The sequence below is a fragment of the Fodinibius salsisoli genome (assembly GCF_026229185.1).
In the GTDB taxonomy this organism is placed as follows: Bacteria; Bacteroidota; Rhodothermia; order Balneolales; family Balneolaceae; genus Fodinibius; species Fodinibius salsisoli.
In genome coordinates this window covers 113,296-170,966 of the sequence record NZ_JAGGJA010000003.1, presented here as the reverse complement: position 1 = coordinate 170,966, position 57,671 = coordinate 113,296, and the positions used below count along the sequence as shown (strand labels likewise).

Sequence of the window (57,671 nt, the reverse complement as noted above, 5' to 3'; positions counted from 1 at the left end):
TGTTCAAGTCCAACAAGTCGGTAATTTTCTTCATGAAGAGCATTGATCTGTTGGGTGGGATCTTCAGTATATTTCCACTCCACGTGTTTTTCTGCACCGATGGCGGTCTTTGAAATTTCCGGACGAGGTGGGGTAGGACTATAACCGGATAGCAATATTTTACGGATCCCAAAGGCATCGGCACTGCGAAAAGCCGCACCAACGTTGTGCATGCTCCGCACATTGTGAAGCAAAATGGTTACATTGTCTAAGGCGCCCGGCGTACTGCGTGCTAAATTCTGTTGTAGGATTTCTTTGGTACTTAACTTATCCATAGACAGGGTTGATTCGGTATGGGTTACTTCTTAAATGGAACCAAAGATATAAACTGCTGGAGGATAATGGTAATCGCATTGAACGTTACAGGTTGAAAGTTTCAGGTTTTTAAAAACGGATTACCTTTAACAATCAACATTTAAGGTTATCATTAAAGTCCAAATATGCGATTAACGTTAAACCCAAAACGGAAGTCGCCGGCCCAAAACTGTTCTGTATTATCAGCCATAACGTATTGCTCGAGATGCCAGTCGGTAGAGGTAAAAAAGAGTTGAAAAACATGTCCCCCGGTTTCAATATTCAAACCCATTGAAAAAGCATTTTTTGTGCCTGCCGGTCGATCGCCCAGTACCGGGTAATATTCGGCCATCAGGGCGAACCTCTTTGATAGATGTAGTGAGGTGGCAACTCCAACAGAAAAAAGATCAGTACTGCCGATATCTTCATAGCGGTTAAAATGCCCATACATGGGAGAAAGCTGCAGGCTGAAGGCGTCACTGAATTTACGGGATATGATAGCGGATACCATCGTGCTAAGGTCATCCTCGAAGGATCGCCTGTTTTCCTGTGTAACCACACCTACTCCGCCCTTCAGGGAAATGCTCACCGGCTTTGAGTCGGACGTATTTTGTTGCAGTAAGGCGTATTTGGTTCGCAGGTCGACCACATTCAGCTGGGAAGAGCGCCCGATACCGGCCGACCATCGATCAGTAAGGCCGAAGTCAAGTCCCAATCGAACATTCTGGACGAGATCAAATCCAAAGAAATTGCGTATAGGATTTTCTGTGGCAATGCCGAAACTGTGCATAATGGTGACATTAAGATTGCGGGCCGCCAGATGTTCAGTTGTGGCCTGAGTGACCAGCGTTGGGGTCCAGAAAGCGTCGTCAATAGTTGGGTTGGACTCAGCTCGCTGACGTTCCATTTGAGCTTGCACAATGCCCACTGTTGACAATTGAAATAGGATATATAAAAGAATGATTTTGGTAGTTCGCATATCTTAACGACTTATAGTTGTTTGATTTTCTTTGTTCCATCTTAATGATGGTTACTGTAGGACGGGTTGCCAACCCGTCCAACCGGATTAACAATCCGGCCTACATGGCTGCCCCGGCTGTTTTAGGCATCCACATTTATAACAAATGCGATTTAATCATCATCAATTTGATCCCTCGCAGGTAATGATGCTGTGATGGAAATATCGACTTCTTCGCTGACCCGGTAGAACAGGATACCCGGCGGCTTAATTTTATAGTCGCTCATGTCCAGTGTCCATGAAGCAGTTGCTTCAAGCTCCTTCCCGTTCTTCTGTAGCGTTCCTTCGATGGAAAGAGGATTCGTTACCCCGTGAACACTAAACTTTCCTTCAATCGTTACTTTCTGTGGATCTGAGCGATTGGGATCAAAAGGGGAGGTAACCTTTCCGAAAAATTCCGCAAAGGGATATTCTTCGGCCTCCAGGGTCTCCAGCATATCTTCATCGCGCTTGCTGATGCCGGTTTTAATGGTATGCATATCCACGTAAAAATCTACCGTCGAGTCGGCTAAGCTTATTTTACCAACAAGCTGATCAGAAACGCCTGTAAAGGAATGTAGCGGCACTGAGGAATCAAATTCTACGTGGCCGCTTTTGGTCATGAAAGACTGTGAGAGGCTTTCTTTGGCCATCCCAAGGAAACACAGTCCTGCTGCGAGAAAAATAGTTACCCATCTGTGGGGTAGCGCTCTAGTATCCATAAGATAACATTACTTAATTATTGGGAGCACCGTCAGCAATCCAGTCGCGAATCAAATTTATATCGTCACTTGACAGGGGAGATCCGTCTTTGGGCATACGTTCTCCAAATTCAGGAGAACTGTTAGATATCTTATCGATAATGGGACTATTATCCGGCTCTCCTGCCACAACAATAAGTCCGCCGTACTGCGTGCCCTCGCTTTCCGAGACATTGGCATAGCTGTCGAGTCTTACTCCACTTTCCCGGTTCCCGATATGGCAGCCACTGCCGCCACAACTGGAGGTTAATATTTGTTGTACATTGGAAAAGGTCGGTTCGGTGGGCTCACCGTTACCATTCCCATTACCGTTGCCATTTCCATTACCACCATTGCCAGGTCCCGTACTGCTGCCGCCGCAACCTGCCATCAGTAGTCCAAAGGAGCATAAAAGTACACCAATAAGGTTTCGTATATTCATATCTGCAGGTGTTTTAATCATGGCTGTATGTATTTTGTTGTTGAGGTTATTTCAGAGACCTTTTACAAAGCCTCTTTAGTAGTCGGGATCATTGGTATCGTCATTATTATTATTGTCAGAGTTGTAGCCGGGGGCGGCTTCCATACCGATTTGTACTACAGGCCATATTCCTGGCTGGGGGAAGCTAACACCCCTGGTATTTCCGCGTTGCATCTCATCTTGTCCGAAGTAGTAGAGCGGCCAGCCTTTGTAGGTGAGCTGTTGGCGTCCATAGACATCGATAGTACTGAAGTGTGAGGCATCAAGGTTACTGGGGATATTATCAAGCTCCATTTCAACAATAGGCCATACTCCGTTATTGCTAAAATCTTCCGCCGTAAAATTATTAGTATTGGCAGAATCGTTAACGAAAGTGTAGAGCGTTCTTCCCTGGATATCTACAATATGATTGGTCATTTCATCACCTTCTACATAGCTTCCGCTGTCATCGACCCGATAATTAACTCCATCTTCGCCGACCAGTTGCTGCGAAGCCATCATCAGCGAATAGTCAGGCTTAACCACATACCATACATTATTAACCCCATCACCATTGATGGAGCCGGGCTGCCCGTCACCCGAAAAGTAATACAGGGGCCATCCTGCAAAGGTCGTTTGGCTGCTGCCGTCCGATCGGGTGATGGTGCCAAAATTTTGTGCGTCAAGTCCCTCTCCAAGCTGTGGGTTTTCTGTATGGAAAACCGGCCAGCTGGCAACACAGTCTCCTTCGCACAGACTTTCCCCCTTGACATCGAGGGTAAACACGTATAGTGCGTTTCCTTCACCATCGGTCAGTATGTCACCGTGAGAAGAAGTGGAGGAAACCTGTACATCAAATTCGCCTGAGGGATCGGGATCTGTGCTATTGTCTCCACATCCGGCGCCTATAGCGGCAACGAGGACGAAAAAAGCGGTTGTTCTTGCAAACCAGAAATATTTTATGTTACGGATAGTCATGGCAGTATGAGTTAGGGCTTAATATTATGGATGTAGCATGCACTCATGTTATTCAGGATTAGTAGAGATTGTAGTTGAAGGAGATAAAGCTACCCAGGGAATACAGCTTTACATTGCCCCAGCCCACCTCTCGTATGGGGAGCTTCAGGAACGGCTCCACGCGCAGGCTGAATCGATTATTAAGGTCATATTCATAGCCTATAGACAGATTGATGTTGCTGCTCCAGTGTCGGGTCCCGGTTTTACCATACCAGCCTTTGGCCTGGTCATTACCCGCCGAAGCATATTCAAATTTATAGTCCTCGCTGAGCATGATATAGGAGCTGACCCCGGCCGTAGCAAAGATCCTTGATTGATCAAAGTGGGCCCAGTCATATTTTATGCTTAAAGGGATATCAATGATGGCACATTCTGCTATGGTTTTAAGGGGGGAATCACCATATCCTAAGAAACTTTGGGGAGGGTGGTAATCATTGCTTCCGGCAACGTACCTGCTGACCGAACGTATGAAACCCGCCTGTATGCTAAAATTTGGGCTCAGCCGGTATGCGATGTTAAGACCCAAACTATAACCCGGAGAATGAAAATCAGAGAGCGAACCGGCCGTGCTTAGATCTGGTCCGGCTAAAAATCCTACAGAAAGCTTCGACCTGTTAGCCCATGAGGGATCACTAAGCGCTGTTTGAGTACGGGCGGTAGATTCTTCCTGGTTTCCCTTTTCTACTGCTGTTAAGTAAGGAGAGGGCGACGTGCCCGTTACTTGGCCTTGGTTGAGAGCAGTTGAAGGAGAAGATGGCTGTAGCTCGGCCATGTCTCCCAATTGGCAGTCGCCACAGGGTAGGTCATAAGCGGTCTTTTGAACGGCATCCGCAGAAACAATAAAATCAGCTGATTGGAAGGATTGTCCCCGATTTTCCTCACGGCTGTGTCTATTGGATTCGGTGGAGGCAATATCACTATCCGGGTCCAACTCACCGGCAGGAGTGGATGGGGATGATGAGCGGTTATTCTCAGTACTTTGTCCGCCATCGGGCTGTGTAGATGGAGTGTTAGATTGATCATTCGGGGAGTTCTGGGTAAACTCTTGTTCCTGAAGTTGCTGATGCAGTCGTTCTATCTTCTGAGAATTCTGATAAATGGCATAACCAAGGAATGAAAAAAGCAAGAGCACGGCGGCGGCAATAAACCAGCGCTTGCGTCGGTTAGCAATCATCTGGTCCTGCTCGTCCAGTCGTTTTTCAAGCTTGAGCCAGTCTTTTTCCTGGTAGGAAATATCGTATTCTTCTGCCTTCTTCTGGAAGAGGCGTTCAATGGGATCTTTGTTGTTGCGGGAATCCATAATAGGAGATCAAATAAAGTTTTTTTCTAAAATAGACTGCAAATTTCGTTTCGCTTTGGACAGGTTAGACTTGGACGTACCTATAGAAATGTCCAGCATCTTTGCTATTTCCTTGTGTTTAAATCCTTCAATAACGTAGAGGTTAAAGACCGTGCGGTAAGCGGGAGAAAGCTGCTGTACCATATCGATAATTTCATCATAGGAAATGCCACTTATGATCGTTTCTCGGCTGTTAAGTTCATCTTCTACCTTATCCAAGGCTTCAGACCGCCGTTCATTTTGATTGCGATGAAAATGATTGATGGCCGTATTCACAATGATCTGTCGCAACCAAGGTTTAAAGGGCCGAGAATCATCAAAAGTGCTTATGTTGGTGAAAACTTTCATAAACGCGTCGTTTAAAATTGCTACGGCCTGTTCTCGGGATTCGGCATAGCGTAGTGTGATGCTCATGCCATAGGCATAAAACATTTGATAAAGCTCTTTTTGACTTTCCCTTTGCCTGTTACGGCACCCCTCAATAATTTTCTGAATCAAAGCTGTATCTGTTTCCTAAATAATAATTTATCACAGTTGGAACATTTCCCTTCTATATAACTATACAAGACTTTTCACCAAATGGTTGCTTATAGTTTCGAATAAATTTTATTTTCTGCTAATCCTTGATCAGTACCTTCTTAGCGTATGCAGGAACTCATTTCCAAATAGAGTTTTCCTTAGGTTTGATCGAAGTGGGAAAACAAATTTATATTTGGTAACAGAACGATAATCATGCTATTTTAGGTAAATATAAAGCAATGTCAGCCTAACGCTGGCATTTGTTATTTTATAGGCTAAATATATTTCGAATTAAAGCTGTGAATGTCGTGGAAAAGAATTATTTATCACGTGAAGGATTTGAAAAGCTAGAGGCAGAGCTTAAAGATTTAAAAGGCCGGGGACGTAAGGAAATTGCAGAAGAAATTGCAGAAGCCCGGGCCAAAGGCGATTTAAGTGAAAATGCGGAATATGACGCCGCAAAAGAAGCACAGGGAATGCTTGAAAAACGAATCGCTGAACTGGAAAATGCCCTGGCTAACGCCCGTATTCTGGATGAAGAAGATGTCAATACGGATAAAGCGTACTTACTTTCTACCGTCACGATCTATAATCACAATGTAGATAAAGAAGTAAAATACACCTTGGTTTCTAAAGACGAAGCCAACTTTAAAGAGAATAAAATTTCGGTGGAATCTCCCATAGGTAAAGCTATACTGGGCTCAGAAAAAGATGAAATTGTAGAAGTGGAAGTGCCGGCCGGTAAATTAAAACTTGAAGTCAAAAACATTGAGCGATAAATGAAGATAGCAGTCATAGGCACCGGGTATGTAGGCTTGGTAAGTGGTACCTGTTTTGCCGATTCAGGAAATTATGTAACCTGTGTAGACATTGATGAGCAAAAAGTTGAACAGCTCCGCGACGGAGAGGTGCCGATATATGAGCCGGGATTAGAGGCTATCTTTTCCCGGGGCATTCGTGAGGGACGGCTCACATTTACCACGAAGATGAAGAAGGCCGTGAAAGAAGCTGATATTGTTTTTTTGTGTTTACCCACGCCACCCGGTGGCGATGGGCAGGCGGATTTGTCCGCCGTTATGAAGGTTGCCGGCCAACTCGGTTCACTGCTTGAGGACTACACAGTGATCGTCAACAAATCTACCGTGCCGGTAGGTACGGGGGATCGGGTTCATGAGGCCGTAGCGGATAACGCCGACGAGCAGCTCTTTGATGTGGTCTCTAACCCGGAATTTTTGCGCGAAGGGGCTGCCGTAGACGATTTTATGTATCCTGAGCGGGTGGTGATTGGTACCGAATCTGAGCGTGCTGCTGAAATTATGACGACTCTTTATGAGCCCTTTGTACGTTCGGGCAATCCTATCATCGTGATGGATCGGCGTAGCTCAGAGCTGACCAAGTATGCCGCCAATGCTATGCTGGCTACCAAGATTACGTTTATGAACGAAATCGCCAATATTTGCGAGCGGGTTGGGGCTAATGTAGACAATGTGCGCCGCGGGGTTGGAACCGACTCTCGCATCGGCAAGCGGTTCCTGTTTGCCGGTATTGGCTACGGGGGCAGTTGCTTTCCCAAAGACGTGCAGGCCATCCACTATACCGCCGGTCAGAATGGATATGATTTTAAAATCTTGGATTCGGTCATGAAAGTGAATGAAGCCCAGAAAGTGTCCATCGTCGACAAGATGGAGAAGTATTATGGCACCGACGATTTTGAAGGCAAAACGTTCGGTATGTGGGGGCTGAGCTTTAAGCCGGAAACCGATGACATCCGGGAAGCCCCGGCTCTGTATATTGCAGAGGAGTTGGTTAAGCGGGGTGCTAAGCTCATTGGTTACGACCCCGAAGCTATTGGTACCTTCCGGCAGGCCACCAGTCAGGCGGTACTGGATAAGATGGAGTTTGTGCATGACCAACAGGATGCCCTCGAAGATATTGATGCCCTCATTATTTGTACCGAGTGGAATGAGTTTCGTCGTCCAACGGTTGACCGGTTTCAGGACCACATGAAACAGCCTGTAATTTTTGACGGCCGGAATCTGTATGATCTGGATCGGGCCCGTAAAGCCGGTATTACTTATATCAGTGTGGGGCGACCAGCAGTGAATGTCCCTGAACTTAAGGCAAAAGCTGCGGAATAGGTGTTTAAAAAGGAAATAAGGATATAAGTTATGGAATTGATACCCTTATATCCCAATACCTTTACCTAAACTTTTGTGGCTCGTTGTGTAGAATATCTCTAAGCAATTAACAAGTAATATCATCAGGTAACCGAAACTAATTTCAATCAACGTGAGTAGTAAAAAACGAGTACTCATTACAGGCGGCGCCGGATTTTTGGGTTCGCATTTGTGCGATCGATACCTTTCGGAAGGATATGAAGTGATCTGTATGGATAACCTCATTACCGGGGATGCCGATAATATTGCCCATCTTATAGGTAATGATGATTTTAGCTTCATTGATCATGATGTAACTAACTATATCCATGTAAGCGGGGACCTGGACCTGATTTTACACTTTGCTTCCCCAGCCTCGCCCATTGACTACCTGGAAATGCCCATCCAGACCCTGAAGGTGGGTTCTCTTGGAACCCATAAAGCGCTCGGGCTGGCCAAAGCCAAAGGCGCGCGATTCCTGCTGGCTTCTACGAGCGAGGTCTATGGCGATCCCCAGGTTCATCCACAGCAAGAAAATTACTGGGGTAATGTTAACCCGATAGGAGATCGCGGAGTCTATGATGAAGCCAAACGATTTGCCGAAGCTATGGCTATGGCCTATCATCGGTATCATGGGGTGGAAACACGTATTGTTCGGATCTTTAATACTTATGGCTCCCGCATGCGTATCCATGACGGACGGGCCTTGCCGACCTTTATGCGGCAGGCCCTTAACGGGAACCCGTTGACGGTCTATGGAGACGGATCGCAGACACGCTCCTTTACCTACGTTGATGATTTAGTGGAAGGCATTTGGAGGCTGTCTCAAAGCGACTATACGGATCCAGTGAACATAGGAAATCCGCAGGAAGTGACGATCCTGGACTTTGCTAAGGAGATCATTGAATTGACGGGCTCCAACAGCACCATTACGTTTGAGGAACTTCCCAAAGATGACCCGCAGGTGCGGCAACCGGATATTAGCCGGGCCAGGGAAGTGCTCGACTGGGAGCCAACCTTCAACCGAAAAGAAGGACTTTCCAAAACGCTGGATTACTTCAAGAAGAAGGTGTTAGATCAATAAAATTCCCTTACATTATGGATCGCCTTGTAGATGTCTATCCGTATAGAAGGAGGCAATCACAAATTGAGGTCCTCTTACTAAAACGGTCGACTGATGTTATTTATACCGGGCAGTGGCGTATGGTTGGCGGCAAAGTTGGTAAAGATGAAAAGGCATACAATGCAGGGCTTCGTGAACTTGATGAAGAAACGACCCTTCATCCCAAGTTGTTCTGGGTTCTTCCTTCGGTCAACCAGTTTTATGATCCCAAGGTAGATAGCATACGCCAAATACCGGCCTTTGCAGCAGAAGTACAGCCGGAGGCTTCTATTGTGTTAAACCATGAGCATTCAGCTTACAAATGGGTTCCTCAAGATGAAGTATCTACATACATCCATTGGCCGGAACAACGGCGACTCATAAACCTGTTAATTTCGATTGTTACCCATAATCAACTGATAGACGAGTGGATTTTAGAGCTTTAAAGAAGATCAAAATTGGATTTATTCTGGCTATCTTACTTTTTGCGGGGAATATCCCAAAGAGTATAGCCCAGTTTGGTGACAGCTATGAACTCACCCCGGCTCCGGATCTCTGGTATAATAGTGTGGATGGCATTCGTATCGGTGTTCGGCTCAAGGGCAGTACCCCGGACTCTTTTGGGGATGGTCCTCACCGTCTTAATACGGGAGTTTGGCTGGGGACGAAATTTCCAGAACATCCTGTTTCTTATTATTTTTCGTTTACGGAACCGATACCTTCGTTGTCAGATTTTGGCAGCGAAGCTAACATAAGTCTGGAAAGTTCATTTCGCACCGGTTTTCAGTTTCATGGCCTTACCTTTAGCAAGCGCTGGCAGCCTGGTTTTGATGAGCTAAACTTTACGGAATTATCAGTAGGGGCGCGGGCCGAGCATCGTTTTGACGAGGATTACCTGCTGTATAATCAGCTGTGGCAGGATGATTGGTTGTATCCTGTATCGGCTGAATTACTCAGTACGAACACCAACGGGGCAGGACGGTACGCAATCTTGGTATCTGCGGATGCCAATATCGCGGGCTCATATCCCGGTTTCTTTCGTGCAGAAATCGCATTCAATCAAAATATTCCCTTATCTGATTATTTTAAGCTCTCTGGTCGATTGTACACCGGTTTTGCTACAGATAAAACGGCTCCGGAATATCTTTTTTCTCATAGTTTTAATTCAGCTCGGGGCTGGATGGACCATGGCTTAACAAGAGCTCGTGGTACTATTTCGCCAACGCTTATGGAGTCCGGGAGTATACAGATAACGGGAGGTCCAGGGTTAAGGGGGTACCTGCATCAGGATACTGAAGTATTAAATAGCGGTTTGGCACCTCTATATACTTCACTTTCAGCGGTGAATGTGGAACTTGATTATCCAAATCCATTGGATCGAGCATTCAAAAACGTGCCTATTGTGGGAAAATTTACGAGCTTAAGATCCTATATTTTCTTTGATGGGGGCACCTCCTTAGGAGTTACGGATATTGAAGAGCCGCGCTTGCTCACTGATGCCGGTCCTGGATTTATGCTGTCCGTTAATATTCCGGATTATCTTGGTAAATCACGCGGACTGATGCTGCGGTATGATCTACCACTTTGGTTATCACACCCCGGAGAAGAGGATCATTTTAAATTTCGACATGTTATCGGAATAGGAGCCATAATTTCTTTATAAATTTACACTGTGAGCAGGGTTGCCAACATATCATTTTTGCTAATAGTACTGATATCTTCTGTATCCTGCACTAATGGTAGATGGGTCGTAAAAGATCAGAAGGCTGTTGATCGATCAGACTATAAGGTATTGGAAGAGAAGCATTTTCTGACCATTGCCGATACGTTGACGCCTGAAGAACCTACCATAGAGCTCAATGTGTTTGCCCGTATAACTCGCAGTTACCAACAAAAAATGCTTGTTCAGCGCAGTATTCAGGAGTATAAGTTACGTCCTGGGTTCGTAACATTGGGTCTTGCCGGGGCTGCCGCTGCTTTTTATGCGGCTAACTCCAGCCGATATGATTTAGGTTCCACTCAATCTCTAACCCTTAATATTGTGGGCGCTCTGCTAGGTGCATCCGGCTTTCTAAATTTAAAACCAACCGGGGAGCCCCAATCCGTTGGTGAAGAACGCTACCTTGATAATACCGGCGAACTGATGGTGACAGATACGGTTGATGTTCAGACCAATTTGGTATTGCCAGTAGATTTTATGGTTACCTATCGTGGGCAAACCTTGCTTCAGGATAGCCTAAGCAACATTTCCAGGGGGGGTATTCAGCTGCCACTGGCAGCAAGCTTTAACGACCTGCAGTTAACGGGGGAAGGGTTAGGTAGTTTTAACCTGTCGGTTCACTTTAACGATTCTACCTATCAGCGCACCTATCCCGTTTCGGATGTTTTAGAGCCTTATGCCCAGATCAAAGCCGAATATGCAGAGCTGCGTAGCACACCTGACATTAATCCCGAGAATGTATTGGCTGATCTGGCCCGTGGTAGCCAAATAAAAGTTATATCTTCGTTTAATGACGATTGGTATAAGGTGAGGTACGGTAATTTTGAAAATTATATTTCAAAGGATGAAGCCGCGCTCATATGGCGTTCTTCCGAAATGAATTCAAATGAACAGATCGTTAGTGTTCCACGAATACCTTTTGGCAAGATTGATGTTGAGAGTAATATCCCAAAGTTGCGGCCCTCAACCCCCAATGTAAAGGCGCTTGTTATTACTAACGAAAACTATTCTGAGTCACTGCCCGAACGGAGGTATACCCATCGGGATGGGGAGTTAATAGTCGCATACCTGGAGAAGGGATTGGGATATGCCCAGAAAAATATCCATCAACTAACAGATGTTCAGGCCCCCCGGGAAGTTTATTCTGCGATACAAGAAATTAAGGCAACGGCCAATGACAGTACCGAATTTTTCATTTTTGCCGGTGGATTTGGACGCATTGAAAAGGGAGGGGACCTCTTTCTGCAATCGGTGTCCCTTGATGATACTTCTGGTGCAACGGATATCCCCCTGGGGACCCTTTTCAGCCAAATAAGTGCAATCCCATCCCAAAAGACAATTGTAGTTGCAGATATTGATTTTAGTCACAGTCAGTCACAGTCAGTGTCTGGAGATAACCAGGCTACGTTGATGCGACCCTATGCTGAGACCTTGACAGAAACTTCTAACTCCACCTTGATTATGGGAAGCCTAGTAGGGGAACCATCAAGACTTTATCAATCATCTCGAGGAGAGGACAAGAAACACCATATTTTTCCTTACCTGTTTGCCAAGGCTTTGCAACAACGATTTACCAACTTAAATAAGATTTATGATTTTCTTGAACGAGATATATCCTACACTTCACGAAGGCTGCATGACCGGGCACAAACGCCGATAATTTTTGGAGATCAATATTATTCATTTACTAATTGAACAATCAGTAGGCATTTACTTCTGACAACTGACAACTATTGAGGTACTGTGAACAATTTTGCAAACTATAATTCAATTCATCCGTATAATCTGTCCACGAGCTACTTAACCGGGCTGATTTGACGAGGTCATTATGTCAAAAGGGTGCATAGTAAGCGAAGTAATGCATGAAATAGATAACCAAACTTTATCTGATTCATAATCTCTTTCGATTGGTTCATCTCCTAATGTTTGGACATTTTACTAGCGACAGTCACAGGGACTTCACAAGGGTTAAATAACTCCTTATTAAAATTTAGGTTAGACCGAATTATCCTTATATTCCCTGTTTAAGCATAAAGAAATAAACAACAGCTGAAACAGCATTGAATTGTTAGCATAAATTATGCTGAAGGCAAATAGAACGAATAATTTCGTTCTGATGTTTAACTATGATAATCAAAACATCTTAAAATTATCCCAGTTATCAACTTATGAGTGAAACTGAAGCACTTGAATCTATGGTTGGTGGTGAGTATAAGTATGGTTTTACCACCGACGTAGAATATGAAGATTTTCCTACCGGTATCAACGAGGATATTATCCGCGAGATATCACGGCGTAAGAATGAGCCGGAATGGGTAACAGAGTTCCGTTTGGAGGCCTTTGAGAAATGGAAGCAAATGGAAGAGCCAGACTGGCCTAATGTTGAGTATGAAACACCTGATTTTGACAAGGTGCAATATTACTCTGCCACAAAGAAGAAAAATAAAAATAAGCCGGAAAGCCTGGATGATGTAGATCCGGAAATTATTGAGACGTACAAGAAACTGGGAATTCCACTGGAAGAGCAAAAACAACTGCAGGGTATTGCAGTAGATGCCGTTTTTGACAGTGAATCCATCTTCACTACTTTCAAAGAAAAGCTGGCTGAAGCTGGTGTAATCTTCTGTTCTATTTCAGAAGCTATTCAGGATCATCCAGAGTTAGTTAAGGAGTATTTGGGATCCGTGGTACCCAAGGGTGATAACTTTTATGCAGCCCTCAATTCTGCGGTCTTTTCCGATGGCTCTTTTGTCTATGTTCCCAAAGATACGGTCTGCCCAATGGAACTTTCGACTTACTTCCGTATCAATAATATGCAGTCGGGACAGTTTGAACGAACATTGATTATTTGTGAGGATAACAGCCAGGTAAGCTATTTGGAAGGCTGTACCGCTCCTATGTTCCAGGAAAACCAACTGCATGCTGCTGTTGTAGAGTTGGTAGCCTTAGAGAATGCTGAAATTAAGTACTCAACCATCCAGAACTGGTACTCCGGTGATGAGGAGGGACAAGGTGGTATTTTTAATTTTGTAACCAAACGTGGACATTGTCGCGGAGATAATTCCAAAATTTCATGGACCCAGGTTGAAACGGGTTCTGCTATTACATGGAAATACCCCAGCGTAATTATGCAGGGCGATGGTTCTATCGGAGAGTTTTTCTCCGTAGCAGTAACCAACAACCGCCAACAGGCGGATACCGGCACAAAGATGATTCATGTCGGTAAAAACACCAAGAGTACGATTATCTCGAAAGGTATTTCGGCCGGTAAGTCTAACAACAGCTATCGCGGGCAAGTGAAAATCAGTCCCCGTGCCGACGGAGCCCAGAATTATTCGGTTTGCGACTCCATGCTGATTGGACAAACCTGTGGGGCCCATACGTTCCCCTATATTGAGTCGGCTAATCCAACGGCCAAAGTAGAACATGAGGCCAGTACGAGCCGTGTGGGTGAAGACCAGATCTTTTACCTGCAGCAACGTGGTATGGACGAAGACGATGCGATCTCGCTTATCGTCAATGGTTTCTGTAAAGAAGTGCTGAAAGAGCTGCCTATGGAGTTTGCTGTTGAAGCCGATAAGTTGTTGGGCATTAAGTTAGAAGGTAGTGTGGGATAACCGCTGCATATCGACGATTTAAACTATTAAATAAACATTAAAAGAATTAAGTAACGTGTTAGAAGTCAAAGATTTACATGTATGTGTCGAAGAGGATCCATCTGAAAAGATCCTAAAAGGTGTTAACCTAACAATTGGAAAAGGAGAGATCCATGCCATCATGGGCCCCAACGGAAGTGGTAAAAGTACGCTTTCCAAGGTAGTGGCGGGCCATGAGGCTTATGAAGTAACACAAGGAGATATCCTGTTCGAGGGCGAAAGTATTCTCGATCTTGATCCTGATGAGCGTGCTCATAAGGGCTTGTTTCTTGCTTTCCAATATCCGGTAGAAGTTCCGGGCGTAACGAATAAAACGTTATTGCGACAGGCGTATAACACTATTGCTAAAGAGCAGGGCAGAGAAGAGCTGGATCCTATTGAGTTTGAGGATTACATCAATGAGCGTCTGAATGTGGTAGACATGAAGCCTGAATTTCTAGATCGAAGCGTAAATGCCGGCTTCAGTGGCGGTGAGAAAAAGCGCAACGAGATCTTCCAGATGGCTGTACTCAATCCTAAACTCTCTTTCCTGGATGAAACAGACTCCGGCTTGGATATCGATGCGCTTAAAATTGTAGCAAATGGTATCAACCAAATTGCTGATGAAGAAAAGAGCGTTGTAATGGTAACGCACTATCAGCGTATTCTTGACTATATTCAACCGGACCATGTGCATGTTATGCTTGATGGTAAGGTTGTGAAGTCTGGAGATAAAGACTTAGCTCTGAAATTGGAAGAGCAAGGGTATGACTGGTTAACTGACTTAGCATCTGTATCTGTAAACGGCGAACAGAATTAAGCAAATGGCGAAATTGAAGCAATCAAATCAATCTTTTTTACAAGATCTTCTGAGTTTTCAGGGATCTCTGAATGGTAAATCACAATTTTTGGACGAAGTACGCCTGAAAGGGGCCGAAGAGGTCAAAAATATTCCTTTTCCACATCGAAAAGATGAGGATTGGCGTTTTATCAGTCTTCGAGACCTCTACACGGATGATTATGAGTTGGCTACAAGGCTGGACGTATCAGTTCCAGACATCAGCGAACATTACCTGCCAGAAAGTGAAGGCTCCCGAATGGTCTTCGTTAATGGAGTATATTCCGAGGAGCATTCTCAGGCAGAAGCACTCCCGGACGAAGTTGAGATTGGCAATATTGCTGATCTGGCTTCCGAAGATCATCCATTGTTAAAAGAACATCTCGGTAAGTACGGCAACTTTGAAGATGATGTCTTCTCCTCATTCAATACAGCTTTTCTGGATGATGGTGCGTTTATACATGTGCCCAAGGGAGTTAAGGTAGATGCTCCTATTCACTTATTATTTGTTCAGACAGAAGCGGATGTCAACTATTTTGCTACATCACGCTGCCTGGTACTGGCGGACGAAAGCTCAGAGGTGACGATCGTAGAAGACTATATTGGTCTCGGAGATAATAAATACTTTAACCTGCCGGTCTTTGAGGTCAACCTTGAAGAAGAAGCGTATGTTAAGCACACAAAAATCCAGCGCGAAAGCAAAGAAGCGATTCATCTTGCACGCACCGGGGCTTTTGTGGCCAAACATGCAAACTATGAATCCTATACCATCACGCGGGGAGCTAAGCTATCCCGAAATGAGCCGCGGATTTCCCAGCGCGACGAAGAGGTAGAATTTACGGTGGATGGATTAGTGCTTATTGACGGCGACCAGGTTTCTGATACGCATTCGGTGATGGATCATCGTTTTTCTCATGCCGAAAGTCACCAGTTGCACAAATGTGTGATAAATGGAAAGGCACATTCTGTCTTCAACGGTAAAATTTTCGTCCGTAAAGACGCTCAGAAAATTGATTCTTTCCAAGAGAATAGAAATCTGTTGCTCTCTCGCAAAGGCCTGGTGAATACCAAGCCGCAGCTGGAAATTTTTGCTGATGATGTCGTTTGTACTCACGGCGCCACCATTGGCCAGCTTGAAGAAGAGGAAATGTTTTATCTCAAAAGCCGTGGGCTTAACGACCAGCAGGCTCGCGAGTTGTTGATTTACGCTTTTGCACTAGAAACGATCGAAAATATTTCGGTAGAATCAGTACAAAAGCTTTTGGTTGATGAAGTGCATAAATTCACTGAACGCCAGTTAGATTCTCAACTTACTGCCTAACATTATGAGCAAGGCTGTTTCCACGATATCACCAGCGGATATTGACTTCGACCAGATCCGGTCCGACTTTCCGGTATTACAAGAAGAGGTACGGGGTAAGCCGTTGGTGTATCTGGATAACGCTGCCTCCAGCCAGATGCCAACGCCTGTAGCTGACCGTATTGATCATTATCATCGTCATGAGCATGCGAATGTTCATCGCGGGATTCATCATCTAAGCCAGAAGGCTACGGATGCGTATGAAGCCACGCGCAAAAAAATTCGCAGTTTCATCAATGCCGAGCATTTGCATGAGGTTATATACACCACAGGCACAACTGATGGAATTAACCTGGTAGCTCACAGCTTTGGGGAGCAGTTTTTGTCGGAAGGTGATGAAATTATCGTCTCCGAGATAGAACACCATGCGAATATTGTTCCATGGCAAATTGCTGCCCAGAAACACGGTGCCAACGTCCGCGTTATTCCCGTAAATGATGCCGGAGAGTTAATCTGGGATGAATTTCTCAAGCTGATTAATGAGCGTACCGCCATTATAGCCGTAGCACAAGTTTCCAATGCTTTAGGTACGGTTCATCCTGTTAAACGCATCATCAGGGAAGCACACAAACACGATATTCCCGTCTTAGTTGATGGCGCCCAAGGCGTTCCGCACAGCTTGGTAGATGTTCAGGACTTGGATGCCGACTTCTATGCATTCTCATCCCACAAAATGTGCGGACCAACCGGCTTTGGCATCCTCTATGGAAAGGAGAAATATCTTGAGAAGATGCCCCCTTATCGATCCGGCGGCGATATGATAGATAAAGTCGCCTTTGAGGGCACAACGTTTAATGATCTTCCCCACAAATTTGAAGCCGGAACGCCACCCATCGTTGCAGGTATTGGTTTGGGAGCTGCCGTCGATTATCTGACGGATATCGGTATGGAAAATATCGCAGCTCATGAACAGCAGTTGTTGGATTATGCTACGGAGCAGCTCTTATCCATTGATGGCCTCAGAATTATTGGCACGGCTCAGGAGAAGGCTTCGGTTATATCTTTTGTGTTTGATGACATACATGCCACCGATATTGGCACTATTTTAGATCAGCAGGGTATTGCTATCCGCACCGGCCACCACTGCGCCCAACCAGCAATGCGCCGCTATAACATTCCCGGTACAGCCCGGGCTTCTTTATCATTTTATAATAATAAGCAAGATATCAATCGGTTGGTTGAAGGTGTTAAAGAGGCAAAAGGCTTTTTCTGATGCCACCTTTCCTTGATTTTAAAAATCAAAGTTTCATTGGAAACTATATTTTATTTATATTCGTTCTAAACAAAGTAATAACTGCTTTTGAACTAAAGTATTCAAGCTATGCCTAAGATTAAAGAAATAGAACGCACGCCCAATCCTGATGCTATGCGTTTCGTATTGGGGGAAGCCTTAACCAATGGTGTAACGAAGTCTTACGAAGATGGAAGCCAGGCTGAAGGTGATGAGCTGGCAACGGCCCTGTTCAATATTGAGCACGTCATTAATGTCTATTATGTAGATAAATACGTGACGGTAACGCAGGACGGTGATGCCGTTTGGTCGGAATTGTTGCGGAAACTGGCTCCACCCATTCGGGAAGCTAAACCACAGACAGATATGGTTGAGGATGATGAAGTGCACGCTACAAAAGAAGTGCAAGAATCCGACGATCCCCGATTGGTAGAAATTAATCAGATGCTTGATGAACAAGTTCGACCCTATTTGTTGGCTGACGGTGGAGGACTCAAGATTCTTGGTCTTGAAGGTAATCGCTTAAAAGTTCATTATCAGGGTGCTTGTGGAACCTGTCCAACAGCTACAAGTGGTACGTTATATGCGATAGAAAGCATGGTAAAACGGGTAGATCCTGAAATTCAAGTGGTTTCTGTTTAAATAGGTTTTGAGGAATTAAAAGTTTATGTCTATTACGGTAAGCGATCGAGCGGCAAGCCGGATCAATGAGATTCGTTCGGAGCAACATCTGTCTGAAGATGCCAAACTTCGTGTTGGGGTCGTCAGTGGTGGATGCTCAGGATTAACTTATGATCTTAATTTTGATACCGAGGCAGAACAGTCATCGGCCGAAGACCAGGAGTTCGAAGACAATGGCATTAAATTGGTCGTTGATATGCGAAGTTTTCTTTATCTCTCTGGCACAGAATTGGATTATACAGAGGGCTTGAAGGGGCAAGGCTTTTATTTTGATAATCCAAATGCCACACGAACGTGTTCATGCGGAGAATCATTTTCAGTATAAATTATGGCTACAGATACTCAACAAGGCGAAATTGTTAATAAGATAAAGCAGTCCAAGAAACTTGCCACGATCGACCTGCAGCAATACTATGATGATACGTCTCGTATAGGCCTGGATTTAAAGCAATTTTTGTTCAAGGGACTTATTTTAAAAGAAAAAGAGTTCAGACAGCAGCTTAAAGACTTTGACTGGAGTCAATATAAAGACCAGTATGTTTGTATTTATTGTTCCTCAGATGCCATCATTTCGAAGTGGGCTTATATGCTGATAGGCAGTCATTTAGTGCCTCATGCCAAGGAGGTTTTTAACGGTAAGCCGGATGATATTATCCATGAGCTCTATCAGCGAAAGCTGGCAGAAGTGGATTGGAGTCAATACCAGGATAAGTTTGTTATCCTCAAAGGTTGCAGCGATGATGGGCGTCCTGTGCCGGAAAGCGTATATCTGTATGCTACCCAAAAACTCCTTCCATACGTTAAAAAGCTGATGTACGGCGAAGCCTGCTCCAATGTACCTGTCTACCGGAGCTAGGATTGGTTTTGGGATATATACTTCAGCGCCGGAGATTGGGAGTATTGTACAGAACCTATCTTTTGTAAATTCTGTATCAACTTGAGAACCAAGTGGGTAGAATCTGGTATCGTTATATAACAGCTGTTAAAACCACTTCTTTTCTAATATTTTTGGGCATTAATCAATACATTCCATCCACTACGAATAGTCCTAAAATACTAGTAAACCATCTGTTAGTGTAATGAAGCCATTGAATATATTTGTATTAAGCCTGCTGACAGCACTATTTTTTTGTTCCAGCCCTCATTCTTTAAAAGCACAAGTGGATAATCAAAAGAAAAACGGGATCGGTCTCGGAGTAATTCTGGGCGAACCCACGGGTGCTTCTGTAAAGTACTGGCTGAGTAATAATTCCGCTTTTGATATAGGAGCCGCCTGGTCCTTGGCTGACAGAAATGAGGCCCTACACATGCACACAGATTTTTTATGGCACTCATGGTTTAGAAATGAACAGAACCTGGCTTTCTATTATGGTGCAGGAGCGCGGGTCATTTTTGCTGATGATGCAGAAGCAGGTATTAGAGTTCCCGTTGGGTTAACCTATGTGTTTGAGTCTATTCCCTTTGACTTGTTTCTGGAAGCTGTTCCTATCTTGGATTTTGCCCCTGAAACTAAATTAGCGGGCAATGGTGGGGTAGGTCTCCGGTACTATTTTTGATTAAGTAATAAGAGCATAAACTTAACCATCACCAATTATGTATGCATTAGTAACCGGAGCTTCTCGCGGAATTGGAAAAAGTATTACGGAATCCCTGTTGGAGAAAGAGGCAAAAGTTATCGGCACGGCCCGAAGTTCGGAATTTCCCGAACCGTTTTGCAATCATCCCAATTTCCAGGGACTCCATGTTGACTTGAGTGACACAGATCAGATGAAAGAAACGTTAAGGCCTGAATTCGATCGAGCTTCCAGCCCCAATATTTTGATAAATAATGCCGGTGTCTTTGATGATGCCGGCTTTGACAGTACCGATGAGGAATGGCTTCAAAATTGGGACCGAACGATGCAGGTTAACTTACGGGCTGCCGCCCTGCTTTCTAAATGGGCATTACAGAGCTGGAAAAAGAAGGAGGGGGGGATTCTTATAAACATAGCTTCCCGAGCGGCATACCGGGGTGATACGCAAGAGTATGCGGCTTATGCGGCTTCCAAAGCAGGCTTGGTTGCTTTCACAAAGAGTATTGCTCGCGATTATGGTAAGCATCAGGTATCTGCCTATTCTATAGCTCCGGGTTTCATCAAAACCGATATGGCGATGGATTCTATCGAGGTATATGGCGAAGAGTATTTGACGGAAGGGATGGCTTTTGATGAAATTACCTCTCCTGAAGAAGTGGGAGAGCTGGTGGCTTTCCTGGCTTCAGGGAAGGTGCCCCATATGACCGGAAGTACTTTTCATATTAACGGTGGCAGCTATATGATTTAGCTATTATACGTATGCTAAATTTGAAAAGTGACTAAGGATAGTTAAGATTCGATATTAGTTTCCGATCAAGGTAAAAGAAAATTTGTATCAGATTTTTATTACCTTCATTTTTCACTCAAGGTGATTAGTTAAAATATAATTAGTTATTCTATGCACATTAACTCTTTACGTTTTACAGTTTTGATTGTAGCACTTTCAGGATTGGGTTTTATCTATGGCTGCAGCTCATCAACCTGGGAGGATGCTCAGCAGGCCGATACGTACGAAGCCTACCAGGCATATATCGAAGATAATCCTAATGGCGAACATCTTGAGGTTGCTAAAATACGATCGGACAGCCTCTACTGGGCCACCATCCAGAATGATACCACGGCGCAGCGTTTTGAATCTTATTTGAATCAATTTCCCGATGGACAATTTAAGTCCGAAGCACAGATTAAGCTCAATCAGATCTCCAGCAGTAGCCTTGCTGCAGAAGGACGGGTAACAGGTTCGAATATTATTATTCGTAGCGATCATACTACTGAATCTTCCTCGGCGGGTGTGGTAGCAAAGGAGGGAACCGTTGTTCAAATTTTAGATCAATATAAAACAGGAAGTAGCAGTGAAGCCATTTTAAAACGAGATATCACCGTTGACTATGAAGGCAGATCTATAACGGTGACTTCAGGTAAAGCTATCCGTATTCTCGCAGATCGAAGTGATTCTGTAGAAGCTTCCTTTTCTGTGTCAAATTATGGTGTTATTGAGGCTACCATCAGTAAAAATGATATCGAGGCCATGAGCGGACAGAAATGGTATAAGATTCATACCAAGGATGGTATCACCGGTTGGATATACGGGAAATTTGTAGAGGAATTGTAGCGACTTTTGTTGGCAGCCATTTAAATACTATGCGTTGAGGCTGTCTAAAAAGTTCAAAACAAAAGGTATGGGTCTAAATAATTAATAGATGCTCCAAGTCATCCCCCTACTCACAGAAAACCAACCGTGAGTTTCCCCCTTCGAAGGGGGTGTATAGACCGGGGACAGGGGGATGATAGCCCTTTGAAATGATGTTACAACCTTAATTTATTAGGCCAAAAACGAATATAAAACCTTTTTGGACAGCCTCACAGGGCCTGCTCCGAGACTTCGGAGGGGGCAGAATAGGCATTATCAGAATCCGTTAGACGTTATTTTAAGAGTAAAAAATCTAAATTCAATTATTTTTATTTTATGAGAATCACTTTCTTTTTGCTTTCCATTTTGATAATAAGTTGTAACGCAGATAACTCCTCTGCTGATAAGCAACAAACACAAACTGAACAAGTGGCAGCCATAAATAAGGACAGCCTGAAGGCTGAGACCTCCACAGAGTTCGTTACGGGCCAGTTTGATTTTACCTCTCATAAAGATTTTGTGGAAGTAGATTCCCAATATGTCAACAAGGAGGTGTATCTGCACAAAAAAGCATACCAGGCTTTTAAAGCGATGGCCGATAGTGCCCTAAAGGAGGGCATCGCGTTTACCATTATCTCAGGAGCACGTAACTTTAATTATCAAAAGGCTATCTGGGATCGTAAATGGGCGGCATCCGATTCAGCGACGGGCCTTGGTAAAGCAAAAGGAATTCTGGAATACAGTTCTATGCCGATGACTTCCCGACATCACTGGGGCACAGAAATAGATTTAAATGATTTGAACAACAGCTACTTCGAAAGCGGCCAGGGGCTTAAAGAATACGAATGGCTGAAAGAGCATGCCAATGATTTTGGATTTTATCAGCCCTATACCGATAAAAGTAAAAATGATCGCACCGGTTACAATGAGGAGAAATGGCACTGGACATATTTACAGCTGGCAAGTCAGTATTTAGCGCACTACAACAACCATGTTACTAATGCAGATATTACCGGCTTTCAAGGATCTGAGCTGGCTCCCAAAATCGATATGGTTAAGAATTATGTGAACGGCATTTCAACCAAAATAAAAGAACGAAGCAACTAACATTACAGATGCCTCAACAGATATCCACCGACATACCCAACTGCCATTTACAATTTGCGCAAGAGGAGGATATCCCCCTGATTCTGGGTTTCATCCGATCTTTGGCCGAGTATGAGAAAATGGCGGATGAGGTAGTAGCCACGGAAAAACTTCTAAAGGAAAAGCTCTTTGGAGAACAACAATATGCCGAAGTTCTTTTAGCTTTTTATGATGAAGAAGCGGTGGGCTTTGCACTTTTCTTCCATAGTTTTTCCACTTTTGAGGGACGGCCGGGAATTTACCTGGAAGACTTGTTTGTTAAACCTGAATTTAGGGGAAAGGGCATAGGCACAGCTTTATTAAAGTCTCTTGCTCAATTGACTATTGAGCGTGACTGTGCACGTCTGGAATGGTCTGTGTTAAATTGGAATACTCCCGCTATTGATTTTTATGACTCCCTGGACGCCAAGCCACTGGATGAGTGGACCACGTATAGACTAACCGGAGAGGCATTACAGAAATTGGCCAGTTTTTAAAGAATAACAATAATCACGGATGATAGTAGTTTTTACTTAGCGAAAAATAGATAATGGGTTTATAAGTTGAAACGGTATAGACAAGGTGTTCAATCTCCCTAAATCCCTCTTCTCCAAGAGGGACTTCAAGTAATTGTTGTATATAGCATGCCTGTTGAACAAAGGGTTCCTCCTTGGAGAAGGAGGACAGGAGGATTGACCTATTTTATTGATTCAAATTAGCTTTTTATAATACATAGGACGATTTTAACTGCTAAAGGCGTTTGATTAGTATGTACTTACAATTAACGATTAACAAATAGATGTTTTCTCTTTCCAGATGACTTGCCTACCTTAGTTGTAGAAATTATCACTTCAATTATTTGGGCCGATATATGTCCATCAAACAGCGCAAGAAGGATCATGTGGAGTTAACGACTTCCGGTCAGGTTAATTACCAGCAATCCACGGGCTTAGAACAGTACCAATTTGTTCATAACGCTCTTCCTGAAGTCAACCTGGAGGAGGTTTCCACAGAAGCGACCTTATTGGGACGCAGTTTTTCTTTCCCACTCTTTATTTCTTCTATGACCGGCGGGTATACTGATGCCGGGGCCGTAAATGCTATTATTGCGGAATTTTGTGAAGAATATGGATTGCCTTTTGGGGTAGGCAGCCAACGCATTATGCTGGAGCAGGAAGACACTATATCTACCTTCTCGATAGTCAGAGATCGGGCTCCCAATGCTTTTATCGCGGCCAACATCGGAGGGGCCCAGCTAATTGATGGATTAGCAGCTAAAAAAACCAAGCTGCTCATTGATTCTATTTCTGCAGATGCTATTATCGTGCATCTGAATGTTCTGCAAGAACTTGTGCAGCCAGAAGGAGATCGTAACTTTAAAGGAATGGAAGCAGGTATAGCCCGTTTGGTAACAGACAGTACCGTGCCGGTGATCGTTAAAGAAACCGGTGCAGGAATCTCTGCTTCCGTGGCCCGGCGATTATTGGATATTGGAGTTCAGGTCATTGATGTAGCCGGGGCAGGAGGTACCAGCTGGTCTAAGGTTGAAAACGAACGGAGTAGTAATCCCGACCCAAAGCACAGCTTTGACGATTGGGGCCTTTCAACAGCAGCATGCCTGCGGCAGATAGAACCACTTAAGCAGGAGTATAATTTTGAGATTATTGCCTCCGGAGGCATTCGTTCCAGCCATGATATTGCAAAGTCTATTTGCCTGGGAGCTCAGTTTGCCGCAGCTGCTCAACCGGTAATCAAAGCTGTGGTTAATAATGGTTTAGAAGGTCTCGAAAATTTATATGTTCGTTGGCGGCATCAATTAAAAATCATCCTTACCTTGTTGGGTTGCGAACAATTGAAGGATCTTCAAGCAGATCATCTCAAATTAAAGCCTTCAAGAGGTAACATCTTACATTAAATTCCTTATATTTGGCCTTTTGAAGAATTAGCATAACCACACGTGCCCATTACTGAACAGCAGCAACTATCAGAATTAATTGAACAAAAGCTTTCGGAGCTGAAGTTACCGGCAAGTCCGGCTTTGCTTTACGACCCGGTTCGCTATACGTTAGACCTTCCAGGCAAGCGTGTTCGGCCTTTCTTAACCCTGACGGGCTGTGGGCTTGCAGGAGGAGATATCGAAGAATCACTACCGGCAGCCATCGCCCTCGAACTGTTGCACAATTTTACGTTGCTACATGATGACATTATGGATGGAGCCAACACGCGACGTGGAGAGCCCAGTGTTTTTAAAAAGTGGAATGCCAATACGGCTATCCTATCTGGTGATGCGATGTATGCCAAAGCTTTTAAACAGTTACAGTATTACGGGCGGAATGATGCTTATTCTAAGAAACAATATGCCGATATCCTTGATATCTTCTTAGATAGTGCAGAACGCGTCTGTGAAGGCCAGGCTTTTGATCTTGATTTTGAAGCAAGAGAGGAAGTAACGCTGGATGAATATCTTAGGATGATTCAGGATAAGACTGCCGCTTTGATCAGCGGATCTCTCGCCATAGGCGGTGCCGTTGCCGGGGCGGAACAGCATATCATTAAACAGCTCCAGACCGTTGGACAGAAGGCGGGCATTGCTTTTCAAATACAGGACGACTTGCTGGATGCTATTGCTGATCCTGAAAAGTTTGGCAAGCAACAGGGCGGTGATGTCAGAGAAGGTAAAAAAACATACCTGACACTTCTCACGTTACAACAATGTAATGACCAACAGCGGAAAATGCTTCTACAGATTCTGTCCAGTAGTGAAACCTCTACTGCCGATATTAAAGCGGTTATTGAACTCTATAAAGAATTGGATATCATTAATGCCACCCGCGAGGTTATTCGTCGATATTATGAGGAGGCTATGAAGCAACTGGATACGTTTGAGCCCTCAGAATATAAAAATGAAATTATTACACTTTTAAATCGTTTGATATCCCGAGAATATTGAAAGCTAAAAACAATCAAATGAACAATATTTCTACTTATTTATTTAGATTTTCCTGCCTGTTATTGATGCTCATGGTTATTGGGGCATGCAAAAATGATAATTTAATTCAACGGGGAGATACATTACCCACTGCCTATAAAAAGGCTATGGCATTATATCAGTCTGATGATTACACTGACGCTGCCAAAGCATTTGAGACCGTCATTCAGCTGGGCCGGGGGACAGATTACGCAAGAGAAGCCCAATATTATCTTGCAGAGTCTTATTTTAATGATAAGCGCTATCTTCTTTCCAGTTCAGAATATGGCCGATTTGTAACGCTTTATCCCAGAGCCGATAAACGTGAAGAGGCACAGTTTAAGGAAGCCTACAGCTACTATAAACTAAGTCCACGCTACAGGCTTGATCAAGCTCATACCCGTACTGCTATCGAAAAATTTCAGCTGTTTAGTTCCCGGTATCCTAATTCGGAACGGTCTGATCAGGCTTCGAAATATATTACAGAGCTACGTTCCAAGCTGGCTAAAAAACTGTACTATTCGGCTGACCTCTACAAGAGAACTGATAGTTATGAAGCGGCTATCGTCTATTATGATCTGACAATTGATAATTATCCGGAGTCTATTTGGGCACAACGTGCGTTGGTCAATGAAATTGATACTTACGTTACTTATGCTAATCGCAGTGTAACAAGTAAACAACGCGAACGATACCAGGCAGCCATTGAGGCCTATGAAAAATTTATCCAGCTGTTTCCGGAAGGAGAGTATCGTCAGGAAGCAGAAGAATATGTAGATGAAGCCCGTGAAGGAATTGCTGATTTAGGCAGTAGTGAAACTAGTCAGGATACCAACGGGGTTGCCAGCAGTTCCGGTAGCAATTCAGAATAATGGTCGTTCAGGATAAGGCGGTAGGCCTGCTGGGAGGCAGTTTTGATCCGGTTCATCTGGGACATCTTTCTATCGCTAAATCATTTCTGGAATCGGACGGTATATCTGAGCTCTGGGTGCTGTTAACACCCGCCGCCCCCCACAAAGAGGGGCAACAGCTTACCAGCTATGAGCTCCGCATGGAGATGCTTCATCGTACTTTTGATGAAATAAAAGGGATTAAGGTGACGGATATTGAATCCAGGCTCTCGCCTCCGTACTATACGGTACGAACTCTGCGATATTTAACCCGACAATATCCTGACCAACCTTTTTTTTGGTGCATTGGTGAAGATTCTCTCGCTGACTTTGAAAGCTGGCACAAGTGGCAGGAAATTTTAGATCTTTGCAATCTTCTAGTCGCCCGAAGACCTGCCTCAGAAACGGGAGCGCTTAATGCTAAAATTAAGAATCATGCTTACTTTGTAGATCATCAGCCTGTGGATATATCATCGACACAGATAAGATCATTGGTTCAGGAGGGGAAGAGCATAAGTAATTTTGTACCACCTTCAGTCGCCGAATTTATTGCTCAACACAAACTATATCAGGAGTAACACCCATGGATAGAAGAAACTTCTTGTCAGCATTAGGAATCGGTGGGTTTGGTACCTTGATGAATAAGTCCATTGGGATGGTAAGGTCAAAGGAGCAACCCCTCCTAAAACCGAAGCCTCTGCGTCTGGGAGATACTATTGGATTAGTCAGTCCAGCGAGTATCGTCGGTGATGACAAAGAGTATGACAACGTAGTCAAGAAGATTCGGAACCTGGGATATAAAGTCAAAGAAGCGCCCCATGCTCGGAACAAATTTGGATATTTTGCCGGCACTGACAAGCAGCGGGCCGAGGACCTGAATGTCATGTTTGCAGATCCATCGGTAGATGCTATTATGGCCTTTCGTGGCGGATGGGGATGTAACCGAATTTTAGAACATCTCGATTATGGGATTATACGGGAACATCCCAAGGCTTTGATTGGCTACAGTGATATTACTTCACTGCTACTGGCTATCTATGCTAATACAGGGCTAACTACTTTTCATGGTCCGGTGGGTACATCGACCTGGACTAAATTTACGATGACCCATTTTCGCAAGGCTGTGAACAGCAATGCGCCTCTTGCTCTGGAAGGCTCATCAGAGGGCGCCTCAAAGAGTTATCAGCCTATAACAACCCTTCGGGAGGGACGGGCTAGCGGAAGGCTTCTGGGCGGAAATTTAAGCGTTTTAACTTCAATGGTTGGTTCTGATTATCTTCCGGACTGGACGGGCAGTATCTTATTCCTGGAAGATGTGGGAGAAGATGTTTACCGGGTTGATCGCATGCTCACCCAGCTTAAATTAAGTGGGATACTGGATCAGTTATCCGGCTTTATCTTTGGGCAATGCACCAGTTGTGATATGGCGGATAACCATCGGTTTACGTTGAGACAAATATTAGAGCAACATATCAAGCCGTTAAAAATCCCGGCTTTTTCAGGTGCTATTTTTGGTCATATTGATGATATGATGACGTTGCCTATTGGTTTGGAAGTAGAGATAGAATCAGAAAGAGGCAGTATCATATTTCAGGAAGTGGCTACTACCCAATAATCTTTTAGCTAATAGAATTTTAGAATACTGTACAAGCCCGCCAAGAGAATAGCAGCGATACTGAACCAAAGTGCTATATTATAAATCCGAGAAGGTAGCCGTGACGAGGGTATAAACAACCATTGATAATCCTGCATCCCAGTATATAACTTTAATCCATCCTTTAGCCCGACGATTCCATTCTGCCGTTTTTTCAACGGGACCAGTAGTTGTAGTACATAATTTCGTCTCCTCCAATACCGGTTATGCCAAATGCGGCAATAGCATCACCTACAAGCGCTGGGGGAAGTTCTAAGGTAATCCCTGAAAGAATATCTTGCAAGGAGAAGGCGTAAGATCTTTCCTGCAAAAGGAATACGGAGGCAAAAGTAAGGAAGGTGAAGAATGCAATCAGCAGGAGGGAGAACCATTCTACAAATTGGTAGTACCCTCGGAATACAAGCAGAGCAACAGTCATGGTCACTATAACCGTCCAGCTGATTATACTCAATGAGGGAAGAATGATATTGAGTGTAATAGTAACGCTCCCGATAATACCATCTGTCTGTAGGAGCTTAAAAAACTGGATGAGCAGCCATGTCCAAATGGACCAGTTAACGTCTTTTATTTTCCAGCCAGGGAGTTTATTGAAGGCTGTCATGATCGTTTCACCAGTACTGATGGCATGTTTCCCAAACTCAAGCTGAAGAGCAACTTTAACCAGGCAGCTGAGAACGACAACTCAGAACGTAACGTAATCGGTCTTTGCTCCAAGTGTAGTAGTGGCTATCAGTTCGCCGGGGCCTACAATAACAGCAGAAAGTACAAAACCAGGCCCCAGATAGGAAAGCATGTCAAAAAACGTCTGCGAAGGCTCCTTAATCTTATCTTTTGATAAAACATACGGATCCAACATATCATGGGTCCCATCAGAAGGTTCCTACATATCATGTCCTTAATGATGATCCCTAAATTTTTGATGTGAATGCTATATAAATAATAAACGGCCGGCACAATAGTCCCTTAATCTATTGTACCGACCGTCGAAATAGAAATTCTTCCTCTAAAAGCTTAGAAATTGCTACAAACTTTCATTTTTATACTGCTCCGGGATATCGATTTTATATTCTACATACATATCCTCTCTCAGATCAGCTATCCATTGGTCGATAAACTTTTGCTGCTTCTGTTGTAAAGCAGCGTTTTCAATTCGATCATAATCCTGCTTTAAGCTCGCAACATGTTCCTCCACATGGTTGTCCAGGCGAACGATGCGAAAAGCGCGTTTCGAATTATTACTTTGGCCTAATTGAAAAGATTTGGGCTCAGAAATATCTCCTTCATTTTCAAGCAGCAGTACAATTCGATAGAGGGCGGGATCCAGCTGCTCAAGATTAAGCAGTCGTTGGCCGGTTTGGGGTTGCAGTAGCCGTCCACCCAGTGGGGCGGTATTGGGATCTTCAGAATGCTTGCGCGCCATATTTGCAAAAGTGAGATCCTCGTTTGTCTGTATGGAATCTTTAAGTGCTTCTAACCGACCTATAGCATCCTGATCATCATAACTTTCTTCATCTACGGAAATAAGAATATGATTGGTATCGATTTTCTCACCCTCTTCTTTATTCAGGCGGATTACATGGAAGCCAAAGGATGTTTCTACAACCTCCGATATTTCTCCAGGCTCAAGTGCAGCTGCCGCCGCTGAATACTCAGCTACGAGCTGATCCAGTGAAATGAGCGGTAACTTACCTCCGTCTGATGCAGAAGGACCATCACTATGTCTTTGGGCCAGTTCCTCAATCGTTTTTCCATGATTTAAAACGGAATCCCTAAGTTGTTCTGCAAGCTGGCGGGCTTCTTTGCGTGCATCTTCGAGGGGAGGGGGAACCGTAACAATCTGTGAAATAGCAACTTGTTCCGGAATAGTTGGCAGGGAATCTTTGGGAATATTTTCAAAATATGCCTCTACTTCGGGACGTGTAATTTCAATCTCTTGGCGTTTTTGTTGCTGTAGCTGTTGCACTACCAGCTGTTCGCGATAGCTTTCCCGGAGGTCAGCTCGAATTTGTAAAATACTCTTACCCATCCGTTCTTCAAGAGCTTCTTCGCTGCCAATTTGTTGTATTGTTTGCTGTATACGTTGGTCAATTTGTTGGTCAACCCGCTGATTGGGTACTTCGATAGAATCTCGTTTTGCCTGGTCCAGCATTATATTTCTATCTACAATACTTTGCAGAGAAGCATACCAGATATCTTTGCCAAAGGGAATCTGTTGTTGGCTTTGCTGTTGCATCTGCATCATATATTGCTGAACCTGCTGATCCACATCAGACTTTAAAATTATATGGTCATTAACGACGGCCACAATCTGATCTACGGGAGTGGCAGGCTCATTTTGTGCATGGCTAAGCTGTGGCGAGAGTAAAAGTGCAAAAACAAAAAGTAGTGAAAAAGCTTTATTCATCTGTTGAGTTGCTTTCAAGAGTGTCTTGAGTACTATTTTTAGGATTTGTTTGTGTTGATAGAACGTTATACGAGGCTATTTCATTATCTGATTCTGCCTTAAGATAAAGATTCTTTAGGTAGGAATTGAATTTTCGTTGTCGTTTTTCAAGTATCAGAAGATTTTTGATTTCATCCATAAGCCAATCAAGGTCGGGAGATGATCCTTCTTCACGCCTGTCCGTCAGTTGTACAAAATGATACATACCATTAACCCGCTGAATAGCAGAAATAGCTCCGATGTCGATAGTTCCAAGGTATGTTTGCATAATTTCAATATCGGCAAGCGCCATTGAAAGCGGAAGATATCTTTGGGATTTTTGGACTGCCTTTTTAGGGTTGGAAGTATACTTCTGTGCTACAACTTTCCATGAAATACTATCTCTTAAAGCCTGCTTAGCCGTTCGGGCATCGGTAATGTTTTGGGTCTGCAGGTGACGGAACTGAACATAAGGTTCCTGGAGGGTAAAATGGTTTTTGTGATTATTAAAATAGTTCTGGGCTTCCTGTTCCGTAATGGTACTGTCCACTTCGGATGACATAATATAAGCGCGTAATGCCTCTTGAAGTATTTCTGTCCGGGCCTGCTTTATTTTCTTTTGCACTGCTTCTCGGTCTTCCACTCCCAACCTATTTGCTTCTTTGAGCAACAACTGTTCTTGAATCCACTGTTCGCGATACTGTTGCAGGGCATAGAGGCTATCCTCCTGGTAAAAGGAGGAAGGAATATCTTGCTTAGCTTGTTCAACCGTTAAATATTGACTATCCACGCGGGCCAGATTTTGGCTTTCTGTATCGGTGGAATATTGTCCACGGCAAGCAGAAAGTGACAGGATAAAGATTGCTGCTGAGATCCTGAAAAGTAGAAGTATGTTCTGCAAAGGAGACCGTTTCATTACCATTTAGAATAACATTCCTGCAATCGTTGCCGTCATTAAGTTTGCCAGTGTTCCGGCCAACACGGCCTTAAGGCCAAATTGGGCAAGTTCCGATTTTCTGCTGGGAGCTAGTCCTCCAATGCCGCCAATCTGGATGGCTATGGATGAAAAATTGGCAAAACCACACAAGGCAAAAGTGGCCATAGTAGTGGTTTTGGCCGACAGAGCAGCGTTACTCACCATCTCTGACAGTTGAAGATACGCAACAAATTCATTAAGCACTATCTTGGTCCCGAGCAAAGAACCCATATTAACAGCATCGGCCCAGGGAACACCGATAATAAAGGCGATAGGGGCAATGAGCCATCCCAGCAGGGTTTCTATACGGAGACTCCCTTCCGGAATCATTGCATTCAGCCCTGTGAAACTGCCAAAGCTTTCCAGGAAATAGTTTCCCATAGCCAGTAATGCTATGAATGCCAATAACATACCACCAACATTTGCAGCTAATTTTAATCCGGTGGATGCCCCGCTTGCTGCCGCATCAATACCATTCGCATCTGTCTGTTCAATATCAATTTGTACTTCCCCCTTAGTTTCTGGTTTTCCCACCTCTGGGTATAAGATTTTGGCGATTATAAGAGCAGCCGGAGCAGCCATTAAGCTGGCTCCCAAAAGCTGTTCAGCAAACATGAGGCGGCCAACATCCAGTGATACTCCCTGGGTTTGTGCATAAGAATTGCCCAACATTTGAACATAAGCTGCCATGACTCCACCGGCAATGGTTGCCATGCCCCCGGTCATCACGGCTAAAAGCTCAGATTTGGTCATTTTTTTGATGTAGGGTTCAACAACGAGGGGAGCTTCAGTCTGCCCAACAAAGATATTAGAAATTACGGACAGGGATTCCGCTCCAGAGGTTCCCATCAATTTCTGCATGCCTTTGGCCATATATTGAACGACGCGCTGTAAAACTCCATAGTGATAAAGAATAGCCGTCAGGGAGGCAAAAAAGATGATCGTAGGCAACACCTGGAAGGCAAAAAAGCTGCCCATACTGTTTTCCATACCCGGACTTAAGGCCAAATCTCCAAAGATAAATTTGGCTCCCTCAGTGGTGAAATCCAGTACGATGACAAAGAAGGATGAAATCCAGCTAAAGAACTGTTTAGGCCACCCAAGGGGAGACCAGACTTCAGCCATAGCACGACCCTTTAATATAAAAACAGCAAGTACAAACTGGATTGACAGGCCCACGCCGACTAATCGCCAGTTCACCCTTTTTTTATGGTTGCTGAAAGCATAGGCAATACCAATGATAGCCGCCATTCCAATTAAACCACGTAGAATATCCATTATGAAGAATTCCTCTTATTTGTATTGGATTTATTGGAATCAGAATCGGAAAGGGGGGCGATCGGTGTGCCTTTACGCTTATCAACAGGAGGGCGGAAGCAATGCCGGGCGCGGGGCTCATAGGCATCCGTCTCTCCGACTAAAAGACGACCTTTATTCTCGACCACTCGTTGCGAGTAGTGTGCCATCGTTCCACTTTCTGAACAGACTGCATGCAGTTTCGTAACATATTCGGCAATGGCTAACAATTGCGGCATCGGCTCAAAGGGTTGCCCCTCAAAGTCCATGTCTAATCCTGCGATGATGACTCTTTTACCATCGTTGGCCAGGGTGTTGGCTACATTAATAAGCTGATTATCAAAAAACTGGGCTTCATCAATACAGACCACCTGGGCATCGCCCGTTAGCAATACCATCTGGTCGGCAGTATCGACCACCAGGCCGGGAAGGGTATTTTCGTTGTGCGAGACAATGTCTTCTTCACTGTAGCGGTTGTCCACTTTAGGCTTCACTATAACGACCTTTTGGCCAGCTATATGAGCTCGTTTAGCCCGCCGGATCAGTTCTTCGGTCTTACCACTAAACATGCCCCCGCAGACCACTTCGATCCATCCAATCTGCTGAGGTACAAATGACGGTTCATTAAGCATAAATGTTCTTCTGAAAATTACGAATATGCCCGTTAAAGCTTGGAATATATCTGTGTATCATCAAAAATAAAAAGAATGAATGGAGGCCGGCGGAAAAGAAAAGAGAAAGCCCAGGGGATTTTAGTCAATATTGCCTTCTTTCATGAATTGGTTTTGTGAATAAATATCCCACAGTAACCATATAATTGGATAAGGAGGGAAGATAATCGAAAAGAACAGCTTGGTTTTTTTCGTAGTGCTGCTTTTTAGTTGAGAAATACCAGCTACACCCGCTAACCAAAAAATAAACGTTATAAAAATGATAAAAGCGATCGAAATAGATCCTAAAAAACCAAAATTATTGTAAAAGGTATGTAACATGGAGTTTATGCTCTACTTTAAGCAGTTAATTCTTTATTTTCCCCGTGACTAAAACAATATCGAATATAAGGAATAAAATCCACATGCTCCCGGTAGTTTCAATTGTAGGACGACCCAACGTAGGTAAGTCCACTATTTTTAATCGTCTCGTTGGCAGCCGAAAAGCCATCGTAGGCGACCAGTACGGCGTTACAAGGGATCGTCACTATGGCGAATCTTTTTGGAATGGACGCAAATTTAATGTCATCGATACGGGAGGATATCTGCCTGATGAAACGGATATTATGATTGCCGGTATCCGTGAACAGGTGCACATTGCCCTTGAAGAGTCTGATGTCATTCTCTTTGTCGTTGATACCGAAGGCGGTATTACGAGCTTGGATCAAGCGGTAGCACAGCTTCTGCGAAAGCAGGAAAAGCCGGTGCTTTTAGTGCCCAACAAAGCAGACAATGATGAACGCACCCTTAATGCCACAGAGTTTTATGCCCTGGGTTTTGACAAGCTTTATCCTGTATCGGCTATTAACGGCCGTGGAACCGGCGACTTGTTGGATGAGCTGGTCAACTTACTGCCTGAAGAGCAAGAGGAGTCGGAATCGAAGACCCCTAAACTGGCTGTTGTCGGCCGCCCTAATGTAGGTAAAAGCAGCTTCGTGAATGCTTTGCTTAAGGATGAACGGTGCATCGTCACAGATATCCCGGGCACCACGCGCGATTCGATTAACAGTAAGCTTACCTATGACGGTAAAGATTATATTCTGATCGACACTGCGGGGCTCCGTAAAAAGCGCAAAGTGAAAGAGAATATTGAGTTTTACAGTACGGTACGCACAGATCGGGCACTTAAAGAGTGCGATGTTGCTATTTTGATGTTAGATGCCATGCGTGGTTTTGAAGCCCAGGATAAGCATATTTTGCGGGAAGCAGAGAAGTATAATAAGGGAATTGTCATCGTACTGAATAAGTGGGATCTGGTACCCGACAAAGACACAAATTTGCACAAAGAGTTCGAAGAATATGTGTATAGCCGAATGCCTACCATGGATTATGTGCCTATTGTGTCTACTTCCGCGCTGAGCGGCCAACGTATCCACAGAGTTATTTCTGTAGCTCAGAAGGTGCTCGAAGAGCGGAAGAGGACTATAAGTACGCCAGACTTGAATAACTTCCTGAAAAAAATCCTTAAAGAGAAACAGCTTCCGATCAGGAGGGGAGTACCATTGAAAATTAAATATGGCACACAGGTAAAGTCGAATCCCCCGGTATTTAAATTCTTTATGAACATTCCGGAAGAACTTCCTGCCAATTATCGTCGTTATATAGCTAACAAGATACGCCAGAAGTACGGATTTGAAGGAGTTCCAATAACAATGACATTTAAAAAGAAATAAATGATTTAACCTTTGACGTGAATCATTGAATCAGTTATTTTTCCGAAGCAATTAAGCTCAGTCATAACCATATTTTTTAACAGCAAACAGATGCCTACACCACAGAACTTAGAACAACCACGGGCTAATGCGCTAAATAAAAATTTTGAGCGTGAACGTGATCTTTCTTTTTTAGAAAATTTATATCTGCCTGAAATTTTTAAAGCACTCTGGTATACCTTTAAGCAGATGTTCCAACCAACCGTTACGCTGGAGTACCCGGAAGAAAAGTGGGATCCCCCGTCAATTTTCAGAGGTCGGCCGGTATTGGTTGAAGATGGTGATAAGGAACGTTGTGTAGCCTGTGGACTTTGCGCCAGAGCCTGCCCACCGCTGGCAATTAGCATGCAGGCTAATGAGGAGGCTGAGGATCCCAAAGAACGTTATCCTGACTTTTTTGAGATCAATATGCTGCGCTGTATTTATTGCGGTTATTGCGAAGAGGTCTGTCCAGAAGAAGCTATTGTGATGAGCAAAGACTATGATATTGTCTTTGAGTCTCGGGAAGAAGCCATCTATGATAAACAGCGACTGCTGGTTCCCAAAGAAGACCTCCAAGAACGATTAGACTTTCTCCGAGAATATAAAAACAATCAGTTTGGTCAGTTTTGGGATTTTCAGGAAGAAAATAATATCCACTCCGTCAGAGATCGAGACCGTGAATTCAACTCAGGGCTTTCATTGGTTGAAATGCTCGAACAACAAAAGCATAATGACAATGTAGAAGCACAATCTTCCTGGGCACGGTAAGAGATATATAGATGATGACCGATAAAGAGATTTCCCAAGATCAGGTGAATCAACTCATTGAAGATGCCTCTTACTTACAGGATGAGGCCGATGCAATGCAGTACGTAATCGATAATATTCCCTACAATGAAAGCGCACCCGGTAAACGTTCAATTGCAGAGCTTTTGCTGCTCATTGACCATGCTCAAACCTCCTATTTTCGCCCAATCCTTGAAGCAGCCGTAGACAACAAGCGACCCACACACTTGGAAAACTTTACCCACTTTGAAGAAAGTTTTGAAGTTGAAGAAGAGGTTGAAGATATCCAGAAAGTACTTCGAAAGATATCAAAGCACCGTGCTGGACTTGTCAATGCCATTAAAAATATATCATTAATCGATTGGGAGACAGTTGTTTATAAAGATAAGAAACAATTATTATTGTTTGCTTTTGCCCAAAAGATGATTCGTTTTGAGCGGGCTAAGCTAAAAGAAATTGCGAATCAGGTCATGATTTTTGGCAAAGAACAAGAAAACAAGAGAGAAATAGAACAACGCCGCAAAAGGCAAAACCAGGAAAATTCTGCTGATAATAACTCTTAAATACATTCAATGCTCTGGGTTGACGGTTTACTTACCTTAGTAGGAGGATACGCGGCATTTGAACTCATCAAATTTGCCCGGGGCAGGGGAAGGCTCAAGTTTCTGGGACTGACTATAGCAGCCTGCTTGTTTACATTCATGCAGTCTACGGTATTTATTGGCAACCTCTTTGAGACCCCTGCCGTATTAACTGTTGTTGAATTTATAGTGGAATGGGGGCACTTAATTTGTCTCGCTTTTATATTAAGTTCGTTAGCGGTATTTATAAGGCAGTCAAAGCCTGTTTTTGCCCAATTTCCGATGGTCTATACAGCTTTACCTTTCTTTATCATCATCTCTTATTTTTTTGTTTTAAATAGCACCGTATTAAGAGAATGGTTATTCTTTCTTTATCAGGCCGGGGCACTGCTTGTTGCCCTAATGATGTATGGTATTTACACCTACCGGGTCAAAAAATATACTACGATCCTTGCCGGGGTCATTTTATTCCTGATTTGCTACATCCTCTATTGGACCATAGGTGCTTTTAGCAGTTCATTATTTTGGATATGGCAGTTAATATTATCAGCTGCTATAGTTACCACCGTTATTGGGTATAAGTTGGCCCATAAGTACTAATATTACTTTTTAGCTACATGAAAGAAGAAAACTCCCCCAAAGCCCCAGACTTTAGTCTACAAAATACCCAGGGAGATATTGTTTCTCTAAGTGATTTCAAAGGACGCCAGAAGGTTGTCTTGCTATTTTTCCCACTTGCATTTTCGGGGGTATGCACCCAAGAAGTTTGTGCCATCCGTGACAATATGAAATTGTATAACGCCTTAGATGCGAAAGTGATTGGCATAAGCGTGGATAGCTTTTTCACCTTAAGAGCTTTTAAAAAAGCTGAAAATCTTAATTTTACCTTGCTCAGTGACTTTAACAAAAAAGTATCCAAAGAGTACAATGTGCTATATGAGGATTACTATGGGATGAAAGACGTTGCTAAGCGGGCCAGTTTTATAATTGACAGGGAGGGCATAGTACGACATCAGGAGATTTTAGAAGACTCCGATGATCTACCCGACTTTAAGGCAATACAGCGTATCCTATCCAGACACTAAATAAGATAAGCCTAAGGGAGAGAAACTTATATCTTTTAATGACGACTAAGGTATCTTGCCTCACTAATAAATAAGTGGAATAACATACAAAAATCGATCTTATATCTATTTATTCATGGATAAAACCATAGAATAGATTGTATTAGTATAAGATGAATGCTTAAGTTTTTATTAGGTATTTTTCTATAAATTTAATAGAATACTTATTATAACCTGAAGCACTTAAAAGATAGAGAGTATGGCACAAAGGGTTTATAAGTTATTTCATTCCTTTCTTGAATATAAATCTATATCGAACCCTGTTGGCTTTTTCTACTGTTTAGGGACAACTCTGTTAGTTATAATACCCAAGGATAGTCTTTTAGCTCAAACGGATTGCTCTGAAGAGAACGGTACAATTACCTGCGAATACCTTGCTGATGATACCTTTACTGTTCCAGCTGGTGTAACAACCATTACTGTAGAAGCTTGGGGAGGTGGCGGTGGCGGAGGAGGAGTATCAAGTCTTTTAGCATTGGGCGTTGCCGCCCGGGGTGGTGGCGGAGGTGCCTATGTACGAAGTGAATTATCAGTAACTTCCGGATCATCTTTCCCAATTGTTGTGGGGGCAGGCGGTGCCGGAGGGCCTGAAGGAGATTTTGATGGATCAGCTGGGGGAACATCATTGTTTGGTTCTGGTCCATTAGTCGCAGCGGCAGGTGGTTCAGGTGGCCCAAGCAGTGCTTCAACTAATAACAATGCCGCTGGTGGTACAGAAGAAGATTCAGAAGGAGATCAGATATTTGTAGGGGGCAATGGCGAAGCCGGTGGCGGAGGTGGCGCTGGTTCAACAAGTAATGGTGGCAATGCTACAGGAGCTACAGGTGGGACAGGTGGCTCCCAAGGTGGAGGGGATGGGGCAAATGCACCTGCATCGGGGCTTGTTTCATCTGCTGATGGAAATCCAGGAGAAGAATGGGGTGGCGGTGGCAGCGGTGCACGCAATGGTCTTGCCTCATTAGGATTAAGTCCAGCTGCGGGCGGCGATGGTGCCAATGGCCGTGTGGTTGTTACCTATGAGCTCCCAACTACGTTATACAGCAGACAAACAGGGAACTGGGGCGAAACAGATACATGGACCTATAGCGATACGCATAGTGGTGATCCCATATCAGTAGCACCTGCAGCTGATAATACGACGATTATCGGTTCCAACCACACGGTTTCTTTCACAGAAGGTGTTACCAGTAATGAATGGATACGGATTAAAGATACCGGTATCCTGCAAACAGGATCTCATGTGCTAAGCGGAAGTGGCGACTTCACCCTTGAACCGGGCGGAACCCTTGGCATCGGATCTTCGGCTGGTATTAGCAGTTCAGGAAATACCGGGAATATACAAGTGAGCGGAAACCGTTCCTTCAGCACAGAAGCAAATTATACCTATAATGGCAGTCAGGCACAGAGTACGGGCAATATCCTGCCAACGACAGTCAACAACTTTACAATAAACAACACCAACGGGGTAACAGCACTGGGAGACCATATTATTGATGGTCAACTGAACCTGGAAAATGGAACTTTTACGATGCCACCAGGAAGCAGCCTTGTAGTTGATAATAGTGGTATTGTTTCCACAAATGGAGAAGTACAAATGCAAAAAACGATGGATGGTAGTAAAGGATGGCGGATGGTTACCTCTCCGGTAAATACCAGTTACTCCGACTTATTTAATGGGTTTGTGACTCAAGGCTTTACGGGTTCTGATTTTGCTAATCTTCAATCCAATTTACTGTGGTTTGACGAAACGGATGCGGGAACAACCCTGCAAGGCTGGCGACAACCTGAGAATATTACAAACAGTGTAGCAGGCGGACGCGGTTACTTCCACTATGTATTCAATGGGGCAGAGCGACCGGATCAATCCACAAATTATAGCGATGTGCTTCCCATTACCCTAACCGCTACCGGCCTTGAATACAGCTTTAGTGGAGGTACCTTCTCATTTGACGTGAGTTTTACTGAACGTGACGCCGGGGCTCCCCAGCAAAATGAACCCTGGATTGATATAAACGAAGCTGATGAAGGCTGGAATTTGGTGGGTAATCCCACAACAGCTACGCTTGATTGGGACCACCCGGGCTGGACCAAGACCAATATGGATAACACTATCTATGTGTGGGATCCGGAAGCCAATGCCGGAAATGGAGATTATTTGGTATGGGACGGTACGGTAGGCTCGCTTGGTGACGGCTTGATAGCGCCTTTCCAATCGTTTTGGGTACGAGCCAACAACGACAATCCTGTATTAGCATTTTCTGATGATGTAAAAACAACTGGCGGCTCGTTCGTTGGGTCCAGCGCAGCCAAATCTAATGATAATTGGAATGGTCAGAATGCCACCTTGGAACTTAAATTGGAGTCTGGTGAGCTGAGCACCAAGAGTTTTATCTCATTAAAAGAGCAGGGGAGATTGGGAGAAGATCCGGGTGATGCTTACAGATTGAAACCCATGAATGATACCTGGCTGGCGCTTTTTACCTCGTCAAAAGATGAGGCACATCATCCGCTGGTCATCAACAGTGTACCTTCAGAATTAGAGCAAGAAGTTTCTTTTCCATTGTATGTGGGTGGAGCTGAGGAAGGAGAGCCAATTGATGATACTTTTACTTTGAAATGGAAGATTTCCCAAAAATGGCCAGAGAAGGTCTATCCAACGCTTGTAGACCATAAAACAAAGCAAAACATATCGATGAGGGAGGGAAAAGAATATACCTTCAAGTTCCAAACTCCTTCATCTATGGCTAAATCTGTAGTTGAAAGCTCTACTGAAGATAAATCCAAAAAAGAACCGCAAGGGGAGTTACAACCACCGGAGCCGATTACATTTAGTTCACCCCCGGTTGCAACGGGACGGATGAAAGAGAACAGGGAGTCGCGCTTTGCTATCCAGTTAAGCCTGAATAGCGAGATAAGTGAATACGAACCTGATGAAGTTACGCTTCATCCCAATTATCCGAATCCCTTTATTGCCTCAACTACAATTTCATTCAGCCTGCCAGAGCCAAAAGAAGTACATCTGGAGGTCTTTGATCTGTTGGGCCGCAAGGTGGTAGTTTTGACTAATAATACCTTTCCAGAAGGAACGCATGAGGTAGAATGGGATGCCGGAGACCAAGCCAGCGGCATTTACCTATATCGATTGGTAACGGATGAACTAATGCTGACCGAAAAAATGCTGTTATTGAAATGATACAAAAAACTGCATATCTGACCATACTTATGCTTAGCCTGCTGCTTATGTGGCCTGGCGGGACGCATGCTCAGGCTGAAAAAGGTTCCGTCCACATAAGGAGCACTGCAGTAGTTGTGGGCGATATTGAGCTGGAGACGGTTAAAGATCTGGCTTTTCAGCAGAATACTATAACCGACTCAACGGTATATATCGATCCAGTACATGATTACCGGGCAGGAGAACTAAAAGCCTATGGCGTAGCGGGGGCAACATTCCGGGTTACTTTTCTTAAGGATATGACGCTTTACCATGCTTCTACGCCCGATTCGCTGCAGGTAAGCTACGAGGTAACCGGTTACCCGGAAAATGAACAGCAGGTTTCTAAACCTCTCGACGCACTTGGTCATGAATTGAGGTTAAATGAGGAGGGAGAATTTTATTTTTGGGTGGGGGGAACAGTTCAAATTGGAAAGGTATCTGATGGTAAATACAACGGAGCATTTACACTGGAAGTAGAATACAATTAATGACTTGCTTTAAAACATATCGGTGGTGTATCATATTCTCTCTGATATTGATTGAGGGTATGCTATTTGGGCAAGAGTTATTATATGCCCAGCGGATTAACTTCGGTCTGTATGGAGATGGCCTCATGCTGACTCCTTTAAATTCAGGAACACTCGACTTTAACGAAGCTCAACCTCTTATTATCAGTGGAACGAATGAGTCGATTACTATAAACCTGGCTGACGATACGCAACTTATGGCAATTATTGAGATTGCTGGTGAAAAACAACACGATGTGATGGTTGACATCGATAGTCCTGGTAATGTTCAACTCGCAGGGGATGCATCCCAGACTATTCCATTTGAACTTCGCTGGGCCTATTCTAATACCAGTCCGGTAGACATTGAACAGGCCAAAGCGGAAGCCCGAGAAATGACATTGGGGTTTAATGCGGCTACGTTTCCAATCCTTCGACGTGAGCTTGGACCTCCAGGCCCACCCCCTGTGCCGCCACATGGAAATTATGAAGCCCCTATGGGAACAGCCTATTTGTTTATCTACGGTACCTTGGGGCCGGTGGGCAATGTGCCGGTGGGTTCCTACTCAGCTACCGTCAATATTTATGCTGAATATACTACCTATGATTAAGGCACAATACCATATATCGTGGCATAAACCTTCCATCTGGGTGGCCCTGTGTTTTTCTTTTGTGATGGCAGGAGGATGGTCGGTCAAAGCTCAATTTATTGAGTCTCATATAACTCTGCAGACCGAACAATTTTCGGTAAGCGCAGAATCTATAGAGGGGGATAATTGGTTCATATCAAATTTTAATTCTGATAAGGGTACACGTATTGGGATTTCCGGCAAAGAAAATGTGCCGATACTTGTTGAATTCGACAGAAGTAAACGGCCAGACAGCTCTAATATGGATGTTATGTTACTAAATGATGGGAGCAAGGATATTGAAAATGCCGTTCCGCTTGATGGCGACCGTGCTATGTTTCGACTTAATCGTCATTCCCGGCTGATTAATAATCTCTCTGGTGAGCCTTATAAGCTTACGGCATGGATTTATCTTATGAAGAGACCAGAAAATGACTCAAGATCCAGGATTAGCATTACGTACTTGTGATTTTTCAGTATAACTAACACCTAAATCACTTCTGTTCTCTCAAGAAGAACAGAGGATAAATTAAATCCAAAAGACTATGAAACAGATAAAAAAAATACTTTCAATACTGCTGCTTTTAGTTGGTTTAAGCACAGTCGGTTGGGCACAACAAAATGATACAGGAACGATTACTGCTTCAGCAGATGTGGTTCAGCAATTGGCTGTAGAAGGAGTCAATGATCTGCTATTTCAGCTTGTTTCTCCTGGGGTAGACAAAACTATCGATTTGGAGGGTAATGTAAGCGCTGGAACAGCAACGGGAGGAGAACAAGCCGGTCAATTTACGGTTTCTGCCTCAGAAGGGGCTTCCGTCACACTTGAATTCACCGCACTCCCAGCTGTATTAACAGAGACTTCTGCGGGTACCGAAACAATGCCCATTACCTATGAGTCGGGCTGGGACGTAACAGGCGATGGGACGAGCACAACAACCGTCACAACCTCTGGTTCAACAACTATTGGAGACTTTCCTGCTAATGATGTAGGAGGCACTAATTTAATTTATGTGTTACTGGGTGGAACCGTTCAGCCTATTGCCAACCAAGTACAGGGTACCTACGAAGCTGATATAACCCTGACGGCAACCTATAATTAATGTTAGACTTTTACTTCTTGAAGAGAGGGGGCGTAGAATGGCTGGTCAGCTGTGCTTAGGCCGGACGAATTGACAGAGATTTTAAATAAAAATAATGGGGTATCAGACAATGTAAAATTTCCTTATTCCTGCTCTCTGGGCATCTACGGATGCGTTCCGGGAAACGAGGAAGGTCCAGATGTTTGCCAAAACCTTTACCTAAGAATCGTGCAGGTAATTTTGGTCTAAAAACTGTGCACTAATTGCTAATGAATATCTTTAAATCTCTCGGGGAAGCCCGTTTGAGGTCCCGATATTTTCTTTTACTAACATAACTACTCAATTCAAGATGGTACATGCAACTCGTTGTTTCTCGTATACTGTTGGCATAATAATTCTTTTCATTGTTTTACCTTTTAGTGGATACGCTCAAATAAGTCTCGCTCCCACGATGCTTGCTATCCATGATGACACAAATGTGGGTTCTTTGTTTATCAATAATAACTCTGACGAACCCAAGGAAGTTTCCATTACCACAGAGTTTGGCTACCCCGACTCTGATTCGCTGGGTAATCTGGAGATGAACTATGATGATACCAAGGCAGAGGAACAGTATGGTTTGGATGAAGACATTCGGATATTTCCTCGCTCTTTTGTTATCAAACCCAACCAGCAACAAACCGTGCGGTTACAGGTACGTCCATCGCAGGATCGCTCCAACGGGGTATATTGGACTCGAATCAGTGTAACATCCAATGCCGTGACGCCCGAAGTAGATGAAAAGGAGACAGAGGGTATTACCACTCAAATTAATTATCAGTTTGAACAGAATATTGCTGCTTTTTACCACAAGGGAAAGACAACCACAGGTGTAGAGGTTCGAGATATAGAGGTCGAACAGAACGACGATATCCTGACGATTATCGCTCAGCTTAGTCGTACCGGCAATAGTCCCTTTTTGGGAAGTATACACGCCGAATTGTACGATCAGTCCGGACAAAAAGTAGGAGAGGCCGAAACGACAACAACAGTCTATTTTGATGAGTCCCGTCAACTGGATCTAAACGCAGAAGATCTGCCCCAGGGTACTTACCTCCTGGAGGTATCATTAGAAACAAAACGGAGGGATATATCACCCCAAAACCTGGTACAGGCCCCTCAAATAACCGAAACAATATCTGTAGAACTATGACGGGGTCTTTTGCTGCATATATAGCATAAACTATACCGGGATTGCTATAGCTAATATCTAAAAAATGGTTATTCCTTAAATTAAAGCATCACGCTCTTTTGCCGCATATCCGCCAGATATATAAACTAGTGGGCTTATTGTATGTAATACTTGCAATGACAGCATTATCCTCTGTGCCCGTACGGGCACAACAGTCCGATTTGCAGAAAACCGGCCAGAATCCTGAAGAGGTGTTATTTACCTTTAACTACCAGGCCATTGGACAAGTTTATGTAACTACGCTCTATGATCCGCAGTTAGATCAGATATATTTGCCGGTAAACGAACTTTTTAGCCTGCTGGAAATCAATCATGAAATAAATTCCAGGCAGCAGTATATAATAGATGGACATTATCTGCATCCCGATAATTCTTTTCGCCTTAACTTCAAGAATTTTACAGCTTCTCTAAACGAAAAATCGGAGGCCTATAATAAATCTTTATTTCGCATTAGAGAAGTTGATTATTTTATTGCTCCACATGTACTTAAAGACCTTTTTTGTATGTATTTTGAGGTCAACATGAATAGGCTTTCTCTATCACTGGAAGCTGATGATATGATGCCTGTTGTGGAGCGTAAAAGGCGAGAAGAGGAGCGAGAAAGTATGCAAGGAATTTCCTTTCTTCGGGAAGAATACCCATTGCTCTATAATCGAAGCCGATCCGTTTTTATGCCCGGACTTCTTGACTATTCTGTTAGTACTATAAACACGCTCAATCGAGAGGATTATTATAACTACAGTATTACAGGGGGAATTGAATTTCTTGGAGGAGATCTGCAGGGTACCCATTTAGGTGGGTTTAGTTCTTCTGGCAACCGGTATTTCCAGACAAGAGATCTCAGGTGGCGGTATGTAATACGTGAGAATCCATACATATCGCAGTTAGCCGGTGGACAAGTTCGAACATCCGGCCTGCAGAGCTGGGATATTCGGGGAGTATCCCTTTCGAACGATCCTGTAGAACCGCGTCAACTTCAGACGAATCATATTGTAGAAGGAACCACAGAGCCCGACTCTGAAGTTGAGCTTTACGTTGGCAATACCCTTGTTGATTACACTCGCGCAGATGCTTTAGGTACTTATCGTTTTGAGGTACCCCTACGATATGGAACAACACGGCTGCGAAAACAGATTTACACTCCGGATGGGAATGTAATTGTTGATCGAGAACGTATCCGAACGCCTTTCCAGTTTCTGCCTCCGGGCGTTATAACCTATAATATAGAAGGCGGGATCGTAGAGCCGGACTTTTACAACTATCTTTCCGGGTCACCAATGGTACAAGGAAATGTGAGTATGGGCCTTAACAGCTGGCTGACAGCCAAGGCAGGAACCGAATATATAGAAGATACATACGATTATCCTTTTTTATATGGTTCATTGTCGGGCAGGCTGTCCGACCAGTATCTTTTGAACGTAGATTTGGCACCTGATGCCTTATACCGATTCCAAAGTAGTGTTATTTACCCGTCCTCTCGAAGCCTCTCGGCTAGATATACCCATTATACCGGTCCTTCTATTTACAATAGGCTAAGGGCGGATCATCAGATCGAGGGTAATTTTTATAATCCTTTTCAACTGGCAGGGTTGAACGCCGGTTTTCGAATAGGCGGAGAACATCTGATCTTTCAGCGAAACAGCTATACCCGTTATACCGGTGATTTATATTTTCGGATGGGACGGTTAAACCTACGGTTGAATTACCGTGACAATATCTTCTTTTTTAATGATGATACACGATATGGAACTGGGCAACTCAGTGGATCTGCAACCTATGTATTGCCCCGGAATAAGCATCTGCCGTCCATACTGCAGGGAGCCTATTTGCGAATGTCAGCTCATTATGAACGGTCTCAGAATCAGTTCAGACGAATTGATTTTCAGGTTTCAAAGAATATTATAAATAACGGTCGATTGTATGTTGGTGCCAGTCAGGATTTCCAAACTGGTTTAACGAGAATACAGGCAGGCTTATCAATCAACTTTGGCAATAGGGTGCGATCCTCAACAGCTTACAGAGGCGGTGGAAATAACCATTCGATACGGCAAAACCTCAGGGGCTCCATTGGCTTCGATAATAACACGGATAAAATAACCTTCAGCGAACGTCAACAGGCAGGGGATGCAGCAGCCTCTGTAGTTTTGTATACCGATAATAATAACTCAGATTCTTTTGATGCAGGCGATGATATCTTGCCCTATGGTGCTGTAAGCCTTGACCGCACTTCCAATAAGAGGGTAGGAGAGGATGGGGTAGTAAGGCTTACTCAGTTACAAAGCTATTACCGGTACAATCTTGAAGTTGACCGTGATCTAATCCCCAATCCATTACTGGTACCAAGCGTGAAAGAATTTTCATTTATCGCGGACCCCAATCAATATAAGCGCATTGAAATACCTTTCTACAGGTCGGGAGTTATAGAAGGTTCCGTTTCTTTACAGCAGGGAGAATCGCTTCAAAAGCGAGGGGGTATCCGCTTGTTATTAAGGGGAATTGATAATGAGTACTCAAAGATAATTCGCACTTTCCATGGCGGTGAGTTCTACGCAATGGATATTCCTCCGGGACGCTATAGCCTGCAGGTAGATCCTGTTCAGCAGGATTTATTAAACCTTGTACAGCGAGGCAGAGTAGTAAAATTTGAGCTTGAGCCTCTTGCAGAAGGGGATTTTATTGAAGGAATTGAGATCGTGTTGGCTCCTTCTACAGAAGAATAAGTGTGAGCCTGAGAGGAGCCAGGCAGCAGGTAATGAAGGACTAAGAACTTGCTTATCGATAAGGATGCCAGCTTTGTCAAAACAAAGCTGGCTATTCGATTAACGGCTTTGGCTAAAGAACCGTAAAGGGTACTTTCAGCCGGAATGTGATACTCCTTCCCGGGCTCATTGCATATCCTTTGTAGGTATCCAAAAAGTCTCGGTAGCCCTCATTTAAAAGGTTTTGTGCTGATAACTGCAGTATAACTGGACGATTTCCCCATGCTATTTCTCCGCCTAAGGTAGCATTGAGCAGGGTATAGGCATCCGTCGAAGCGACCCCGAAGTCACTGAACTTAGGAGCGTTGCCAAATTGCCAGAAGGGCTCATATCGACCCGCAGCATCTTTAGAGTAGGCATGCTCCATACTGACGCCCAAGAAAGTGTTCCGAAAAGATCCGAGTTGTTCTTGCAAAAACTTAAGTCGGGCACCCAGTTTGGTAGGTGGTAGCAGAGGTAGTTGGTCCACATTTGAAATACTTGCATCTGTATTTTCGCCATTGACGGTCTCAAACGTCCCGGAAAATTGAAGCCAGGATAATGGCTGAGCGGTAAAACTGGCATCGCCCCCCAACAAACGGGCATCTCCCTGAACGGTTTCCAGGATGGGTGGGCCGCCGCCATTTGGTCCGGAAAAGTCTCCTGTATTGATTAGGAATATGTAGTTGCTTATGGTATTGCGATAGACCGAGACTTTCGCATTAACATTGGAAGAACGCCACCGGAGGGACAGATCCGTATTAAACGAGCGCTCAGGGTCCAAGTGGGGATTGCCAACCTGATAGGCTGCAACGCCACCATGAACGCCATCCGCATGCAGATTGAAAAGGCTTGGGGCGCGGAAACCACGACCCACATTGGCTGCAATGGCAAACGATTCGGTAAACTGGTAAGAAGTACCTACTGATCCACTAAATTCTGTATAGGACTGTTTTAAGACCTCCTCCGTTTCAGCAACACTGTAGTTCGGCAGAATAAGGTCTGTATTGGGTTGGGCTTCTTGTGTTCGAGTATCCAGCCGTGCTCCAAAAGAAACGGTCAGATCCTTAATATCCGTTTTCTCAAAAATAAAGGCGGAGAGATTATGGATCTCAGCGGAAGGAACCAGTGGTTCTTCACCCCGGGAATCTTGGTCTTGGTATCTATATTCGAGTCCGATGGTACCACTTAAGACACCAAGTTCGGGATGTTCAAGCTCTGTTTTTCCGGTATAACTTTGTCTGAATATATCAATGAAAGCGTGACCCTTTTCAGGAAGTTCGCTTCGTGGCTCCGCCTTGCCTCTCCCTGCATTTGACTGGCGTATATTCCCAGAATAAGTGAGATTCGGCTTCAGAATAAAGCTATTACCCAGCTGAAAGTTCCCCGCTATCTTCACTGTATTATCTTCGAGGTTCTGTCCAAGCCCTTTGCCATTCGGGAGCAACAGGTTATGGCTGTTCTGCCAGCGACTATATTCTGCAGTAATTTTACCGGCTCCTGTTTGATAGCCTAATCCCAGGCTACCATTTAACTGCTCATAATCAGTATGATCTAGTTCACCAGAAAACTTGGGGGCCAAGGTATCATCGGACTCCTGAAAGGTCGCAACATCAGGGGCTCTCATATTGCCTGCCGCACGACGGATAAGCGTAGCCGTAAAACCGAAGCGGTCAGAAGCCCCTTCCAAATTAAGTCCACCGACCAGCTCATCGTTATTGCTGGCAAATTCTCCAATAACTTGACCATCCATAAACGACTTGGAGCCAATGGCATCCGGTATTGAGTTAGAAATCATATTAATGGCCCCACCCAATGCGTCAGAACCGTATTGCACACTGGCAGCTCCGCGAACTATCTCGATGCGTTCGGAGGTAAAAGGATCGATGGTGGGTCCATGGCGCACGCCAAACTGCTGATAATCCATGGCTATACCGTCGCGCAATACTCGCACCAGACTACCGCTTAACCCACGAATAACTGGCTTTCCCATCTGGCTGCCGGTGCTTATGGTAGAAACGCCCGCTAACTCATCAAGCGAACCACCAATCAAGCGAACCACCAAGTGATGTTTTTTGTTGAGCAAACTTCGTATCACCAGCAATAACATCCACATCAGCAGGCGTTGTTAAGGGATCTGAAGCATAAGGAGTCCCCGTAACAGTAACCGATTCAGAGCTAATGAATGCTTTCTGTAATGAAAGGTTGAGTGTCATTGTTTTACCCTTTTGCAGGCGTACTTCTCGATTCGTGCTTTGGTATCCAATAAAGGAGAACACTAACATATAGGTGCCGGAGGGCAGGCCCCGTATAATATAGCTGCCATCAGTTTTGGTGGATGTCCCTCTGTTCAGTTGGGGCAAGGCTACATTAACACCCGGAAGCAGTTTGCCTTTTGAATCGGTAACGCTTCCCTCAACCGTTGTAGTGGATTCTGTTTGTGCATACACACTCTGCCATCCAGGCAGCAAAGCAAAAAGAAAAATTAAAGCAATTTTTGAATAGATTGTAATTCGATCTGACATATCTGAAATAATCCTTTGTGATATTCTCTGATTTGTAAAGTTATTTGGGCGGTATGTTTGCAGAGAATAGGCGGGGATTTATTATTCAGATCAGATATAAACGCTTCAGGATAGGATTGATCCCCCAGTGATGGCCCGAGCTCCACCATGGGCTGAGTCGACGTTATTTGATTTTGTGGTCCCGGGATGGCCTGCAGTAGGTGCATACAGGCTATACAGTCCGGATGGTTTACATCCAACTGTTGATGGAGGGTTTCAGTACCGAACCGAGAATCCGGATAAGGCTGATGAAAGTGGAAGGCCGAACCAATCAGACATACCGCTACCAGCAATATAGTAGTCTTAGCAATACCACCGGTAGTTTGATACATATTCTTGGTACGGTTCAGATGCATAAATCCGAATAAAGTTTGTATGGATCCTAATATATACGTATCATAATACACACTCAAGTAAGTAGTTAGTACAGATAAAGAAGCATGTCCAAAAAGTTATTTAAAAAATTGAGTTGGGATAGGGCAGGGATGCTCTTATCCGGTCTGTGTACTATTCATTGTTTGGTTTTTCCGGCTTTACTTGCCCTAATGCCCTTGTGGTCGGTGGGGTTTGTATTGCATGAGTGGGCACATCCCATACTTTTTATATTGATTGTCCCTATTATCGTGCTGGCTATTAAAAAGTCTGGTGGAGATCAAACGGTGTCTGTACTTCTACTTGCAGGCCTGTGTTTGCTGGCATTGGCTTGGTTAATGCACTATTGGGTAGGACATACGGCCGAAATGATCACAACGCTGGCCGGCAGTACCACACTTATAATTGGTCACTGGAAAAACTATAAGCAGCACTCGGCCCAAAGCTGCTGACTGATAATATCTAACAAAACCATATTTAACGATTATTTTGCGTATTTCTGAGAAGTCTATCATATACGGTAGCCTCTTTATTTTAACTTTGTTTACTTTGCTTGCTGTATGGCAGGCAAATTGGAAGATCATCGGCATCTCCTGGATTGCTTTTGCAGCAATGGCGCTTTCAATACCACTGGGAGTAAGAGCCGCAAGCCAGAATAAGCTCAATCGCTTAATTGCGGGATACGGCCTGGCAAGCGGGGCCATGATCACCAGTGCCGCTATCTTCCTGGTTCCTACGGCTATTAATCATCACCCAGTCTATGGTGGATTAGGAATAGCTGCTGGTATTATAGCTGGTTTTGCCATCCATACGCTTAATCACGGCTTATCGCATACCACATCTTCTGTTGATTCGGTGGTACTCGAGTTAACCTCGCATGCTCTATCAGCGGGATTAATTATCGGAACCGTATATGCCGCAATGCCGGAACTCGGTTTGTTACTGGGATTAGCTATTGTTTCGCATAAAGGCCCGGCCGGTTATGCAGCGTCACGACGGTTAACAATACAAGGAAAATCAGCGGCCTTAATTTTACTCCCCGCAGCAGCTATTGGACTGACAGCGCTCCCTGTGAGCTTGTTGAATATGCCGGGTAATACCATCGTCAATGCGATTATTTTCGGTTTTGCCACCGGCGTCTTCTTCCATGTAGCGATCGACTTTCTGCCGGAGTGCGAAGTAGGAGGGAAGATCCATCAGGAAACCGATCTGGATCATGACGAACACCACAAGCTGGACCGGTATCGCCGGTGGGCCGTCATGAATACATTCCTCGGCGGCTTGTTTGTATTTATAGCTTGGTATCTGATTTACTAACAGAAAACAAATAAGACTCATCACTATGAAACGACTTAATTTTACACTGGATAGTGAGACCGTAACATTGTTGGAGGATCTGGCCGAAAAGTACTACAGCGGTAATAAATCGCAAACGGTCCGGGCCGCTCTCGAAAGTTTGGCAGCGCATACGGGCCATGAGGGGTGGGTCATTACCGGTTACACCCCCAAAGAGCTGGATGATAAAATATCTTGCCATACCTGTGGCGAATCACACCACGAGGGCGAAGTGTTGTACCGACCGGTTTTCGAAAGGGGAAGCAGTCCCGCTGCTCTTTCCAGCATACCATCTGAGAATTGGCTGGATTGTCCAAGGTGTGCGGAAAAACAGTTCAAATAGCCACTAAGATATGCCTGTTTTTGATACTGGGATAGATCAAAACGGATAGAAGAAAGGTTACCTGCAAATTGTTAAACCAATAATATGAGCGACTGGACAGAGATCGTGTTGCATGCTATTCCGATTGGAATAGGGGCGACTTTATTAATGGATTTTTGGGCAATATTGCTGAAACGGTTTTTTGGCATTCCTTCGCTTGATTATTGTATGGTAGGCCGATGGATTGGCCATTTTTCACATCGGCGTTTATCGCATAAGAATATTGGGCAATCCCAAAACATCCAAGGTGAATGTACCATCGGATGGACGGCGCACTACATTATTGGCATTATGTTTTCATTATTACTACTGATGGTTTGCGGGCTTAGCTGGACTAACCAACCGACATTATTACCTGCTCTTACCATTGGCATTATCACTGTTGCTGCTCCACTTTTTCTATTGCAGCCAGGGTTGGGAGCAGGCATTGCCGCCTCTAAAACCCCCAGGCCAAACCTATCACGCCTGCTAAGTATCGCGGCTCACTCAGTCTACGGTATTGGACTTTATCTTTCTGCCTTATTTCTTACATTATTTCATTCAAATGTTTAGGGAAGTACTCAATATTTAAATTCCATGGACAGATTTAAAAATGGCATATGTTTCCTGATCGTCCTGAACGCCATACTTGCTGGTATAGGGACTGCCATACTGCATCCCTATGTACATGTTCTAAAGATGAAGGAGCAGCCTGTCCAACAGCACGGGAATATATTATACCAGGCGCTGCCGCATGTTGATGCTGCAGACAGCTGTTATATCTGTACCTTCTCACAAAAGCTTACATATAATGGAGTAGCGGACCTAGCATTAGAGCTGGCTCTGATCCCCACCGTACCCCAAACTTCTCCTTTCTTTTACTTCAATTATGGATATGAGGCTATCATATTCCTGCGTGCTCCGCCTCTTGTATAGCATTTAAGCTTTCTTACTTCCCTTATTCCAATGCTGTAGATTTGTTTAAGCAGGATGTCGTATATGTAACCTGGGATAGAAATCCTATCAGTTTATCAAAGGAGATTAGTTAGTGAATGGCATTTAGCAGTTAAAACAGGCCTGATATATGATGAAAGAGCTGATTCAACTTAACAAAATAAATCAATCCTCCTGTCCTCCTTCTCCAAGGAGGAACTCGTTGCCGGATATGAGTGCTGCGGATTGCTTGTCAGACGGACAAAGCAAAGTCCCTCCCCGAAAGTGTACCGGGACAGGCTTTGGAGCCATGACCGCCTGCCGGCGGTAAGAGGGATTTAGGGAGATTGAATACCCATTTATAATGGACCATAAATAACCTATCAAACCCAAAAATCATGAAGAAACCTATTCCTGTTACCATCATCACTGGGTTCCTGGGATCAGGAAAAACAACCTTATTAAATCATATTCTTACGCAACAGCATAGTCGCAAGATAGCCGTTGTTCAAAATGAATTTGGTGAAATTGGCATTGATGGTGAATTAATTGAAAACACAGAAGAGGATATTTTTGAATTGAATAACGGATGCATCTGCTGCTCGGTTCAGAGTGATTTAGTGCGTGCATTAGAGAATGTAAAGCGTTTAAACAAACCGGTGGATCATTTGCTTATTGAAACAACCGGTTTAGCCGATCCTCATCCTGTTGCACAGACGGTTCTCCGCCACCCATTAGTGAAAACGAACTATATGCTGGATGGCATCATAAGCATAGCAGATGCAAAACATCTTCTTTCAGATATAGAAGAACACCGGGAAGCAAGGCATCAGATAAAAAGTGCAAATGTGGTATTACTTAACAAAACAGACCTTGTATCACCCGAGGAACTTGAACGTGCAGAACAGAAAATTAAAGCCATAAACCCCATCGTACATTCAATTTATCATACTCAGTATAGCCGGCTTTCATTAGAAGCCTTACTTGATCTGAAGATATTTGATCTTACCGACTGGGAGGTAAGCCAAAATAGATCTCTTAAAGAGCCCCATCATAGTGAGGGAATTACTTCTCTGAGTTTAAAATACTCCGGCTATGTAGATCTGGAAAGGCTCTACGCTTGGTTAAGCCGGATGCTGCATCACCAGAAGCATAAGATTTTCCGTATTAAGGGAGTGGCAAACCTGAAAGATAGAGACAAACGATATGTTTTCCAGGTTGTTCATGACATTATTCAGGGAGAGTTTGGGAAGGAGTGGAGTGACCAGGAACGGACCAACCAATTTGTATTTATCGGAAAGAATATAAACAAGAAGATGCTCCGCGATGGATTCAAAACATGCATAGAAACCAACACGCCATAAAGAATAATTGATAGGAAAAATGCAACCAACAAGCGAAAAAATACCTGTTACTATTATTAGCGGTTTCCTGGGCTCTGGAAAAACGACATTATTGAACCATTTCCTGACGCAACAGCATAACCACAAAATAGCTGTCATTCAAAATGAATTCGGTGAAATAGGCATTGACGGTGATCTCATTGAAAACAGCAGCAAAGGCATTTTTGAGCTCAATAACGGCTGTATTTGCTGTTCGGTTCAAGGGGACCTCATCCGGGCGTTAGAAGATCTGAAGCATACTGGAAAGTCCTTCGATTATCTGTTGATCGAAACGACAGGCTTAGCCGATCCTCGTCCTATTGCTCATACTTTTCTAAATCATCCTCAAATTCAGAAGGATTATAAACTGGATGGTTTGGTCTGCATGGTCGATGCCAAGCATGTAGGGCTACAGCTGAAAGAAAGTCCGGAAGCAAAACACCAGATCCGGAGCGCTAATATGCTTCTTTTAAATAAAACCGACCTTGTCGATACGGGGGAACTTGAGAACGACACCGGATATTTCGAATAAAAGGAATGATTAATGTCCGGGACGAAGACCGACGTTATATCTTCCAAGTGGTCCATGAAATGGTGCAAGGAGACTTTGGAAAGCCATGGGGCGACCAGCAACCCATAAACAGATTTGTATTTATAGGAAAGAAACTGAACAAAAGGTTACTGCGCGATGGGTTTGAAGCATGCGTGGAGCAAGAAAAATGAAACTGTAAATAATTAAAATCGAAAAATCATGCGAGCAACAAAAAGAAAAATACCGATTACCATACTTTGTGGATTCCTGGGAGCAGGAAAACCACGCTGTTAAATCATATCCTTGAAAACAGTCAGGGCAAGCGGATTGCCATTATTGTCAATGAGTTTGGAAAGGTCAATGTGGACTCTAAACTCGTAAAGCATACCACCGAAGAGATGATCGAGCTCTCCAACGGCTGTATCTGTTGCACCCTGCGCGGTGACCTGATAGAAGGAGTAGACGATGTGATAACCAAACATGATATCGATCATATCATCATTGAGTCTACCGGTATTGGAGAACCGGTGCCCATCGCCCAGGCCTTTTATGTGGAGCCAGAACTGTTAGAACTTAATCCGGAGATCCCGAATATCCAACACAGTGTTTTTGTGGATGCAGTAATTACCGTAGTTGACAGCTCACAGTTCATGGACATGTACCAGCGAGAAACCAGAATTCCTGATGACCAGTTTAACCGCGGCTTCGGACAGCTGTTGGCTGAACAGGTGGAAGGGGCGGACATCCTGCTATTAAATAAAACCGACAAGAGCAGCGAAGGGAAGTTGATTCAGCTTGAAGAGCTGCTCTCAACGATGAATCCCCGGGCACAGATGATCCGATCATCCCATGGAGAGGTGCCGGTCCGACAGTTGATTGATATCGGAGTTTTTGATATCCAAACGGCCGAGCAGTCTGCCCTGTGGGTAGAAGAGCTTGAAAAAGAACATACGCCCGAATCGGAGGAGTACGGCATCCAGACCTATGTATATAAAACCAAGCATCGGTTTATTGAACGAAAGTTAATAGACATACTGGAGAACGGACTCCCATCCAATATTTATCGATCAAAAGGACTGGTAGCACTGCAGGATTCTGATACAGCCTTCTTGTGGAACCATGCAGGCAAGTTTCTTGAATTTAATGCCATCGGTCGATTTTCTGAACCCGCTAAGGCCTACAACGAAATTGTATTTATAGGCAATGAACTGGATACGGCCCAAATCGAGGAAACCTTAGAAGAAGCACTCGCAGCATGAAAGTCTGTTTCATAATGATAGTGGTAAGTATCCTTGGTGGTTCATCTCCGAACTCTTCAAAAGCCCGAAGTTTTTTTAAAACGGATACTAATCCGTTGACCGCAACAGCATTTGCCAGGTATAAAAACTCGTACACGGCAGATGCTAACAACCCCAATGACGTGAATCCACCCTCGATGGATATTGGGTTGGAGACCTTTTTAAGTACTGTTAATTTTAATTTTCATTCTATTGCATATACTCTAAAGTTTAGCATTCATAAGCATCCAATACTTAAAGGGGCCAACTCTGCTGCTTTCCTAAACTCCGGGATATATGGGTTTAGTAGCCTTAAAACTTTGTTAAGCCAGGCATTTAAAGAGTGGAAGGGAACCCCTTACCTATATGGAGGCAATTCTTCAGCTGGCGTCGATTGCTCTGCATTTATTCAGAAGGTATTTAGAGAATACTTTGATATGAAGCTGCCCAGAACAACAAGACAGCAAATTGACAAAGGCAAAAGTATATCTAAATACGATTTAAGAGCAGGAGATTTGGTTTTCTTTAGAACGAGCCATACTCGGCTTCATGTCGGGGTTCTCTTAAATCAAAAGAATTTTATCCATGCCTCTTCCTCCGAGGGGGTAACCATTAGTAGTTTAGATAATAATTACTGGATGGGGAAATATCTTGACGGACGCAGAATTCTAACAAATGAGTTATTAACTTGGTAGGTCTCAACTTTAGATCATGATTATTCTACCATCGGCATGCGGCGCCGTTTGCCGTTGAGTTTATCACGTTAGCGGGTGAGTTCTTTTTCTTCTTTGATCAATTCCGTGCGTTCTTCAAACCACTCTTCCGGGGTACAATTTCGGATAGGGATATTTTCGTTTTAGTCATGATGATTCCTGTTTTTGGGTGATTTGAATTAGGTTCAGATCTTAATCCATTAGCCCTTTAATATCCCGTGCAACTTCAGACAAATCGTTGTTGAACTGATGCCCGCGGTCATTAAACTCACGGATCGATGCCTGGGGGAGCTTTTTAGCATACAGCGACAAGTGCTTAAACGATACCCACTGGTCATCGCGGCTGTGGTAAAAGAATACCGGTAGATTTTTTGGAAGTTTCGAAGCAAAACCATTTGGCAATGCAAAATCATCAAATTCCCAATTCTTAGCGCCAAAATATGGTGCTGCAACTAAAAACAATCCCAGGATGGACGCTTTCATCTCTTCTTCAGTAAGATATTTAAACAAGAGCGAACCACCCACTGAATGTGCTACCAAGATTACTTCCCTGTCTAATGCCGCAAATTCTTTTGTAAGCCGTTCCTTCCACTCTTCATACGTAGAGCCCTCTTCTTCCGGCATTCTCGGATACCGGACATCACAGGCGGCGCCAAGCTTATCCCGCAAACTTTCTGCTAAAAGCCTGTCTTCCTCATACGCTCCTTCTCCGCCGCCTTGGATAAACAGAATTTGTCTTGTAATCATTATTTCTCTTTTGGTTGTGATTATTCTTTTAGAAGAATCCCTCCGGCATCGGTGGGATGTCATCTTCCAGAAAGGGAGTAACGAGATCCACAATTAATTCCGCTCGTGCCATGATGCCAATGTGCGATGTGGCCGGCAGGATGGTAAGGCGCGCTTCTGGAGACTCGTTCATAAACCCTTTCGCTGCTGCTTCCCGGTCCCCGCCGCCGCGCAGCTCGAACAGCCTGATGGCGTGCTCGAGCTCTACTCCGTCGGCATCACCGACCACGATCATGGTCTTGCCGTCGATAGCACGGATATCATTCTCAGGCCAGCCATACGGCTCAGCGTCCAGCCCCTTCATTTTCTTGACCAGGGTGGAGAAGGATTCGGGGGTTGGCGATAGTCGCTTATATTCGGCCTCCATGGGTGTTTCGGCAAACATCTCGGGCGTCATCTGTGCCATAGCCTTGAGGGCTTCGGGATACCAGCCATCCCGACGGTAGGTGCCCGAGAGG

At 44.1% G+C, this 57,671-nt stretch carries 63 protein-coding genes (2 of these 63 only partly in view); 45 read left to right on the top strand and 18 right to left on the bottom strand.

Annotated elements, in window-relative coordinates; genetic code table 11:
• From J6I44_RS05715 to J6I44_RS05685, 7 genes are all read right to left on the bottom strand, one after another.
• Positions 1–314 carry the 5' portion of an RNA methyltransferase gene (locus J6I44_RS05715; protein WP_265765046.1) on the bottom strand. It extends 214 nt beyond the left edge of the window, so 314 of the gene's 528 nt are visible here — the first part of the coding sequence; it begins with the start codon at positions 312–314; its stop codon lies beyond the left edge, outside the window.
• Between the two features lie 152 nt (positions 315–466).
• Positions 467–1,312, bottom strand: coding sequence for a DUF5777 family beta-barrel protein (locus tag J6I44_RS05710; protein ID WP_265765045.1), 846 nt, complete (start codon positions 1,310–1,312; stop codon positions 467–469).
• A gap of 152 nt (positions 1,313–1,464) precedes the next feature.
• Complete coding sequence (locus J6I44_RS05705) at positions 1,465–2,052, bottom strand: YceI family protein (protein ID WP_265765044.1); 588 nt, start codon at positions 2,050–2,052, stop codon at positions 1,465–1,467.
• Positions 2,053–2,065: 13 nt separating this feature from the next.
• On the bottom strand, positions 2,066–2,512 hold the full coding sequence (locus J6I44_RS05700; protein WP_265765043.1) for a c-type cytochrome domain-containing protein: 447 nt from the start codon (positions 2,510–2,512) through the stop codon (positions 2,066–2,068).
• Positions 2,513–2,587: 75 nt separating this feature from the next.
• The gene (locus J6I44_RS05695) at positions 2,588–3,508 is read right to left on the bottom strand and encodes a hypothetical protein (RefSeq protein ID WP_265765042.1); all 921 of its coding nucleotides are present in this window, start codon (positions 3,506–3,508) and stop codon (positions 2,588–2,590) included.
• Positions 3,509–3,566: 58 nt separating this feature from the next.
• On the bottom strand, positions 3,567–4,847 hold the full coding sequence (locus J6I44_RS05690; protein ID WP_265765041.1) for an outer membrane beta-barrel protein: 1,281 nt from the start codon (positions 4,845–4,847) through the stop codon (positions 3,567–3,569).
• Positions 4,848–4,856: 9 nt separating this feature from the next.
• On the bottom strand, positions 4,857–5,384 hold the full coding sequence (locus J6I44_RS05685; RefSeq protein WP_265765040.1) for an RNA polymerase sigma factor: 528 nt from the start codon (positions 5,382–5,384) through the stop codon (positions 4,857–4,859).
• A 329-nt stretch (positions 5,385–5,713) separates the two neighbouring features.
• Here J6I44_RS05685 and greA point away from each other — a divergent pair, with 329 nt between their 5' ends.
• From greA to J6I44_RS05570, 23 genes are all read left to right on the top strand, one after another.
• Positions 5,714–6,184 carry a transcription elongation factor GreA gene (greA, locus tag J6I44_RS05680; RefSeq protein WP_265765039.1) on the top strand — a complete coding sequence of 157 codons (471 nt, stop codon included), beginning with the start codon at positions 5,714–5,716 and terminating at the stop codon, positions 6,182–6,184.
• Positions 6,185–7,543 (top strand): UDP-glucose dehydrogenase family protein, encoded by a 1,359-nt coding sequence (locus J6I44_RS05675; RefSeq protein WP_265765038.1) that lies wholly within the window; start codon positions 6,185–6,187, stop codon positions 7,541–7,543.
• A 151-nt stretch (positions 7,544–7,694) separates the two neighbouring features.
• Positions 7,695–8,645 (top strand): UDP-glucuronic acid decarboxylase family protein, encoded by a 951-nt coding sequence (locus J6I44_RS05670; RefSeq protein WP_265765037.1) that lies wholly within the window; start codon positions 7,695–7,697, stop codon positions 8,643–8,645.
• 14 nt (positions 8,646–8,659) lie between these two features.
• The gene (locus tag J6I44_RS05665) at positions 8,660–9,109 is read left to right on the top strand and encodes an NUDIX domain-containing protein (RefSeq protein WP_265765036.1); all 450 of its coding nucleotides are present in this window, start codon (positions 8,660–8,662) and stop codon (positions 9,107–9,109) included.
• Positions 9,091–10,326: a BamA/TamA family outer membrane protein gene (locus J6I44_RS05660; RefSeq protein WP_265765035.1), complete on the top strand. Its 1,236-nt coding sequence runs from the start codon at positions 9,091–9,093 to the stop codon at positions 10,324–10,326. Before J6I44_RS05665 ends, J6I44_RS05660 begins: the two co-directional genes overlap by 19 nt.
• 36 nt (positions 10,327–10,362) lie before the next feature.
• Positions 10,363–12,078, top strand: a complete 1,716-nt coding sequence (locus tag J6I44_RS05655) for a caspase family protein (RefSeq protein WP_265765034.1) — start codon at positions 10,363–10,365, stop codon at positions 12,076–12,078.
• Positions 12,079–12,551: 473 nt separating this feature from the next.
• Complete coding sequence (gene sufB / locus J6I44_RS05650; RefSeq protein ID WP_265765033.1) at positions 12,552–14,000, top strand: Fe-S cluster assembly protein SufB; 1,449 nt, start codon at positions 12,552–12,554, stop codon at positions 13,998–14,000.
• 55 nt (positions 14,001–14,055) lie between these two features.
• The gene (gene sufC, locus J6I44_RS05645; protein WP_265765032.1) at positions 14,056–14,838 is read left to right on the top strand and encodes a Fe-S cluster assembly ATPase SufC; all 783 of its coding nucleotides are present in this window, start codon (positions 14,056–14,058) and stop codon (positions 14,836–14,838) included.
• Positions 14,839–14,842: 4 nt separating this feature from the next.
• Positions 14,843–16,177 carry a Fe-S cluster assembly protein SufD gene (gene sufD, locus J6I44_RS05640; RefSeq protein ID WP_265765031.1) on the top strand — a complete coding sequence of 445 codons (1,335 nt, stop codon included), beginning with the start codon at positions 14,843–14,845 and terminating at the stop codon, positions 16,175–16,177.
• Positions 16,178–16,181: 4 nt separating this feature from the next.
• A complete protein-coding gene (locus J6I44_RS05635; protein ID WP_265765030.1) occupies positions 16,182–17,429 on the top strand; it encodes an aminotransferase class V-fold PLP-dependent enzyme in 1,248 nt (415 codons plus the stop codon).
• Positions 17,430–17,537: 108 nt separating this feature from the next.
• Complete coding sequence (locus J6I44_RS05630) at positions 17,538–18,089, top strand: NifU family protein (RefSeq protein WP_265765029.1); 552 nt, start codon at positions 17,538–17,540, stop codon at positions 18,087–18,089.
• 25 nt (positions 18,090–18,114) lie between these two features.
• On the top strand, positions 18,115–18,453 hold the full coding sequence (locus J6I44_RS05625) for a HesB/IscA family protein (protein ID WP_265765028.1): 339 nt from the start codon (positions 18,115–18,117) through the stop codon (positions 18,451–18,453).
• Between the two features lie 3 nt (positions 18,454–18,456).
• The gene (locus tag J6I44_RS05620) at positions 18,457–18,984 is read left to right on the top strand and encodes a DUF2480 family protein (RefSeq protein WP_265765027.1); all 528 of its coding nucleotides are present in this window, start codon (positions 18,457–18,459) and stop codon (positions 18,982–18,984) included.
• A 304-nt stretch (positions 18,985–19,288) separates the two neighbouring features.
• The gene (locus tag J6I44_RS05615; protein WP_265765026.1) at positions 19,289–19,684 is read left to right on the top strand and encodes a hypothetical protein; all 396 of its coding nucleotides are present in this window, start codon (positions 19,289–19,291) and stop codon (positions 19,682–19,684) included.
• A 37-nt stretch (positions 19,685–19,721) separates the two neighbouring features.
• On the top strand, positions 19,722–20,450 hold the full coding sequence (locus J6I44_RS05610) for an SDR family NAD(P)-dependent oxidoreductase (protein ID WP_265765025.1): 729 nt from the start codon (positions 19,722–19,724) through the stop codon (positions 20,448–20,450).
• A 150-nt stretch (positions 20,451–20,600) separates the two neighbouring features.
• A complete protein-coding gene (locus J6I44_RS05605) occupies positions 20,601–21,314 on the top strand; it encodes an SH3 domain-containing protein (protein WP_265765024.1) in 714 nt (237 codons plus the stop codon).
• Positions 21,315–21,761: 447 nt separating this feature from the next.
• A complete protein-coding gene (locus J6I44_RS05600; RefSeq protein ID WP_265765022.1) occupies positions 21,762–22,439 on the top strand; it encodes a M15 family metallopeptidase in 678 nt (225 codons plus the stop codon).
• Between the two features lie 8 nt (positions 22,440–22,447).
• Complete coding sequence (locus J6I44_RS05595; protein WP_265765021.1) at positions 22,448–22,954, top strand: GNAT family N-acetyltransferase; 507 nt, start codon at positions 22,448–22,450, stop codon at positions 22,952–22,954.
• Between the two features lie 374 nt (positions 22,955–23,328).
• Complete coding sequence (fni, locus tag J6I44_RS05590; protein WP_265765020.1) at positions 23,329–24,372, top strand: type 2 isopentenyl-diphosphate Delta-isomerase; 1,044 nt, start codon at positions 23,329–23,331, stop codon at positions 24,370–24,372.
• 42 nt (positions 24,373–24,414) lie between these two features.
• Positions 24,415–25,407, top strand: coding sequence for a polyprenyl synthetase family protein (locus J6I44_RS05585; protein WP_265765019.1), 993 nt, complete (start codon positions 24,415–24,417; stop codon positions 25,405–25,407).
• 17 nt (positions 25,408–25,424) lie between these two features.
• Entirely contained in the window at positions 25,425–26,297 is an 873-nt protein-coding gene (locus J6I44_RS05580) for an outer membrane protein assembly factor BamD (protein WP_265765018.1), read from the top strand.
• Complete coding sequence (nadD, locus tag J6I44_RS05575; RefSeq protein WP_265765017.1) at positions 26,297–26,893, top strand: nicotinate (nicotinamide) nucleotide adenylyltransferase; 597 nt, start codon at positions 26,297–26,299, stop codon at positions 26,891–26,893. The genes J6I44_RS05580 and nadD overlap by 1 nt, the downstream gene beginning before the upstream one ends.
• A gap of 5 nt (positions 26,894–26,898) precedes the next feature.
• On the top strand, positions 26,899–27,930 hold the full coding sequence (locus J6I44_RS05570; protein WP_265765016.1) for a S66 peptidase family protein: 1,032 nt from the start codon (positions 26,899–26,901) through the stop codon (positions 27,928–27,930).
• 193 nt (positions 27,931–28,123) lie between these two features.
• Here the strand turns inward: J6I44_RS05570 and J6I44_RS05565 are convergent, their stop codons facing one another.
• The 6 genes from J6I44_RS05565 to J6I44_RS05540 form a co-directional block, all read right to left on the bottom strand.
• Positions 28,124–28,570: a hypothetical protein gene (locus tag J6I44_RS05565; RefSeq protein ID WP_265765015.1), complete on the bottom strand. Its 447-nt coding sequence runs from the start codon at positions 28,568–28,570 to the stop codon at positions 28,124–28,126.
• An 81-nt stretch (positions 28,571–28,651) separates the two neighbouring features.
• The gene (locus tag J6I44_RS05560; protein WP_265765014.1) at positions 28,652–28,825 is read right to left on the bottom strand and encodes a hypothetical protein; all 174 of its coding nucleotides are present in this window, start codon (positions 28,823–28,825) and stop codon (positions 28,652–28,654) included.
• 165 nt (positions 28,826–28,990) lie between these two features.
• On the bottom strand, positions 28,991–30,373 hold the full coding sequence (locus tag J6I44_RS05555; protein WP_265765013.1) for a peptidylprolyl isomerase: 1,383 nt from the start codon (positions 30,371–30,373) through the stop codon (positions 28,991–28,993).
• A complete protein-coding gene (locus tag J6I44_RS05550) occupies positions 30,366–31,292 on the bottom strand; it encodes a peptidyl-prolyl cis-trans isomerase (RefSeq protein ID WP_265765012.1) in 927 nt (308 codons plus the stop codon). Before J6I44_RS05550 ends, J6I44_RS05555 begins: the two co-directional genes overlap by 8 nt.
• A 21-nt stretch (positions 31,293–31,313) precedes the next feature.
• The gene (locus J6I44_RS05545) at positions 31,314–32,645 is read right to left on the bottom strand and encodes a NupC/NupG family nucleoside CNT transporter (protein ID WP_265765011.1); all 1,332 of its coding nucleotides are present in this window, start codon (positions 32,643–32,645) and stop codon (positions 31,314–31,316) included.
• The gene (locus J6I44_RS05540) at positions 32,645–33,295 is read right to left on the bottom strand and encodes a thymidine kinase (protein WP_265765010.1); all 651 of its coding nucleotides are present in this window, start codon (positions 33,293–33,295) and stop codon (positions 32,645–32,647) included. The genes J6I44_RS05545 and J6I44_RS05540 overlap by 1 nt, the downstream gene beginning before the upstream one ends.
• Before the next feature lie 443 nt (positions 33,296–33,738).
• Here J6I44_RS05540 and der point away from each other — a divergent pair, with 443 nt between their 5' ends.
• The 12 genes from der to J6I44_RS05480 all read left to right on the top strand — a co-directional run bounded on the left by der (position 33,739) and on the right by J6I44_RS05480 (position 46,940).
• Positions 33,739–35,046: a ribosome biogenesis GTPase Der gene (gene der / locus J6I44_RS05535; protein ID WP_286670477.1), complete on the top strand. Its 1,308-nt coding sequence runs from the start codon at positions 33,739–33,741 to the stop codon at positions 35,044–35,046.
• A 90-nt stretch (positions 35,047–35,136) separates the two neighbouring features.
• Positions 35,137–35,835, top strand: coding sequence for a NuoI/complex I 23 kDa subunit family protein (locus J6I44_RS05530; RefSeq protein WP_265765009.1), 699 nt, complete (start codon positions 35,137–35,139; stop codon positions 35,833–35,835).
• A gap of 11 nt (positions 35,836–35,846) precedes the next feature.
• Positions 35,847–36,416, top strand: a complete 570-nt coding sequence (locus J6I44_RS05525) for a hypothetical protein (RefSeq protein WP_265765008.1) — start codon at positions 35,847–35,849, stop codon at positions 36,414–36,416.
• A gap of 9 nt (positions 36,417–36,425) precedes the next feature.
• Entirely contained in the window at positions 36,426–37,034 is a 609-nt protein-coding gene (locus J6I44_RS05520; protein WP_265765007.1) for a hypothetical protein, read from the top strand.
• Between the two features lie 17 nt (positions 37,035–37,051).
• Positions 37,052–37,519, top strand: a complete 468-nt coding sequence (locus tag J6I44_RS05515; protein ID WP_265765006.1) for a peroxiredoxin — start codon at positions 37,052–37,054, stop codon at positions 37,517–37,519.
• A 238-nt stretch (positions 37,520–37,757) separates the two neighbouring features.
• Positions 37,758–40,751 (top strand): glycine-rich domain-containing protein, encoded by a 2,994-nt coding sequence (locus tag J6I44_RS05510; protein WP_265765005.1) that lies wholly within the window; start codon positions 37,758–37,760, stop codon positions 40,749–40,751.
• Complete coding sequence (locus J6I44_RS05505) at positions 40,748–41,260, top strand: hypothetical protein (RefSeq protein ID WP_265765004.1); 513 nt, start codon at positions 40,748–40,750, stop codon at positions 41,258–41,260. The genes J6I44_RS05510 and J6I44_RS05505 overlap by 4 nt, the downstream gene beginning before the upstream one ends.
• 59 nt (positions 41,261–41,319) lie before the next feature.
• The gene (locus tag J6I44_RS05500) at positions 41,320–41,889 is read left to right on the top strand and encodes a hypothetical protein (RefSeq protein WP_265765003.1); all 570 of its coding nucleotides are present in this window, start codon (positions 41,320–41,322) and stop codon (positions 41,887–41,889) included.
• A complete protein-coding gene (locus tag J6I44_RS05495; protein ID WP_265765002.1) occupies positions 41,882–42,376 on the top strand; it encodes a hypothetical protein in 495 nt (164 codons plus the stop codon). Before J6I44_RS05500 ends, J6I44_RS05495 begins: the two co-directional genes overlap by 8 nt.
• 76 nt (positions 42,377–42,452) lie before the next feature.
• Positions 42,453–43,010, top strand: coding sequence for a hypothetical protein (locus tag J6I44_RS05490; protein WP_265765001.1), 558 nt, complete (start codon positions 42,453–42,455; stop codon positions 43,008–43,010).
• Between the two features lie 430 nt (positions 43,011–43,440).
• Positions 43,441–44,181, top strand: a complete 741-nt coding sequence (locus tag J6I44_RS05485; protein WP_265765000.1) for a hypothetical protein — start codon at positions 43,441–43,443, stop codon at positions 44,179–44,181.
• A 155-nt stretch (positions 44,182–44,336) separates the two neighbouring features.
• Positions 44,337–46,940 (top strand): fimbria/pilus outer membrane usher protein, encoded by a 2,604-nt coding sequence (locus J6I44_RS05480; protein WP_265764999.1) that lies wholly within the window; start codon positions 44,337–44,339, stop codon positions 46,938–46,940.
• 112 nt (positions 46,941–47,052) lie between these two features.
• On the opposite strand, the gene J6I44_RS05475 is transcribed toward J6I44_RS05480, so the two are convergent.
• Genes J6I44_RS05475 through J6I44_RS05465 form a run of 3 tightly spaced genes read right to left on the bottom strand, consistent with a single transcriptional unit; the run spans position 47,053 to position 49,854 of the window.
• Complete coding sequence (locus J6I44_RS05475; RefSeq protein ID WP_265764998.1) at positions 47,053–49,074, bottom strand: TonB-dependent receptor; 2,022 nt, start codon at positions 49,072–49,074, stop codon at positions 47,053–47,055.
• Complete coding sequence (locus J6I44_RS05470) at positions 48,992–49,483, bottom strand: carboxypeptidase-like regulatory domain-containing protein (protein ID WP_265764997.1); 492 nt, start codon at positions 49,481–49,483, stop codon at positions 48,992–48,994. Before J6I44_RS05470 ends, J6I44_RS05475 begins: the two co-directional genes overlap by 83 nt.
• Positions 49,444–49,854 (bottom strand): hypothetical protein, encoded by a 411-nt coding sequence (locus J6I44_RS05465; RefSeq protein ID WP_265764996.1) that lies wholly within the window; start codon positions 49,852–49,854, stop codon positions 49,444–49,446. Before J6I44_RS05465 ends, J6I44_RS05470 begins: the two co-directional genes overlap by 40 nt.
• A 108-nt stretch (positions 49,855–49,962) precedes the next feature.
• Between J6I44_RS05465 and J6I44_RS05460 the strand changes: the two genes are divergently transcribed.
• From J6I44_RS05460 to J6I44_RS05415, 10 genes are all read left to right on the top strand, one after another.
• On the top strand, positions 49,963–50,346 hold the full coding sequence (locus tag J6I44_RS05460; protein WP_265764995.1) for a MerC domain-containing protein: 384 nt from the start codon (positions 49,963–49,965) through the stop codon (positions 50,344–50,346).
• 97 nt (positions 50,347–50,443) lie between these two features.
• A complete protein-coding gene (locus J6I44_RS05455) occupies positions 50,444–51,211 on the top strand; it encodes a ZIP family metal transporter (protein WP_265764994.1) in 768 nt (255 codons plus the stop codon).
• A 25-nt stretch (positions 51,212–51,236) separates the two neighbouring features.
• Positions 51,237–51,572, top strand: a complete 336-nt coding sequence (locus tag J6I44_RS05450; protein ID WP_265764993.1) for a ribbon-helix-helix domain-containing protein — start codon at positions 51,237–51,239, stop codon at positions 51,570–51,572.
• 84 nt (positions 51,573–51,656) lie between these two features.
• On the top strand, positions 51,657–52,163 hold the full coding sequence (locus tag J6I44_RS05445; RefSeq protein ID WP_265764992.1) for a DUF2938 domain-containing protein: 507 nt from the start codon (positions 51,657–51,659) through the stop codon (positions 52,161–52,163).
• A gap of 24 nt (positions 52,164–52,187) precedes the next feature.
• The gene (locus tag J6I44_RS05440; protein ID WP_265764990.1) at positions 52,188–52,526 is read left to right on the top strand and encodes a hypothetical protein; all 339 of its coding nucleotides are present in this window, start codon (positions 52,188–52,190) and stop codon (positions 52,524–52,526) included.
• A 395-nt stretch (positions 52,527–52,921) separates the two neighbouring features.
• On the top strand, positions 52,922–53,887 hold the full coding sequence (locus J6I44_RS05435; protein ID WP_265764989.1) for a CobW family GTP-binding protein: 966 nt from the start codon (positions 52,922–52,924) through the stop codon (positions 53,885–53,887).
• A 19-nt stretch (positions 53,888–53,906) separates the two neighbouring features.
• Entirely contained in the window at positions 53,907–54,437 is a 531-nt protein-coding gene (locus J6I44_RS05430) for a CobW family GTP-binding protein (RefSeq protein WP_265764988.1), read from the top strand.
• A 5-nt stretch (positions 54,438–54,442) separates the two neighbouring features.
• Entirely contained in the window at positions 54,443–54,628 is a 186-nt protein-coding gene (locus J6I44_RS05425; protein ID WP_265764987.1) for a GTP-binding protein, read from the top strand.
• 66 nt (positions 54,629–54,694) lie between these two features.
• Complete coding sequence (locus J6I44_RS05420) at positions 54,695–55,696, top strand: CobW family GTP-binding protein (protein WP_265764986.1); 1,002 nt, start codon at positions 54,695–54,697, stop codon at positions 55,694–55,696.
• 95 nt (positions 55,697–55,791) lie between these two features.
• On the top strand, positions 55,792–56,409 hold the full coding sequence (locus J6I44_RS05415) for an NlpC/P60 family protein (RefSeq protein WP_265764985.1): 618 nt from the start codon (positions 55,792–55,794) through the stop codon (positions 56,407–56,409).
• A gap of 210 nt (positions 56,410–56,619) precedes the next feature.
• On the opposite strand, the gene J6I44_RS05410 is transcribed toward J6I44_RS05415, so the two are convergent.
• Together J6I44_RS05410 and J6I44_RS05405 are read right to left on the bottom strand one after the other, a co-directional pair.
• Complete coding sequence (locus J6I44_RS05410) at positions 56,620–57,174, bottom strand: RBBP9/YdeN family alpha/beta hydrolase (protein WP_265764984.1); 555 nt, start codon at positions 57,172–57,174, stop codon at positions 56,620–56,622.
• A 28-nt stretch (positions 57,175–57,202) separates the two neighbouring features.
• Positions 57,203–57,671, bottom strand: partial view of an alpha/beta fold hydrolase gene (locus tag J6I44_RS05405; protein WP_265764983.1) — the 3' portion only. 458 nt of this gene lie beyond the right edge of the window; only the last 469 of its 927 coding nucleotides appear in the window; its start codon lies beyond the right edge, outside the window; it ends in the stop codon at positions 57,203–57,205.

Excerpts from the sequence above, each read along its gene's own strand:
- J6I44_RS05495 (WP_265765002.1), top strand. The coding sequence starts at position 41,882 with ATGATTAAGGCACAATACCATATATCGTGGCATAAACCTTCCATCTGG.
- J6I44_RS05480 (WP_265764999.1), top strand. The coding sequence starts at position 44,337 with ATGACAGCATTATCCTCTGTGCCCGTACGGGCACAACAGTCCGATTTG.
- J6I44_RS05555 (WP_265765013.1), bottom strand. The coding sequence starts at position 30,373 with ATGAATAAAGCTTTTTCACTACTTTTTGTTTTTGCACTTTTACTCTCG.
- J6I44_RS05705 (WP_265765044.1), bottom strand. The coding sequence starts at position 2,052 with ATGGATACTAGAGCGCTACCCCACAGATGGGTAACTATTTTTCTCGCA.
- J6I44_RS05465 (WP_265764996.1), bottom strand. The coding sequence starts at position 49,854 with ATGTATCAAACTACCGGTGGTATTGCTAAGACTACTATATTGCTGGTA.
- J6I44_RS05595 (WP_265765021.1), top strand. The coding sequence starts at position 22,448 with ATGCCTCAACAGATATCCACCGACATACCCAACTGCCATTTACAATTT.
- J6I44_RS05485 (WP_265765000.1), top strand. The coding sequence starts at position 43,441 with ATGCTTGCTATCCATGATGACACAAATGTGGGTTCTTTGTTTATCAAT.
- J6I44_RS05410 (WP_265764984.1), bottom strand. The coding sequence starts at position 57,174 with ATGATTACAAGACAAATTCTGTTTATCCAAGGCGGCGGAGAAGGAGCG.
- J6I44_RS05500 (WP_265765003.1), top strand. The coding sequence starts at position 41,320 with ATGCTATTTGGGCAAGAGTTATTATATGCCCAGCGGATTAACTTCGGT.
- nadD (WP_265765017.1), top strand. The coding sequence starts at position 26,297 with ATGGTCGTTCAGGATAAGGCGGTAGGCCTGCTGGGAGGCAGTTTTGAT.
- J6I44_RS05700 (WP_265765043.1), bottom strand. The coding sequence starts at position 2,512 with ATGAATATACGAAACCTTATTGGTGTACTTTTATGCTCCTTTGGACTA.
- J6I44_RS05630 (WP_265765029.1), top strand. The coding sequence starts at position 17,538 with ATGCCTAAGATTAAAGAAATAGAACGCACGCCCAATCCTGATGCTATG.
- J6I44_RS05450 (WP_265764993.1), top strand. The coding sequence starts at position 51,237 with ATGAAACGACTTAATTTTACACTGGATAGTGAGACCGTAACATTGTTG.
- J6I44_RS05510 (WP_265765005.1), top strand. The coding sequence starts at position 37,758 with ATGGCACAAAGGGTTTATAAGTTATTTCATTCCTTTCTTGAATATAAA.
- J6I44_RS05525 (WP_265765008.1), top strand. The coding sequence starts at position 35,847 with ATGATGACCGATAAAGAGATTTCCCAAGATCAGGTGAATCAACTCATT.
- J6I44_RS05675 (WP_265765038.1), top strand. The coding sequence starts at position 6,185 with ATGAAGATAGCAGTCATAGGCACCGGGTATGTAGGCTTGGTAAGTGGT.
- der (WP_286670477.1), top strand. The coding sequence starts at position 33,739 with ATGCTCCCGGTAGTTTCAATTGTAGGACGACCCAACGTAGGTAAGTCC.
- J6I44_RS05610 (WP_265765025.1), top strand. The coding sequence starts at position 19,722 with ATGTATGCATTAGTAACCGGAGCTTCTCGCGGAATTGGAAAAAGTATT.
- J6I44_RS05560 (WP_265765014.1), bottom strand. The coding sequence starts at position 28,825 with ATGTTGGATCCGTATGTTTTATCAAAAGATAAGATTAAGGAGCCTTCG.
- J6I44_RS05530 (WP_265765009.1), top strand. The coding sequence starts at position 35,137 with ATGCCTACACCACAGAACTTAGAACAACCACGGGCTAATGCGCTAAAT.
- J6I44_RS05580 (WP_265765018.1), top strand. The coding sequence starts at position 25,425 with ATGAACAATATTTCTACTTATTTATTTAGATTTTCCTGCCTGTTATTG.
- J6I44_RS05515 (WP_265765006.1), top strand. The coding sequence starts at position 37,052 with ATGAAAGAAGAAAACTCCCCCAAAGCCCCAGACTTTAGTCTACAAAAT.
- J6I44_RS05710 (WP_265765045.1), bottom strand. The coding sequence starts at position 1,312 with ATGCGAACTACCAAAATCATTCTTTTATATATCCTATTTCAATTGTCA.
- J6I44_RS05425 (WP_265764987.1), top strand. The coding sequence starts at position 54,443 with ATGATTAATGTCCGGGACGAAGACCGACGTTATATCTTCCAAGTGGTC.
- J6I44_RS05505 (WP_265765004.1), top strand. The coding sequence starts at position 40,748 with ATGATACAAAAAACTGCATATCTGACCATACTTATGCTTAGCCTGCTG.
- J6I44_RS05570 (WP_265765016.1), top strand. The coding sequence starts at position 26,899 with ATGGATAGAAGAAACTTCTTGTCAGCATTAGGAATCGGTGGGTTTGGT.
- J6I44_RS05620 (WP_265765027.1), top strand. The coding sequence starts at position 18,457 with ATGGCTACAGATACTCAACAAGGCGAAATTGTTAATAAGATAAAGCAG.
- sufB (WP_265765033.1), top strand. The coding sequence starts at position 12,552 with ATGAGTGAAACTGAAGCACTTGAATCTATGGTTGGTGGTGAGTATAAG.
- J6I44_RS05445 (WP_265764992.1), top strand. The coding sequence starts at position 51,657 with ATGAGCGACTGGACAGAGATCGTGTTGCATGCTATTCCGATTGGAATA.
- J6I44_RS05435 (WP_265764989.1), top strand. The coding sequence starts at position 52,922 with ATGAAGAAACCTATTCCTGTTACCATCATCACTGGGTTCCTGGGATCA.
- J6I44_RS05665 (WP_265765036.1), top strand. The coding sequence starts at position 8,660 with ATGGATCGCCTTGTAGATGTCTATCCGTATAGAAGGAGGCAATCACAA.
- J6I44_RS05625 (WP_265765028.1), top strand. The coding sequence starts at position 18,115 with ATGTCTATTACGGTAAGCGATCGAGCGGCAAGCCGGATCAATGAGATT.
- J6I44_RS05490 (WP_265765001.1), top strand. The coding sequence starts at position 42,453 with ATGAAACAGATAAAAAAAATACTTTCAATACTGCTGCTTTTAGTTGGT.
- J6I44_RS05470 (WP_265764997.1), bottom strand. The coding sequence starts at position 49,483 with ATGTCAGATCGAATTACAATCTATTCAAAAATTGCTTTAATTTTTCTT.
- J6I44_RS05695 (WP_265765042.1), bottom strand. The coding sequence starts at position 3,508 with ATGACTATCCGTAACATAAAATATTTCTGGTTTGCAAGAACAACCGCT.
- fni (WP_265765020.1), top strand. The coding sequence starts at position 23,329 with ATGTCCATCAAACAGCGCAAGAAGGATCATGTGGAGTTAACGACTTCC.
- J6I44_RS05430 (WP_265764988.1), top strand. The coding sequence starts at position 53,907 with ATGCAACCAACAAGCGAAAAAATACCTGTTACTATTATTAGCGGTTTC.
- J6I44_RS05565 (WP_265765015.1), bottom strand. The coding sequence starts at position 28,570 with ATGACAGCCTTCAATAAACTCCCTGGCTGGAAAATAAAAGACGTTAAC.
- J6I44_RS05545 (WP_265765011.1), bottom strand. The coding sequence starts at position 32,645 with ATGGATATTCTACGTGGTTTAATTGGAATGGCGGCTATCATTGGTATT.
- J6I44_RS05605 (WP_265765024.1), top strand. The coding sequence starts at position 20,601 with ATGCACATTAACTCTTTACGTTTTACAGTTTTGATTGTAGCACTTTCA.
- sufD (WP_265765031.1), top strand. The coding sequence starts at position 14,843 with ATGGCGAAATTGAAGCAATCAAATCAATCTTTTTTACAAGATCTTCTG.
- J6I44_RS05635 (WP_265765030.1), top strand. The coding sequence starts at position 16,182 with ATGAGCAAGGCTGTTTCCACGATATCACCAGCGGATATTGACTTCGAC.
- J6I44_RS05540 (WP_265765010.1), bottom strand. The coding sequence starts at position 33,295 with ATGCTTAATGAACCGTCATTTGTACCTCAGCAGATTGGATGGATCGAA.
- J6I44_RS05440 (WP_265764990.1), top strand. The coding sequence starts at position 52,188 with ATGGACAGATTTAAAAATGGCATATGTTTCCTGATCGTCCTGAACGCC.
- J6I44_RS05460 (WP_265764995.1), top strand. The coding sequence starts at position 49,963 with ATGTCCAAAAAGTTATTTAAAAAATTGAGTTGGGATAGGGCAGGGATG.
- J6I44_RS05520 (WP_265765007.1), top strand. The coding sequence starts at position 36,426 with ATGCTCTGGGTTGACGGTTTACTTACCTTAGTAGGAGGATACGCGGCA.
- J6I44_RS05475 (WP_265764998.1), bottom strand. The coding sequence starts at position 49,074 with ATGTGGATGTTATTGCTGGTGATACGAAGTTTGCTCAACAAAAAACAT.
- J6I44_RS05690 (WP_265765041.1), bottom strand. The coding sequence starts at position 4,847 with ATGGATTCCCGCAACAACAAAGATCCCATTGAACGCCTCTTCCAGAAG.